The 44,013-nt window shown below is 58.0% G+C and carries 37 protein-coding genes (1 of these 37 cut by a window edge); 17 read left to right on the top strand and 20 right to left on the bottom strand.

Features of this window, described 5'->3' with window-relative positions; genetic code table 11:
- Positions 1-172: 172 nt before the first annotated feature.
- Positions 173-2,452 (bottom strand): NADP-dependent oxaloacetate-decarboxylating malate dehydrogenase, encoded by a 2,280-nt coding sequence (gene maeB / locus IAE50_RS13305; RefSeq protein ID WP_023481217.1) that lies wholly within the window; start codon positions 2,450-2,452, stop codon positions 173-175.
- Between the two features lie 286 nt (positions 2,453-2,738).
- Here maeB and tal point away from each other — a divergent pair, with 286 nt between their 5' ends.
- Together tal and tkt are read left to right on the top strand one after the other, a co-directional pair.
- Positions 2,739-3,689: a transaldolase gene (tal, locus tag IAE50_RS13300; protein WP_023481168.1), complete on the top strand. Its 951-nt coding sequence runs from the start codon at positions 2,739-2,741 to the stop codon at positions 3,687-3,689.
- 21 nt (positions 3,690-3,710) lie between these two features.
- The gene (tkt, locus tag IAE50_RS13295) at positions 3,711-5,705 is read left to right on the top strand and encodes a transketolase (protein ID WP_200134664.1); all 1,995 of its coding nucleotides are present in this window, start codon (positions 3,711-3,713) and stop codon (positions 5,703-5,705) included.
- 37 nt (positions 5,706-5,742) lie between these two features.
- On the opposite strand, the gene IAE50_RS13290 is transcribed toward tkt, so the two are convergent.
- The 4 genes from IAE50_RS13290 to aegA form a co-directional block, all read right to left on the bottom strand.
- On the bottom strand, positions 5,743-6,675 hold the full coding sequence (locus tag IAE50_RS13290) for a hypothetical protein (RefSeq protein WP_200580451.1): 933 nt from the start codon (positions 6,673-6,675) through the stop codon (positions 5,743-5,745).
- 65 nt (positions 6,676-6,740) lie between these two features.
- Positions 6,741-7,784, bottom strand: coding sequence for a DUF1176 domain-containing protein (locus IAE50_RS13285; protein WP_200580450.1), 1,044 nt, complete (start codon positions 7,782-7,784; stop codon positions 6,741-6,743).
- Between the two features lie 122 nt (positions 7,785-7,906).
- Positions 7,907-8,482, bottom strand: a complete 576-nt coding sequence (gene nudK / locus IAE50_RS13280) for a GDP-mannose pyrophosphatase NudK (RefSeq protein WP_200580449.1) — start codon at positions 8,480-8,482, stop codon at positions 7,907-7,909.
- A 68-nt stretch (positions 8,483-8,550) separates the two neighbouring features.
- Complete coding sequence (gene aegA / locus IAE50_RS13275; RefSeq protein WP_200580448.1) at positions 8,551-10,515, bottom strand: formate-dependent uric acid utilization protein AegA; 1,965 nt, start codon at positions 10,513-10,515, stop codon at positions 8,551-8,553.
- Positions 10,516-10,945: 430 nt separating this feature from the next.
- Between aegA and acrD the strand changes: the two genes are divergently transcribed.
- Positions 10,946-14,059 (top strand): multidrug efflux RND transporter permease AcrD, encoded by a 3,114-nt coding sequence (gene acrD, locus IAE50_RS13270; protein ID WP_200580447.1) that lies wholly within the window; start codon positions 10,946-10,948, stop codon positions 14,057-14,059.
- 93 nt (positions 14,060-14,152) lie between these two features.
- On the opposite strand, the gene ypfM is transcribed toward acrD, so the two are convergent.
- Entirely contained in the window at positions 14,153-14,212 is a 60-nt protein-coding gene (ypfM, locus tag IAE50_RS13265; RefSeq protein WP_124971302.1) for a protein YpfM, read from the bottom strand.
- Between the two features lie 384 nt (positions 14,213-14,596).
- On the opposite strand from ypfM, the gene IAE50_RS13260 reads away from it, so the two are divergent.
- Genes IAE50_RS13260 through IAE50_RS13250 form a run of 3 tightly spaced genes read left to right on the top strand, consistent with a single transcriptional unit; the run spans position 14,597 to position 16,301 of the window.
- Positions 14,597-14,953: an ArsC family reductase gene (locus IAE50_RS13260; protein ID WP_042717316.1), complete on the top strand. Its 357-nt coding sequence runs from the start codon at positions 14,597-14,599 to the stop codon at positions 14,951-14,953.
- A 3-nt stretch (positions 14,954-14,956) separates the two neighbouring features.
- Positions 14,957-16,084, top strand: a complete 1,128-nt coding sequence (gene dapE, locus IAE50_RS13255; protein WP_200580446.1) for a succinyl-diaminopimelate desuccinylase — start codon at positions 14,957-14,959, stop codon at positions 16,082-16,084.
- Positions 16,085-16,100: 16 nt separating this feature from the next.
- On the top strand, positions 16,101-16,301 hold the full coding sequence (locus IAE50_RS13250; protein WP_023481257.1) for a YpfN family protein: 201 nt from the start codon (positions 16,101-16,103) through the stop codon (positions 16,299-16,301).
- Between the two features lie 29 nt (positions 16,302-16,330).
- Here the strand turns inward: IAE50_RS13250 and ypfH are convergent, their stop codons facing one another.
- The 6 genes from ypfH to dapA all read right to left on the bottom strand — a co-directional run bounded on the left by ypfH (position 16,331) and on the right by dapA (position 22,872).
- A complete protein-coding gene (gene ypfH / locus IAE50_RS13245) occupies positions 16,331-17,029 on the bottom strand; it encodes an esterase (RefSeq protein ID WP_094421489.1) in 699 nt (232 codons plus the stop codon).
- 77 nt (positions 17,030-17,106) lie between these two features.
- Positions 17,107-19,110 (bottom strand): tRNA(Met) cytidine acetyltransferase TmcA, encoded by a 2,004-nt coding sequence (locus IAE50_RS13240; RefSeq protein ID WP_200580445.1) that lies wholly within the window; start codon positions 19,108-19,110, stop codon positions 17,107-17,109.
- Positions 19,111-19,119: 9 nt separating this feature from the next.
- The gene (locus IAE50_RS13235) at positions 19,120-19,986 is read right to left on the bottom strand and encodes a neutral zinc metallopeptidase (protein WP_042717307.1); all 867 of its coding nucleotides are present in this window, start codon (positions 19,984-19,986) and stop codon (positions 19,120-19,122) included.
- A gap of 135 nt (positions 19,987-20,121) precedes the next feature.
- A complete protein-coding gene (gene purC / locus IAE50_RS13230) occupies positions 20,122-20,835 on the bottom strand; it encodes a phosphoribosylaminoimidazolesuccinocarboxamide synthase (protein WP_054803517.1) in 714 nt (237 codons plus the stop codon).
- 107 nt (positions 20,836-20,942) lie between these two features.
- Positions 20,943-21,977 carry an outer membrane protein assembly factor BamC gene (bamC, locus tag IAE50_RS13225; protein WP_076768801.1) on the bottom strand — a complete coding sequence of 345 codons (1,035 nt, stop codon included), beginning with the start codon at positions 21,975-21,977 and terminating at the stop codon, positions 20,943-20,945.
- 16 nt (positions 21,978-21,993) lie between these two features.
- Positions 21,994-22,872 (bottom strand): 4-hydroxy-tetrahydrodipicolinate synthase, encoded by an 879-nt coding sequence (gene dapA / locus IAE50_RS13220; RefSeq protein ID WP_023481177.1) that lies wholly within the window; start codon positions 22,870-22,872, stop codon positions 21,994-21,996.
- A 145-nt stretch (positions 22,873-23,017) separates the two neighbouring features.
- Between dapA and IAE50_RS13215 the strand changes: the two genes are divergently transcribed.
- The gene (locus IAE50_RS13215) at positions 23,018-23,593 is read left to right on the top strand and encodes a glycine cleavage system transcriptional repressor (RefSeq protein ID WP_023481158.1); all 576 of its coding nucleotides are present in this window, start codon (positions 23,018-23,020) and stop codon (positions 23,591-23,593) included.
- Positions 23,590-24,060 (top strand): thioredoxin-dependent thiol peroxidase, encoded by a 471-nt coding sequence (gene bcp, locus IAE50_RS13210; protein ID WP_023481155.1) that lies wholly within the window; start codon positions 23,590-23,592, stop codon positions 24,058-24,060. Before IAE50_RS13215 ends, bcp begins: the two co-directional genes overlap by 4 nt.
- Positions 24,061-24,125: 65 nt before the next feature.
- On the opposite strand, the gene IAE50_RS13205 is transcribed toward bcp, so the two are convergent.
- The gene (locus IAE50_RS13205; protein WP_023481206.1) at positions 24,126-25,202 is read right to left on the bottom strand and encodes an AI-2E family transporter; all 1,077 of its coding nucleotides are present in this window, start codon (positions 25,200-25,202) and stop codon (positions 24,126-24,128) included.
- Between the two features lie 214 nt (positions 25,203-25,416).
- Between IAE50_RS13205 and bepA the strand changes: the two genes are divergently transcribed.
- Together bepA and arsC are read left to right on the top strand one after the other, a co-directional pair.
- Positions 25,417-26,880 carry a beta-barrel assembly-enhancing protease gene (gene bepA, locus IAE50_RS13200; protein ID WP_076768802.1) on the top strand — a complete coding sequence of 488 codons (1,464 nt, stop codon included), beginning with the start codon at positions 25,417-25,419 and terminating at the stop codon, positions 26,878-26,880.
- A 12-nt stretch (positions 26,881-26,892) separates the two neighbouring features.
- On the top strand, positions 26,893-27,258 hold the full coding sequence (arsC, locus tag IAE50_RS13195) for an arsenate reductase (glutaredoxin) (protein ID WP_200580444.1): 366 nt from the start codon (positions 26,893-26,895) through the stop codon (positions 27,256-27,258).
- A 282-nt stretch (positions 27,259-27,540) separates the two neighbouring features.
- Here arsC and IAE50_RS13190 read toward each other — a convergent pair whose 3' ends face one another.
- The 3 genes from IAE50_RS13190 to upp all read right to left on the bottom strand — a co-directional run bounded on the left by IAE50_RS13190 (position 27,541) and on the right by upp (position 30,368).
- Complete coding sequence (locus IAE50_RS13190; protein ID WP_034813832.1) at positions 27,541-28,242, bottom strand: DnaA inactivator Hda; 702 nt, start codon at positions 28,240-28,242, stop codon at positions 27,541-27,543.
- Between the two features lie 99 nt (positions 28,243-28,341).
- Complete coding sequence (uraA, locus tag IAE50_RS13185) at positions 28,342-29,631, bottom strand: uracil permease (RefSeq protein ID WP_076768803.1); 1,290 nt, start codon at positions 29,629-29,631, stop codon at positions 28,342-28,344.
- Between the two features lie 110 nt (positions 29,632-29,741).
- Positions 29,742-30,368 (bottom strand): uracil phosphoribosyltransferase, encoded by a 627-nt coding sequence (gene upp / locus IAE50_RS13180; RefSeq protein WP_023481179.1) that lies wholly within the window; start codon positions 30,366-30,368, stop codon positions 29,742-29,744.
- A 234-nt stretch (positions 30,369-30,602) separates the two neighbouring features.
- Here upp and purM point away from each other — a divergent pair, with 234 nt between their 5' ends.
- From purM to ppx, 4 genes are all read left to right on the top strand, one after another.
- Positions 30,603-31,640, top strand: coding sequence for a phosphoribosylformylglycinamidine cyclo-ligase (gene purM, locus IAE50_RS13175; RefSeq protein ID WP_042713694.1), 1,038 nt, complete (start codon positions 30,603-30,605; stop codon positions 31,638-31,640).
- Entirely contained in the window at positions 31,637-32,278 is a 642-nt protein-coding gene (gene purN, locus IAE50_RS13170; RefSeq protein ID WP_042713692.1) for a phosphoribosylglycinamide formyltransferase, read from the top strand. Before purM ends, purN begins: the two co-directional genes overlap by 4 nt.
- A gap of 297 nt (positions 32,279-32,575) precedes the next feature.
- Positions 32,576-34,636 carry a polyphosphate kinase 1 gene (ppk1, locus tag IAE50_RS13165; RefSeq protein WP_042713690.1) on the top strand — a complete coding sequence of 687 codons (2,061 nt, stop codon included), beginning with the start codon at positions 32,576-32,578 and terminating at the stop codon, positions 34,634-34,636.
- A 3-nt stretch (positions 34,637-34,639) separates the two neighbouring features.
- Entirely contained in the window at positions 34,640-36,181 is a 1,542-nt protein-coding gene (gene ppx, locus IAE50_RS13160) for an exopolyphosphatase (RefSeq protein WP_094421502.1), read from the top strand.
- Positions 36,182-36,194: 13 nt separating this feature from the next.
- Here ppx and IAE50_RS13155 read toward each other — a convergent pair whose 3' ends face one another.
- Positions 36,195-38,408: an EAL domain-containing protein gene (locus tag IAE50_RS13155; RefSeq protein WP_200580443.1), complete on the bottom strand. Its 2,214-nt coding sequence runs from the start codon at positions 38,406-38,408 to the stop codon at positions 36,195-36,197.
- 350 nt (positions 38,409-38,758) lie between these two features.
- Between IAE50_RS13155 and IAE50_RS13150 the strand changes: the two genes are divergently transcribed.
- Complete coding sequence (locus tag IAE50_RS13150) at positions 38,759-38,950, top strand: YfgG family protein (protein WP_071789562.1); 192 nt, start codon at positions 38,759-38,761, stop codon at positions 38,948-38,950.
- Between the two features lie 49 nt (positions 38,951-38,999).
- Here IAE50_RS13150 and IAE50_RS13145 read toward each other — a convergent pair whose 3' ends face one another.
- The gene (locus IAE50_RS13145) at positions 39,000-39,605 is read right to left on the bottom strand and encodes a TetR/AcrR family transcriptional regulator (RefSeq protein WP_200134724.1); all 606 of its coding nucleotides are present in this window, start codon (positions 39,603-39,605) and stop codon (positions 39,000-39,002) included.
- A gap of 141 nt (positions 39,606-39,746) precedes the next feature.
- Between IAE50_RS13145 and IAE50_RS13140 the strand changes: the two genes are divergently transcribed.
- Both IAE50_RS13140 and IAE50_RS13135 read left to right on the top strand, forming a co-directional pair.
- Positions 39,747-40,148, top strand: coding sequence for a RidA family protein (locus IAE50_RS13140; RefSeq protein WP_200580442.1), 402 nt, complete (start codon positions 39,747-39,749; stop codon positions 40,146-40,148).
- An 82-nt stretch (positions 40,149-40,230) separates the two neighbouring features.
- Complete coding sequence (locus IAE50_RS13135; RefSeq protein WP_200580453.1) at positions 40,231-41,022, top strand: MBL fold metallo-hydrolase; 792 nt, start codon at positions 40,231-40,233, stop codon at positions 41,020-41,022.
- A 5-nt stretch (positions 41,023-41,027) separates the two neighbouring features.
- Here IAE50_RS13135 and IAE50_RS13130 read toward each other — a convergent pair whose 3' ends face one another.
- Both IAE50_RS13130 and IAE50_RS13125 read right to left on the bottom strand, forming a co-directional pair.
- Positions 41,028-41,918 carry an oxidoreductase gene (locus IAE50_RS13130; RefSeq protein WP_200134675.1) on the bottom strand — a complete coding sequence of 297 codons (891 nt, stop codon included), beginning with the start codon at positions 41,916-41,918 and terminating at the stop codon, positions 41,028-41,030.
- Between the two features lie 123 nt (positions 41,919-42,041).
- Positions 42,042-44,013, bottom strand: partial view of a multidrug efflux RND transporter permease subunit gene (locus tag IAE50_RS13125; RefSeq protein WP_200580441.1) — the 3' portion only. It continues 1,127 nt past the right edge of the window; only the last 1,972 of its 3,099 coding nucleotides appear in the window; its start codon lies off the right edge, out of view — the gene reads right to left on this strand; it ends in the stop codon at positions 42,042-42,044.

The following is a 44,013-nucleotide window of genomic DNA, read 5'->3' as shown; positions in this document are numbered from 1 at the left end:
GGGATTGACAAGGGGAGCGCGGCCGCTCCCCTTGTCCCGTTCACCGCACCGGTGATAAACAAATCCCGCCGCACGCATGGTGAACGGAACCCTTCCCCCCATCCAACATGTAAGCCCCATTGCCGGATGGCGCTAACGCTTATGCGGCCTACGAACCTGATCCTGCTGAAGGTTATAACGGCGCGGTCTGCGCCTCGACCACCGCTAACGCCACCATATTGACGATCCGCCGCACGGAGGCGATCGGCGTCAACACATGCACCGGCTTCGCCACCCCCATCAACACCGGCCCGACGGTTACCCCTTCGGCGCTGGAAACCCGCAGCAGGTTGTAACTGATTCGCGCGGCTTCTACGTTCGGCATAATCAGGATATTCGCCGTACCCTTCAGCGGGCTGTCGGGCATTCTGTCCTGACGAATCGACTCATCCAGCGCCGCATCGCCATGCATCTCGCCGTCAATCATCAACTCCGGTGCCCGCTCGCGCACCAGCGCTAAGGTCTCACGCATCTTCACCGCCGCTGGCGCATTGGATGAGCCGTACTGGGAGTGCGAAAGCAGCGCCACGCGCGGTTCAATACCGAAACGGCGCACCGTCTCCGCCGCCAGCAGGGTGATCTCTGCCAGCTGATCGGCGCTCGGATCTTCGTTCACGTAGGTGTCGGCGATAAAGGTGTTGCCGCTTGGCAGCAGCAGCGCATTCATCGCGCCTGCGGCATGCACGCTGTCGCGATAACCAAAGATGTCGCGCACCACGCTGAAGTGCTCATGGTATTCACCAATGGTGCCGCAGATCATCGCATCCGCTTCACCGCGATGCACCATGATGGCACCAATCACCGTGGTGTTAGCAATCACCGCGCGCTGCGCCTGCTCCTGCGTTACGCCCCGGCGCTTCATAATGTTGAAGTACTCGGTCCAGTACTCTTTAAAGCGCGGGTCGGACTCGTTATTCACAATCTCGAAATCTGCCCCGGCGCGGATTTGCAGCCCCAGCTTCTGAATTCGCATCTCAATTACGCTCGGGCGACCAATCAGGATCGGCTTCGCCAGCCCCAGTGTCACCAGCTCCTGAGTAGCATGCAGCACGCGCGGCTCCTCCCCTTCCGTCAGCACCACGCGCTTCGGCGCGCTGCGGGCCTGGGAGAAGATCGGCTTCATAAACAGGTTCGTTTTGTAGACAAACTCGGCGAGCTTATCGACATAGGCGTCGAAATCGCTAATCGGGCGCGTCGCCACGCCGGACTCCATCGCCGCTTTTGCCACCGCTGGCGCGATTTTGACAATCAAACGCGGGTCGAAAGGTTTCGGGATCAGGTAATCAGGCCCAAAGCTGAGATCCTGATCGCCATAGGCCGAGGCCACCACTTCGCTCTGCTCGGCGTGCGCCAGCTCGGCAATGGCATGCACCGCCGCCAGCTTCATCTCTTCGTTGATCGCCGTTGCGCCAACATCCAGCGCGCCACGGAAAATAAAGGGGAAGCAGAGCACGTTGTTAACCTGGTTGGGGTAGTCCGAGCGGCCGGTGCAGATGATCGCATCCGGGCGCACCGATTTTGCCAGATCCGGCAGGATCTCCGGCTCCGGGTTAGCCAGCGCGAGAATTAGCGGCTGGCGCGCCATCTCTTTCACCATCTCCGGGGTCAGCACTTTTGGCCCCGAGCAGCCGAGGAAGATATCCGCGCCCGCCACCACTTCTGCCAGCGTGCGTTTGCCGTTGTCCTCCACCGCATAGGCGGCTTTGGTCTCTGCCATGTTTGGCTCGCGGTCTTTGTAGATCACCCCTTTCGAGTCACAGACCACAATATTGTGTTTCTGCATCCCCAGCGCCACCAGCAGGTTCATACAGGCGATGGCCGCCGCACCCGCGCCAGAAACCACCATGCGCACGTCAGAGAGATTCTTTTCCACTACCCGCAGGCCGTTGAGAATAGCGGCAGTGCTGATGATCGCCGTACCGTGCTGATCGTCATGGAACACCGGGATGTTCATGCGCTCACGCAGTTTCGCCTCAATATAGAAGCACTCCGGCGCTTTGATATCTTCCAGGTTAATACCGCCAAAGGTCGGCTCCAGCGCAGCGACCACATCGATCAGTTTGTCGGGATCCTGCTCGTCAACTTCGATATCGAACACATCAATACCGGCGAATTTCTTAAACAGAACGCCTTTGCCCTCCATCACCGGCTTACCGGCGAGCGCGCCGATATTGCCAAGGCCGAGCACGGCGGTGCCGTTGGAGATAACGGCCACCAGATTGCCGCGCGCGGTGTATTTGTAGGCTGCCAGCGGGTCTTTCTCAATTTCCAGACAGGGAGCGGCAACACCGGGCGAGTACGCCAGCGCCAGGTCGCGCTGGGTCGCCAGCGGTTTGGTAGGGGAAACCTGAATCTTACCCGGGCGGGGAAACTCGTGAAAATCGAGGGCACTCTGTTTTAATTGGTCGTCCATTAGATGTTCCTTTCACGTTGCTTTCAGCGTCAAGAGTGTTAACGCGTGATGACACTCCAATGCACCGACCAGTATGGCCTTTGTCGGCGGCGTAAACTTTGAAGGTCGCCATACTCTGACCATCGCATCAACAAAACCGTTACGTATATCTCCCATCTTTGTTACCTACCGCAAAACCCCGTAAAGGGCTGCGTCTGCTATGCTTTTTTGTTATGCAGCTCTCATCCTGACAACAGCGCGATGCGACGCGCGTAAATAACACACTGCTTTTTAAGGAGTTATCTTCATGAATTATTTAGACGGCCTGAAACAGTTCACCACCGTAGTGGCGGACAGCGGCGACATCGAATCCATTCGCCATTACCAGCCGGAAGATGCCACCACCAACCCCTCTCTGCTGCTGAAGGCCGCAGGGCTGGGCCACTTTTCCCATCTGGTCGACGACGCGCTGGAGTATGGCAAAGCGCGCGGCAAAACCCAGGAGCAGCAGGTCGCGGAAGCGAGCGACAAACTGGCGGTCAATATCGGTGCGGAAATTCTGAAAAGCATTCCGGGCCGCGTCTCCACCGAAGTCGATGCGCGGCTCTCCTACGACAAAGAGAAGAGCATTGCCAAAGCGCGCCGTATCGTTGAGCTCTACCAGGAGCAGGGGATCGATAAGTCACGCATTCTGATCAAACTCGCCTCCACCTGGGAAGGTATCCGCGCGGCAGAAGAGCTGCAAAAAGAGGGTATCGACTGCAACCTGACGCTGCTCTTCTCCTTTGCCCAGGCGCGCGCCTGTGCCGAAGCGGGTGTCTATCTGATTTCGCCGTTCGTCGGGCGCATCTACGACTGGTACAACGACCGCAAACCGATGGATCCCTACGTGGTAGATGAAGATCCGGGCGTGAAATCGGTACGCAATATCTATGACTACTACAAACAGCACCGCTACGAGACCATCGTGATGGGCGCCAGCTTCCGCCGCGTCGAGCAGATCCTCGCCCTCGCCGGCTGCGACCGTCTCACCATCTCGCCTGCCCTGCTGCAAGAGTTGCAGGAGCATGAAGGCACCGTCGAGCGCAAACTGGTGCCGTCGTCCCAGACCTTCTCGCGCCAGGCGAAGATGACCGAAGCGGAGTTCCGCTGGGAACATAACCTCGACCCGATGGCGGTTGAGAAACTCTCTGACGGCATCCGCCAGTTCGCCGTCGACCAGCGCAAACTCGAAGATCTGCTTGCTGCCAAACTTTAACCTTTTGCCACGGAGTGAACTATGTCCCGTAAAGAGCTTGCTAACGCCATTCGCGCCCTGAGTATGGACGCGGTGCAAAAAGCCAATTCCGGCCACCCCGGTGCGCCAATGGGGATGGCGGATATCGCGGAAGTGCTGTGGAATGACTTTCTGCAACACAACCCGGCCGACCCGACCTGGTATAACCGCGACCGCTTTATTCTCTCCAACGGTCACGCCTCGATGCTGCTCTACAGCCTGCTGCACCTCAGCGGCTATGACCTGCCGATTGAAGAGCTGAAAAACTTCCGTCAGCTACACTCCAAAACGCCGGGTCACCCGGAAATTGGCTATACGCCGGGCGTCGAAACCACCACCGGCCCGCTGGGCCAGGGGCTGGCGAACGCCGTCGGTCTGGCGATTGCCGAGCGCACGCTGGCGGCGCAGTTTAACCGTCCGGGCCATGACATTGTCGATCACTACACCTATGTCTTTATGGGCGACGGCTGTCTGATGGAGGGGATCTCCCACGAAGTCTGCTCGCTGGCAGGCACGCTGGGCTTAGGCAAACTGATTGGCTTCTACGATCACAACGGCATCTCCATTGATGGCGAAACCGAAGGCTGGTTTACCGATGACACCGCCAAACGCTTTGAAGCCTACAACTGGCATGTGATTAGCGAAGTGGATGGTCACTCTGCGGAAGCGGTGAAAAAGGCCATTGAAGAAGCGCAGCAGGTGAAAGATAAGCCGACGCTGATTATCTGCCGCACGGTGATTGGTTTTGGCTCGCCGAACAAAGCGGGCAAAGAGGAGTCCCACGGTGCGGCGCTCGGTGATGAAGAAGTGGCGCTGACCCGCAAACAGCTGGGCTGGAACTACGGCCCGTTCGAGATCCCGCAAGAGATCTATCAGGCGTGGGACGCACACGATCGTGGTGCGAAAGCCCAGCAGTCGTGGAATGAGAAACTGGCAGCGTGGGAGAAAGCGTACCCGGATCTGGCAGCCGAGTTCAAACGCCGCATGAGCGGTGGACTGCCGGAAAACTGGGAGCAGATCACCTCCGAGTACATCAACAACCTGCAGGCCAACCCGGCGAAAATCGCCAGCCGTAAGGCGTCGCAAAACACCCTGAACAGCTATGGCCCGGTGCTGCCGGAACTGCTTGGCGGCTCGGCGGATCTGGCACCAAGTAACCTCACCATCTGGTCAGGCTCCACCTCGATTAAAGAGGACGCGGCCGGGAACTACATTCACTACGGTGTGCGTGAGTTCGGCATGACGGCGATTGCTAACGGTATCGCCCATCACGGCGGTTTCGTGCCCTACACCGCCACCTTCCTGATGTTCGTTGAGTATGCCCGTAACGCGGCGCGTATGGCGGCGCTGATGAAAGCACGGCAGATCATGGTCTATACCCATGACTCTATCGGTCTTGGCGAAGATGGCCCGACCCACCAGGCAGTTGAGCAGATTGCCAGCCTGCGTCTGACACCAAACTTCAGTACCTGGCGCCCCTGTGACCAGGTGGAAGCGGCAGTCGGCTGGAAACTGGCGATTGAGCGCCACAATGGCCCAACGGCGCTGATCCTCTCGCGTCAGAATCTGGCGCAGATGGAGCGAACCCCGGAGCAGGTCAAGGCGATCAGCAAAGGCGGTTATATCCTCAAAGATAGCGACGGCAAGCCGGATCTGATCCTGATTGCCACCGGCTCTGAAATGGAGATCACCATGAAGGCCGCTGAGCAACTGAGCAGCGAAGGCGTGAAGGTGCGTGTGGTATCGCTGCCTTCCACGGATATCTTTGATGCCCAGGATGAAGCGTGGCGCGAATCAGTGCTGCCATCGGATGTCAGCGCGCGCGTGGCGGTGGAAGCCGGCATTGCCGATTACTGGTACAAGTATGTTGGCCTGAAGGGCGCGATTGTCGGCATGACCGGCTATGGCGAGTCCGCTCCGGCGGAGAAACTCTTCCCTTACTTCGGCTTTACCGTTGAGAACATCGTGGCGAAAGCCAAAGCGGTTCTTAAGAAGTAATCTTCAGGCGCGCCCGCTTCGGCAGGCGCGCTTTCTCTTATTTCACTACCTGCAACGCTTCGCTCTCTTGCGGCGTGACAATCTCTTCCTGCTTCTCATCCCACAGCGCTTTTTTCACCAGCACAAAGCCCGGATGCTGCGGATCGCGCTTCACCAGCGCGGCAGCGTCATCATCTTCCTGCACATTGCTGTTATAGGGGAAGGAGGGCACAGATTTAACCCACTCTCCCTGCTGGATATCGTAGACGTAGACCACGCTCCACGCGCTGGTCCACCATTGCGGGAAGATCACCACCCGATCGCGACCGCTGTCGTCAAGGCCGGAGAGCGTCTCCACGGTGGCGCCAATACACTGCGGCAGCGTGGCAGGTTTTACAGCCGGGTTGCTACTCCACAGCGAGCAGTCGCAGTCGCCCTCTTCTGTACAGCTGCCGCCGGAGTGCGGATCGCGGGCGCTCACCCACACCGTCTCTTTCGTGACGCCGTCAAATTTGCCCCTGGTCAGCGCGCCCTGCACCGCCGACTCTTTCTGATTCAGCCGCGTGAGCAGATCCGTCTCTGCGCTGATGCGCCAGCCCGCTGGCTGATGGAGGAAGGTTAACTGCGCGGGGTAATTTTTACGCTTGTCCGCTTCCAGCCCGGCCTGTTTGACAAAGTCGACCTCGACATCGCCCGCGCTGTTTTCGTTGATATCAAGCGTGGAGATAATGCTCTGGCTAAAGTGCGGCGCGCGGTCAGCAAACGCCTGCTGTTTGTGCAGCACCGCGTCGCGGGAGAGGTTTTCGCCAAACCAGCGCACCTGGTCGGCATAGAGATCGCCCGCGTCGGCCTTGCCGTTAAGGTGGCTGTTCCAGCGCTCAACCTGCGCGGCGATGGCCTTATTGTCGGCGGCGGTGAGTTCAGCTCTGGCGGGCAGAGCGGCGATAAGAGCCAGGCTTAAGGCAAGCCATGGCATAAACAGAGGTTTCATTATTCCCTTCCCGGTTGCATTGTGCCGGAGGATTATAATGAGCGCGGGGCGGTTTCGTCACTCGCTTATCGCGTGACCCACAGGGTTGGCCATGAATCGGGGCCGTGCCAGCTGTCGCAGGTTGGCTCCTGGGCGTAACGCACGAGGCGGAAATTCTGCCCGTCGAAACGCCAGCGGCTGGCAACGCCGCAGTCTGCGAGGCCCCGCCCTTTTGCCAGCGTTGTCAGCTCGCGGCTCTTCTCATCAAACGAGGCATTCATCAGCTCCATCTCGCTGTTGCCGTTATCGGGGGAGAACGGCAGGCGCAGGCGCACCAGGCGGGAGATAAACGGTTTTTGTCGTGAGACAAGCCAGGCGAGATCGACCACGTTGTAAGCGCCCGCTTCGCAATCAATCATCAGCAGCGCTTTGTCATTGGTCAGGGCGTAGACCCGCACCTGGCGGCGCGCTGGGTCGAGGGAGCACTGGGTGTTGCTCATTCGCCAGTTGCCGTAATCAAGCAGATCGTTGAGTTGCTGGTGGGTTAACGGCGCGGGTGCCGCAGTGGGATGGACGACCTCTTTTAAGGCGGGCGCCGGCGGCACGCTCAGCGGCGGGCTGCCCCCTTTTTTGATCCACGCCGTTTTACTGCCGACGCGCTTTTGCTGCGCGTCAATAAACAGCAGCGCGGCTTTCAGCCCGGCAAGTGAAATACGCCCCTGCCCGCTCTGCAGGGTGATGGTCTGCCCCTCCTGGATAGTCTCCAGCAGCGCGGCAACGGTTTGCGGGTTGCTGGTCATCAGATGCCACGGCGCGATCTTCCACTCCGTATTGATCATTTTCAGCGGTTGCCCATCAAGCAGCAGCCGCCCGGCAATCGGCGGCGCTTTGCCCGCCGGAATACCGATACCGCCGAGATCGATGCGCAGCGCAGCATCGGCACGCGCCCCGGCGCTGCGCTCAAGGCTCATCACCAGCCCGGCGTGTTCGCCGATATTACGCGCCACGCAAAAATTCTGGTTATTACAGGTTACTTGCCAGTCGGAGAAGGTTTTCTGTGCGGGCGCGGCCCATAGAGCGGGTGCGGTGCAAAGACCGAAAAGGAGAGTGAGTACGCTGCGATAACGCATGAATGGTGCAACCCCGGAAGAATAGACGCAAAACTGGCGTATCTTTACTCCCGCGGTTGACCGGCTCAATCGGATTTATCGGATAGCTTCATGCGAAAGTTGGTAGGGGTAGAAAAAGCGCGTCACGCCATCAGTCCGGAGGTTTGCAGATACTGCAGTAAAATGACCGACTTGCCGTCGCGGATCTCGCCGCTTGCCATCATCGCCAGCGCCTGTTCAAACGGCAGTTCCAGCACTTCGATATCTTCATCTTCCACGCCACCGCCGTCGTTGGCGCGCTGCGCGTCACTATATTCGGCAATAAAAAAGTGAACGACTTCCGTTACACCGCCCGGCGACATAAATAGCTCAAAGATTTTGCGCACTTCGCCGACCCGATAACCGGTCTCTTCAATCGCCTCTTTGCGGATACACACTTCCGGCTCGTCATCGTCCAGCAGACCGGCGCAGGTTTCAATCAGCATGCCGCTCTCGTTGCCATTGATCCAACTAGCGACACGGAACTGGCGAATAAGCACCACGCTCTGTTTTTCGCGGTTATAGAGCAGAATGGTCGCGCCGTTGCCGCGGTCATACACTTCGCGTTTATGGCGGATGACCTCACCGTTCTGACGCGTCAAATCGTAGGTGATATTACGCAGGACAAAGTAGTTTTCGGAGAGGATCTTATCTTTAATCACGTCGATTTTTGGCAACATAGCAGGCTCCAGAAGAGAAACAGAATGGCGTTATAGTACGCGTCCGGGCCTGCTTTGTCGCCGTACCGTTAATGTTTCTCCGGCGAGTTAATCTCAAGCCACGCCATCATTCCCTGCGCCGCATGACGCCCTTCCGCCATTGCCGTAACCACCAGATCGGCACCGCGCACCGCATCGCCACCGGCAAAAATCTGCGGGTGAGTGGTCTGATAGCGGTAAGGGCTGTTGACGCTTGCCGCAATGCGCCCCCACTCATCCACCTGCACCCCAAGGCGCGACAACCACGGCATCGAATGGGGGTTGAAGCCAAAGGCCATAATCACCGCATCGGCGGGCATAATAAACTCGCTGCCCGCGATCGCCACCGGGCGACGGCGGCCTTTCGCATCCGGCTCGCCGAGCTGCGTGCGCTGTAAACGTATGCCGCTCACTTTGCCCAAATCATCCACTTCAATGTTGAGCGGCTGGACGTTGAACTCAAAGTTCGCCCCCTCATCGCGGGCATTTTTCACCTCTTTTTTCGAGCCGGGCATATTGGCTTCATCCCGGCGGTAAGCACAGGTGACCTGTGCCGCGCCGTGACGCAGCGCGGTGCGCACGCAGTCCATCGCCGTATCGCCGCCGCCCAGCACCACCACGTTAAGCCCGGCGGTGTCGACAAACGGCTCATCCAACGTAGTCTTAAGCCCCATCAGCTGTTTGGTGTTGGCAATCAGGAACGGTAATGCATCGTAGACGCCTGGCGCCTCTTCATTGGGCAGGTTGGCTTTCATCGAGCGGTAAGTGCCGACGCCGATGAACACCGCGTCAAACTCTTCAAGCAACTGCTCCATTGAGCGATCTTTGCCGATTTCACAATTAAGCTCAAAACGGATGCCCATTGCGCTGAAGATTTCGCGCCGCCGCACCAGCAGGGATTTGTCGAGCTTGAAGGCCGGAATACCGAAGGTGAGCAGGCCGCCGATTTCCGGGTGGCGATCGAAGACGGTGGCACTGACGCCATGACGCGCCAGCACGTCGGCGCACGCCAGCCCCGCAGGCCCTGCGCCAATAATCGCCACGCGCTTATCGACGGGCTTCACCTGCCGCAAGTCGGGCCGCCAGCCTTGCGCCAGCGCCTGATCGGAGATGTAACGCTCAATATTGCCGATGGTGACCGCGCCGGAGGCATCGCGCAGAGTACACGACCCTTCGCAGAGGCGATCCTGCGGGCAGACGCGGCCGGTGATCTCCGGCAGGCAGTTGGTCTGGTGCGAAAGCTCCACCGCCGCGGCGATATCGCCCGCTTTTACGCGCTCAATCCACTGGGGAATATGGTTATGCAGCGGGCAGCGCCCTTCGCAGATGCTGTGCTCGCCGCAGGTTAAACAGCGCTGCGCCTCCTGCTGTGCCTGCGCGGGTCGAAACGGCAGGTAGATCTCATCAAAGCCCGTTTTCCGCGCCGCGATCGCCAGCTTATCCGGCTCGCCACGCGCGGCACTATTACGCAGCTGGCGCATTTTGCTGTCGTTCTGCGCCGGAACATCGTGCCACGGCAGCGCCTGCTGGCTGGCGCTGCGCAATCGCCGCGCTTTCGCCATCTTTGCCAGTGCTTCAGCGTTAACTACGGTGAGCGCATCCGCCGGGCAGTTCTCCACGCAGGCCGGGCCTGCTGCGCGCTGCGCGCAGAGATCGCATTTGTGGGCGGTGGCTTTTATCTGCCCTTTTACCGAGGTGACCAGCACCTGCATCGTGCCGAACGGGCAGGCGACAACGCAGGATTTGCAGCCGATGCATCTCTGCTGATTCACCTGCACGGTGTCATCGACGCGGGTGATGGCACCGTTTGGGCAGCTGCGCGCGCAGGGAGCCGCTTCACAGTGGTGGCAGGTCACCGCGCTGTTCTGCTGGGGGTGTTTGATAACGGTAATACGTGGGTAAAACACATCAGGGGTAAGGGGATGCTGCTCGTCGTTGTGCGCCATTACGCAGGCCACTTCGCAGGCATGACATCCAATACAGTGTTGGCTATTCGCCATAATAAAACGGTTCATGGCACCCTTCTTGATTGGCTGGATAAACCTTATCTTTTATATGACTACTCTATTTACCGGGGTGCCTGCGGGCAGGCAATGTCCATTTGCCCAGAAAGGTTATCTATTTGTCACGAACATGTAGCAGATCAATTTATCTCTGCTTTTCAGAAAAGTTGCAGGCCTGCGCAATCGCGCCAGATGGTCTACAGTCCCTGTAATCGTCTCTCCGCTGGACGAAAGCTAAGTAAAGGTAAAGAATCGACGTTGAGAGTGGGTTCGCGCAGCAGAAAATTTGGCTTAAATTGCGTTCTGCCTCGTGATGCCTCAATCGGGCATGATAATTTACACTTTCTCCTTTATTTCTCCACGATTGGTGTCGCTATTACCGCTACATTGAGGCGGTTATTCTCACCCTAATCATGCGCAGCAATATGAGGTCCTGTTTCTGATGGCGAACTTTTTTATCGATCGCCCCATTTTCGCGTGGGTGCTGGCGATCCTGATCTGTCTGACCGGGGCGCTCGCCATTAGCTCATTGCCCGTTGAGCAATACCCCGATTTAGCGCCGCCAAATGTGCGCATCACCGCCAACTACCCCGGTGCGTCGGCGCAGACGCTGGAAAACACCGTCACGCAGGTGATTGAGCAGAATATGACCGGGCTCGATAACCTGATGTATATGTCCTCGCAAAGCAGCGCCACGGGCCAGGCGTCGATCACCCTGAACTTCCGTGCCGGTACCGATCCCGATGAAGCGGTGCAGCAGGTGCAAAACCAGTTGCAGTCCGCGATGCGCAAGCTGCCGCAAACCGTGCAGAACCAGGGGGTGACGGTGCGCAAAACCGGCGATACCAACATCCTCACCATCGCGTTTGTCTCCACCGATGGGTCGATGGATAAGCAGGATATTGCCGACTATGTGGCGAGTAACATTCAGGACCCGTTAAGCCGCGTCAACGGCGTCGGCGATATCGACGCCTACGGCTCGCAGTACGCCATGCGCATCTGGCTCGACCCGTCGAAGCTCACCAGTTATCAACTCACCACCGGCGATGTGACCCGCGCTATCGCCTCACAGAATGCGCAGATTGCCGTTGGTCAACTGGGTGGTACGCCCTCCGTTGACCGCCAGGCGCTGAACGCCACCATCAATGCGCAGTCGCTGTTACAAACACCAGAGCAGTTCCGCGCTATCACCTTGCGCGTCAATCCTGACGGATCGGAAGTGCGTCTTGGCGATGTGGCAACCGTCGAACTGGGTGCGGAGAAGTATGACTATCTCAGCCGTTATAACGGTAAAGCCGCCTCCGGGTTGGGGGTGAAGCTGGCCTCCGGGGCGAATGAGATGGAGACGGCAGAACTGGCACTCCAGCGGCTCGATGAGCTGTCGCACTACTTCCCTCACGGCCTTGAGTACAAAGTGGCCTATGAAACCGCCTCGTTTGTTAAAGCCTCAATCATCGATGTAGTGAAGACGCTGCTCGAAGCGATTGTGCTGGTATTTGTAGTGATGTACCTCTTTTTGCAGAACTTCCGCGCGACGCTGATCCCGACTATCGCCGTGCCGGTGGTGCTGCTCGGCACCTTTGGCGTGCTCTACTCCTTTGGCTACAGCATCAACACCCTGACCATGTTTGCGATGGTGCTCGCCATTGGCCTGCTGGTGGATGATGCGATTGTGGTGGTGGAGAACGTCGAGCGCATCATGAGCGAAGAGGGCCTTTCGCCGCGCGAGGCGACGCGCAAGTCGATGGGGCAGATTCAGGGCGCGCTGGTCGGCATTGCGATGGTGCTCTCCGCCGTGTTTGTGCCGATGGCCTTCTTCGGCGGCACCACCGGCGCCATCTATCGCCAGTTCTCAATCACCATTGTTTCGGCGATGGTGCTCTCGGTGTTGGTGGCGATGATCCTGACACCAGCCCTCTGCGCCACGCTGCTTAAGCCGCTGCACAAAGGCGAGCAGCACGGGCAGAAAGGTTTCTTCGGCGCCTTCAACCGGGTCTTCAACCGTAATGCCGACCGCTATCAAAATGCGGTGGGTAAAATCCTGCACCACGCTCTGCGCTGGATCCTGCTCTATCTGCTGCTGATTGGCGTGATGGTGCTGCTGTTTATGCGCCTGCCGACCTCGTTTCTGCCGCTGGAGGATCGCGGCATGTTTACCACCTCCATTCAGTTGCCGAGCGGTTCAACGCAGCAGCAGACGCTGAAGGTGGTGCAGAAGGTCGAGCACTACTTCTTCACTCATGAAAAAGAGAATGTGCAGTCGGTGTTCGCCACCGTCGGTTCCGGCCCGGGCGGCAACGGGCAAAACGTTGCCCGCCTCTTCATTCGCCTGAAGGACTGGGAGTCGCGCGATCCCACGGACGGCAGCGCTTTTGCCATTATCGAGCGCGCCACCAAAGCCTTTAGCCGTATTAAAGAGGCGCGCGTCTTTGCCGGTAGCCCGCCGGCGATCAGCGGTATGGGCAGCTCTGCCGGGTTTGATATGGAGTTGCAGGATCACGCCGGTGCCGGTCACGATGCATTGATGGCAGCGCGCGACCAGCTGATTCAGCTCGCCTCACAAGATCCGGCTCTGACCCGCGTGCGCCACAACGGCCTCGATGACAGCGCGCAGTTGCAGATTGATATCGACCAGCGCAAAGCGCAGGCGCTGGGCGTCTCGATTGATGATATTAACGACACGCTGAAGACCGCCTGGGGCTCCAGCTACGTTAACGACTTTATGGATCGCGGCCGCGTGAAGAAGGTCTATGTGCAGTCGGCGGCGAAATTCCGCATGCTGCCGGATGACATTAATCTCTGGTATGTCCGCAATAGCAGCGGCGGAATGGTGCCCTTCTCTGCCTTTGCGACTTCACACTGGCAAACCGGCTCGCCGCGTCTTGAGCGCTACAACGGTTATGCGGCGGTAGAGATAGTCGGCGAAGCCGCACCGGGCGTCAGTACCGGTACGGCGATGGATGTGATGGAGAAATTAGTGCGCCAGCTGCCGACCGGCTTTGGCCTTGAGTGGACGGCGATGTCCTATCAGGAGCGGCTCTCCGGCGCGCAGGCACCAGCGCTTTATGCCGTTTCTCTGCTGGTGGTCTTCCTCTGCCTGGCCGCGCTGTATGAGAGCTGGTCGGTGCCCTTCTCGGTGATGCTGGTGGTGCCGCTGGGCGTGATTGGCGCGCTGGTAGCCACCTGGATGCGCGGGCTGGAGAACGATGTCTACTTCCAGGTGGGTCTGCTGACGGTGATTGGCCTCTCGGCGAAGAACGCGATTCTGATCGTTGAGTTCGCCAACGAGATGAATGCCCGCGGCGAAGATCTGCTCGCCTCGACGCTGCACGCCTGCCGCCAGCGTCTGCGGCCAATCCTGATGACCTCGCTGGCGTTTGTTTTTGGCGTGCTGCCGATGGCGACAAGCACCGGTGCAGGCTCAAGCAGCCAGCACGCGGTCGGCACCGGGGTGATGGGCGGGATGATTTCCGCCACGGTGCTGGCGATCTTCTTTGTCCCGCTCTTCTTTGTGCTGGTGCGCCGCCGCTTCCCGCTTAAGGCGAAACCGCGCTAATCGCAGGCAACAAAAAAGGCGACTGGATTCAGGTCGCCTTTTTTACGTGGATATTATTATTAAGCCGTCACTGCTCAATCATTCGTCTGAAAATTATTTACGAAGCATGCCTTCGATAAAATCTTTCCAGTTCCCCATTTCGTGTTCAATCATAACTACCTCTCTTATTATTACGGCCATTCTACTCAATGCCCGGATGCGCTGTGAAGCTATTTAAACCAATCGAATTAATCGCTCTTTACCGGGCATTTCTCTTTGGCTTGGGCTTACTATGCGCCGCTCTGCGGCCTCATACTGTGATTAACGGCAATATTTTCCAAAAACTTGAGGGCTAAATGAAATGGCGATCACATTGTCAGATAAATCTATAGTTTTGTTATTACGCGATGAGCTAGCGGTGAATAAAAGTTAATTAACTAAAATTACTCAACTCACCGTTAAGTGAATTATTATTACCACGCGAATGATATTCGAATTAGATTCCGTTATTCTAATTTTCTGTTCGAATAAGGCAAAAAAGAGACAAAAGGATTCAACATGATCACCATGTACGGCATCAAAAATTGCGACACCATCAAGAAAGCCCGCCGCTGGCTGGAGGCTGAGCAGGTGGAGTACCGCTTTCATGATTACCGCGTCGACGGGATTGATGCAGACCTGCTGCGCCCTGCTGTGGCTGAGCTTGGCTGGGAAGCGCTGCTGAATACGCGCGGAACCACCTGGCGCAAGCTGGATGAAGCGCAGCGCGCGGCAGTCGTTGACGCTGAAACGGCGATTGCCTTAATGGTTGAAATGCCAGCAATTATCAAACGCCCATTGCTCTGCGCGCCCGGTAAGCCTATGCTGCTGGGTTTCAATGAATCCAGTTATGGGAAGTTTATTCACGAGGTGTAGTTTATGTCATGCCCGGTTATTGAGCTGACGCAGCAGCTTATTCGTCGCCCTTCTCTGAGTCCCGATGATGCGGGATGCCAGGCGCTGATGATTGAACGCCTGCGCGCTATCGGTTTCACCGTTGAGCCGATGGATTTTGGCGACACGCAGAACTTCTGGGCATGGCGCGGCCAGGGAGAGACGCTGGCGTTTGCCGGTCATACGGACGTTGTCCCGGCGGGCGATGTCGACCGCTGGATCAACCCACCTTTCGAACCTACCATTCGTGACGGCCTGCTGTTTGGTCGCGGTGCGGCAGATATGAAAGGCTCGCTGGCAGCGATGGTGGTTGCCGCCGAGCGTTTCGTGGCGCAGCACCCGCAGCACAGAGGCCGCCTCGCCTTTCTTATTACCTCTGATGAAGAGGCCAGCGCCACCAACGGCACGGTGAAAGTGGTTGAAGCGCTGATGGCGCGCAACGAACGTCTCGATTACTGCCTGGTAGGCGAACCGTCGAGCACCGAAGTGGTGGGCGACGTGGTGAAAAATGGCCGTCGCGGCTCCATGACCTGCAACCTGACGATTCATGGCGTGCAGGGACACGTGGCCTATCCGCATCTGGCGGATAACCCGGTTCACCGCGCGGTACCGATGTTAACCGAGCTGGTGGGCATCGAGTGGGATCGCGGCAATGACTACTTCCCGCCGACCAGTATGCAGATCGCCAATGTCCAGGCCGGTACCGGCAGCAATAACGTCATTCCCGGCGAGCTGTTTGTGCAGTTCAACTTCCGTTTCAGTACCGAACTGACGGACGAGATGATCAAAGCGAAAGTGCAGGCGTTGCTGGATAAATATCAGCTGCGCTATACCGTGGAGTGGTGGGTTTCAGGCCAGCCGTTCCTTACCGGACGCGGCAAGCTGGTGGATGCGGTGGTTAACGCCATTGAGCACTATAATGAGATTAAACCGCAGTTGCTGACCACCGGCGGCACTTCCGATGGCCGTTTTATCGCGCGGATGGGCGCACAGGTTGTCGAGCTTGGGCCGGTGAACGCAACGATTCACAAAATTAACGAATGCGTAAACGCCGCAGACCTGCAACTGCTGGCGCGGATGTACCAGCGCATTATGGAACAACTCATCGCCTGACGGGCTGGAGGTTCGCATGGATTGGCTGTCAAAATATTGGTGGATTCTGGTACTGGTTTTTTTAGTCGGCGTGTTGATCAACGTGATCAAAGATCTTAGCCGCGTCGATCATAAAAAGTTTCTCGCCAACAAGCCGGATCTGCCGCCGCATCGTGATTTCAACGATAAGTGGGATGACGAGGATGACTGGCCGAATAAGGACCAGCCGAAGAAGTAACCTTTCACCCCCGTTTGGGGGTGAATCTTTTATAGCAGCTCAATGATGTCATCATCGTTCGGCTTGCCGCCGCTTAACGCCTCATCAAAGTAGTGCTTCGGCACGGTGTACTGCAGATGATGCAGCGCCAGCGCCATGCTGCGATCGTCAATCGCGTGCCCCAGGTCCTCAACGATATCGAGCGTGATATCGCCGCCTAATGCCGCAACCGCCTCTTCCGCTTTCACCGCCCAGGCCAGATCGATTACCGGATCGTCGCCGCCGTGGATCAGGTGAATGGTATTGGTGGTGGCAACCCGCTGCGGCAGACTGGCGTAACGACCGTTAAAGGCAATGACGCGCGAGGCGAGATCCGGCTGCGCTTTGATCCCCTCCAGCGCCATAATCGCCCCCTGCGAAAAGCCAATCAGCGCCGTGGCAAGCGGGCTGATACCGCTCTGCTGCTGCCAGTAGCGCACCACCTCAATAAACTGCGGCATCACCGCATCGACGCGCTGCTGGCGGTTCTCTTCACTGATATTGCCGACGGAGAACCACTGGCGACCGGGTGCAGCACCGCTCGCTTCAACGCCGCCGATGCTGACAATCAGCGCGTCGGGAAAGGCTGGCGCAAACCAGCGGCCAATCTCGCCCATTGAAACCGGGTTATCGCCGACGCCGTGGAACAGCAACAGCAGTTGCTTCGCAGGGCTTGTCGGGCGTTGCACAACAAAATGGGCATCTTTCATCAGGATCTCCTTAACGTGTCAGGTGCAGTCTACGCCGGACAAAAAGAGTGACAATGCCATTTAACTGATGGAGATCGTTAAAAAAACTGTCTGGCCTGCACCTGCTTTTTCAGGGTGTCTGTACGCACTTCATCACCTGCCCGCAGCGCCAGACCGGCTTCGGTGCGCTGCTGCGCCAGTAGCGCTTTGCGCCCTGGCAAGCCTAAACGCGCGCAGAGCTGCGCCTCGTGCTCAGAGTGGACAAGCTGTCCACGCAGCGCCGGGAGCGGTAACTCGCTTGCGGCAAGCAGGCGTGAAAGTGCGCCAGTGGCGGCCGAGAGCGGGCGATGGGCAAAAGCAAACCCGGCCAGCTCCAGCCAGTCCTCATCATTAAGGGTAGACCCCAGGGCCACTGGCAGGTCTAACTTTTCCCCCTGCCAGTGAGAAAGCCACGGGAGATCGCGCGCCAGACGCTGCTGCTCATGCTCCGCCAGCGCCTGCCCGGCATCGCTTAACGGCAACAGCGCCATGGCGGTAAAGCAGCCGCTGCTCGCCTCTCGCTGGCTGCCAAGGCGCACCAGCATAAAGCCGCAGCGCTGCCAGAAGTGCCACAACGCCTGGGTAAAGCCAAAGCTGACCGACAGATAGTCGCAGTTGCTGTCACGCGCCTGCGCCACCAGCGCGCGGCCAATGCCTTCGCGCTGGCAGTGAGGATGCACGGCAATGCGGCTGATGCGCCGCCCGCGCAGCGTCGCGGCCAGCGGGCTGCCGCCGTGCGCAGCGAGTGATTGCGCGACCAGGTTGCCGCGCGGGCGGCGAAAACCGGCCCATACTGCCTGGCTTAATTCAGGCAATAAACCGCCCTCTTCTACCAGCCAGAGCGCGCCGACAATCTGTTCTGCTTTTTTCGCCAGCCAGAAGTGCTGGCCTGGCGCATCCATCATGCGCCGCAGATCGAGCGGCGAGGTGCGATAGTGGGCGCTCGCCAGCAGGCGATAGAGTGCCGCAGGCTGTGCGGGATGACGCTGCCAGGCGCTGGCGGGCAGCGGCGCCACCGTGAGCGGGCCGGTGGGTTTATCCGTCGTAACATCGTCATCAAGCAGCAGCAGGTCGGCCACCGCGCGCTCAAGGGGGCAACCCGCCGCCCAGCGCAGAGGCGTGGTCAGTGCGCGGTGGCGCAAGTGCGGGAAACCGGCGCAAAACTTCAGTAAAAAGCCCTGCCCGGTGCCTTCGTAACCCTGCACGGTGGTGGTTAACAGCACATGGCTAAAGGCGGCGGTCAGGGTATGCAGCAGCGGGCCAGGGATTGCCGCAGCTTCATCGACAATCAGCCAGCCGGGCTGGCTCCCCTGCTGGTTTATCCGCCCGGCCAGTGCATCAGGGGCGATAAAATCAAACTTTTCGCCCGCGTAGTGCGCAAGCACATCGGTGGCGGCGCGCGTCGGCGCAGTTACCACCGCGGGTGAGGTTAGGGTTGCGATATGCATTCCGGCGAGCGCGGATTTACCGCGTCCGCGCGGCGCGGTTACCACCATCACGCCAGGCGGCATCTCAGCCAGTTCAGCCAAAATCGCCGCCTGCTCGCGCTGCGGCGCACCGCTGGCGGGATGCCAGCCAGCGCGGGGTGGAAAATCAGGAATGGGTTGCTCGCCCCCTTCACGCCAGAGCAGCGTCTGCCCGTCGTGAAAAAGGGTGCGGCTAAAGTGGTCAACAAAAACCGGCGTGGGGATGGGATTGGCGGTGTCGCTCCAGCGGCGGCTGTCAGCGTCCGACTGCTGCGCCCAGCGATCGAGCGGCGGAACCAGCAGCAGCAGCCAGCTTCCCGCTTTGAGCGTGCCGCTGAGGGCGGCAAAAGCGGCAACATCAAAGCCGTCGCGCGCATCAAACACCGCATGGCTAAACTCGCGCCCGAGCAAAGTGGTGAGCGCGCGCGGCGAGCAGTGCGGCGGCGGCTCGTCGCTCACCAACAGCCAGTCGCCGGGGAGCGCATCGCGCAGTTTTTCTGCCCGATCGGCACACCACGCCGCGCTGCCGGAGAGCACCAGCAGGCGGCGGATCCCTTCCCGCGCCATCTGCGCGCTCAGTGTAACCAGCGATTGCATAGTGAGGGCTTACAGACGCCCGCTAAAGGTGTCGCACTGCGCCGGATCGCCACTATCCATGCCGCGTTTAAACCAGCTGTAGCGCTGCGCCGAGGTGCCGTGCGTAAAGCTGTCCGGGATCACGCGACCCTGGCTGCGCTGCTGTAAACGGTCATCGCCAATTGCCTGCGCCGCGTTCAGCGCCTCTGCGAGATCGCCCTCTTCCAGCACGCCCTGCTGCTGCATGCTGTGGCCCCAGACACCGGCATAACAGTCGGCCTGCAACTCCATGCGAACTGAGAGTGCATTGACCTCTTTCTCGCTGGCGTTCTGCTGCAGCTGGCGCACTTTCGCCTCGGTGCCGAGCAGTTTTTGCACGTGGTGCCCCACTTCATGGGCAATCACATAGCCCTGAGCGAAATCGCCGCCCGCGCCGAGTTTGTTTTTCATCTCATCGTAGAAGGAGAGATCGATATAGACCTTGCTGTCTGCCGGGCAGTAGAACGGCCCCATGATTGACTGACCCATGCCGCAGCCGGTATTGAACTGATTACGGTAGAGCACCAGCTTTGGCTGCTGGTATTGACGCCCCATTTTCTGGAACAGCTGCCCCCAGGTATCTTCGGTTGAGGCGAAAATCACGCTGGAGAAGCGCGCGGCCTCATCCTCTTTCGGATTAACCGCCGCCTGCTGTGACGACGGCGCGCTGACGGGTTGCCCGGTCAACATGCCGGTTAAATCCACGCCGTAATAACTTGCTACTACCACGATCACCAGCAGGACTAACCCGCCTTTGCCCCGCGGCAGGCGGAAACCCCCGCCGCCCATTGAGGGGCCGCCCGACTGGCTCCGTCGGTCTTCTACGTTGTCACTCTCTCGTCGCCCTTGCCAGCGCATACTGCCTCCCTATGCCAATAATGGACTCTGTGTATATATGATCGTAGGCGGTTAGGGAAGGATTACCACTGGGAAAAAGACGTAAAAAAACCAGAGGATGCGGACACCCTCTGGCTGAGACGTTAATTTAGGGGATCAGTCCAGTTTCACGCCCAGGCGGTGCGCGACGGCTTCATAGGCTTCGATCAGCCCGCCGAGGCTCTGGCGGAAGCGGTCTTTGTCCATTTTATCCAGCGTCTCTTTGTCCCACAGGCGACTGCCGTCCGGGGAGAACTCATCGCCCAGCACCACTTCTCCGTTGAACAGGCCAAACTCCAGTTTGAAGTCGACGAGGATCAGGCCTGCGTCATCGAACAGCTTTTTCAGCACGTCGTTGGCTTTGTAGGAGAGCTCCTTCATGCGCGCCAGGTTCTCTTTATTCACCCAGTTGAAGGTTTCGCAGTAGGATTCGTTGACCATCGGATCGTGCATGGCGTCGTTTTTCAAAAACAGGTCAAACAGCGGCGGATTAAGCTCAATGCCTTCTTCAATGCCCAGACGTTTCACCAGCGAGCCCGCGGCGCGGTTGCGGATCACGCACTCGACCGGCACCATATCCAGCTTTTTCACCAGACATTCAGTATCCGAGAGCAGCGCTTCCATCTGGGTCGGGATGCCGGCTTCGGCAAGCTTGGTCATAATGAAGTGGTTGAACTTGTTGTTCACCATCCCTTTACGATCAAACTGTTCAATGCGCGCGCCATCCCCTGCTGACGTATCGTTACGGAATTCGAGCACCAACAGGTCCGGGTTTTCGGTACTGTAGACGGTTTTCGCTTTGCCGCGATACAACTCAGCTTGCTTTTGCATTTTATTACTCCAGGTGTGATTACAAGGCTAATTGCACTATCTTACGCCGACGCACACGTTTGCGTCACGCTGATAAAAAAAGGCCGGAGGTATTCCGGCCCTGGATCTTACTGGTTAAACGCGGCCTGGAAGGCAGCGACTAACGCGTCGTTCTGAGATTGCGTCAGGGTGTGGCCCTTCGGATCGATAAACTGGAGGCTGCTGCGGTTATCAAGGTCGCCGACCTGCAGTTTATAGTCGCCGGAGCTGAGACCCGGATCGCGCGCGCCGAGTGCCTGCCAGCCGCTGTCGGAGAGCGGTTTGTAGGTCACGGCCATGCTGCCGGTAGAACGGGTGCTGTCGGTCACTTTCATGCCCACTTTTTCCAGCACGTTCGGCAGGCGCTGCCAGACGATATTGAACGGACCGCGCACCACCAGCATCGGCAGACCGGTATCATCCGCGCCGCTCTGCACGTCGAGCGTGGTCACGCTGCGCTTCTCAGCGGCGTTCTGCGCATCGGTGGCAGTTTTATCGAGGCCTGCGGAGATAACGTTCAGCATTTCGGTGCTGTAGCGCTGCAGCGATGCGGTATCAGCAACCGGTTTACCCGCCTGCTCCAGGTTCACCAGCTTGACGACAACCGCCTGCTGATAGCCCTGCGGTTTCACCGCGATTTGATAGCGACCGCGATACTGCTGATCTTCATCCTGACGGTTCCACTCAACCCAATCGGTAGTCAGGGTCTGTGCGGCATCGTCGCGTTTGGCGATGGTGAAGTTTTTCGCCTGAATCAGGCTAACAACCTGCGGCCATAAGGTATTGCCGCGACCATTTTCTACCATCAGCGTGGCGGTATCGCCGTTGAACTGGGTACGCGCACCGGTCACCAGCGCCAGCGGCTGTGCCGGCGGGCGAATGTCCAGCGCTTTACCAACGGCACCGCTGCCGCTGGCGGAAGGGACATTGTAGTCCCCAGTCTGCACCGGCAGGATCAGCCCGGCGGGCGCATGAAGCTCAGCAAGCGGCGTAGCATCCAGATAGGATTCATCTCCGCTGACCTGACGCTTGTAACGTGAATCGGAATTGCAGGCGGCGAGCAACATCACAAGTGAAACACTCGCTACCTTCGCCAGGCGCGACTTCTGTACTGAGTAAGCCATCAAATCTCCCTAAACTTTACAGCAGACCGGCATGCTTAAGCGCCGCACGAACCACCTCACGACCGTGGTCGGTAATCGGTGTCATCGGCAAACGCAGCGTATCGGTTGCCACAAGTCCCAACTCCTTACATGCCCATTTGACCGGGATCGGATTGGGTTCGACAAATAGTTTGTTGTGTAACGGCATCAGACGCTGGTTAATCGCGCGGGCGTCGGCAAACTGCCCTTCAGCGGCCAGTTTGCACATCTCGGCCATTTCGCGCGCCGCCACGTTAGTGGTGACGGAAATTACACCGTGACCGCCGAGCTGCATGAAGTCCATCGCAGTGGCATCATCGCCGCTCAGCAGGATAAAGTCGTCTGAAACCAGCTCTTTGATCTGGTGAACGCGACTTAAGTTCCCGGTCGCTTCTTTAATACCGATAATATTTTTGACTTCCGCCAGACGGCCCACGGTTTCCGGCAGCATATCGCAGCCGGTACGCGACGGCACATTATACAGAATCTGCGGCAGGTCAGTATGTTCGGCGATGGCTTTGAAGTGCTGGAACAGACCTTCCTGCGTCGGGCGGTTGTAATAGGGGGTAACGGTGAGGCAGCCAACGATGCCGCTGTTATTGAAACGCTGCGTCAGGCTGATGGCTTCGGCGGTGGCGTTTGCACCCGTGCCGGCAATAACAGGAATGCGCCCGTCAGCCAGCTCAACCGTCAGTTCGACCACATCGGCATGCTCGTCGTGGCTCAGGGTTGCGGATTCGCCGGTAGTCCCTACCGAAACGATCGCCGAGGTTCCACTGGCGACATGATAATCAATCAGTTTCTTCAGGCTTGACCGGCAGACTTTACCTTGCGAATCCATCGGCGTAATAAGCGCAACAATACTTCCCGTGAACATGGGCCATCCTCTGTGCAAACAAGAGCCTCAATGGTACGTGCGGTGCCGTAAGAAAAGCAAGAGACCTGACGGTCTGTGGCGGTTGTATGCCGGTTTTTTTTATGCTTTCCTTATGATTACCTCATGTTTGACAGGAAGCTCAGGTTTGACAACCTCATCACAACACTTTTTGGTTATCACTGCGCTGGGGGCCGACCGGCCTGGCATTGTGAATACGATCACACGCCACGTCAGCAGCTGCGGCTGTAATATCGAAGACAGCCGGCTGGCGATGCTGGGAGAAGAGTTCACGTTTATCATGCTGCTTTCAGGGTCGTGGAACGCCATCACCCTTATCGAATCGACCCTGCCGCTGAAAGGCGCCGAACTGGATCTGTTGATTGTGATGAAGCGCACCGAGGCTCGCCCGCGTCCTGATATGCCCGCCACCGTTTGGGTGCAGGTTGACGTACCGGATTCGCCCCATTTAATTGAACGCTTTACGGCGTTATTCGACGCTCACGAGATGAATATTGCCGAGCTGGTTTCCCGTACCCAGCCCGCCAGCGTCGATGGTGTTCCGCAACTCTTTATTCAGATTACCGCCCACAGCCCCGCCTCGCGGGATGCATCAAATATTGAGCAGGCGTTTCGGGCGCTCTGTACAGAATTGAATGCGCAAGGCAGTATAAACGTCGTCAACTATTCTCAGCATGATGAACAGGATGGAGTGAAGCAATGAATCCACTGAAAGCCGGTGATATCGCACCGAAATTTAGCTTGCCCGATCAGGACGGTGAACAAGTAAATTTAGCCGACTTCCAGGGACAGCGTGTTCTGGTCTATTTCTACCCGAAAGCCATGACACCGGGTTGTACCGTCCAGGCCTGCGGCCTGCGCGATAATATGGATGAGCTAAAAAAAGCAGGCGTAGAAGTTCTCGGTATCAGCACTGATAAACCGGAAAAACTCTCCCGCTTCGCCGAGAAAGAGCTGCTCAACTTTACCCTGCTGTCCGATGAAAGCCATGAAGTGTGCCAGCAGTTTGGCGTCTGGGGTGAGAAGACCTTTATGGGTAAAACCTACGACGGCATTCACCGCATCAGTTTTCTGATTGATGCCGCTGGCACCATTGAACATGTGTTTGATGATTTCAAAACCAGCAATCACCACGATATCGTCGTGAACTGGTTAAAAGAGAACGCCTAAACGTCCTCTCTTCTGCTGCGGGCAACCCGTCAGGGTCGCCCTCCTCTCCAGCTCTTACTCTCGCCTTATCCGCTTATCACTTCATCTTCGCTGGCCAGCGAATCTGGCCACGCGTGGATCACCGCTTTAATCAACGTTGCCAGCGGAATGGCGAAGAAGACGCCCCAGAAGCCCCACAGGCCGCCGAAAATCACCACCGACAGGATAATCACCAGCGGATGCAGGTTGACCGCTTCCGAGAAAAGCACCGGCACCAGCAGGTTGCCATCCAGCCCCTGGATAATCAGGTAAACCGCAAAGCAGCTCCAGAACTCGGTGCCCAGCCCGAACTGAAACAGCGCTACGCCAACCACCGGAATGGTCACCACAAACGCGCCGATATAGGGAATCAACACCGAGAAGCCCACCAGCACCGCCAGCAGCAGCGAGTAGTTGAGGCCAAAGAGAATAAAGCCAATCCAGGTGGCAACGCCGACCACCACCATCTCCAGCACTTTGCCGCGAATATAGTTGGTGATCTGCTGATTCATCTCTTTCCACACCTGGCCTGCCAGCCCGCGATTACGCGGCAGCACGCGGCGCACGGCACTCAGCATCTGCTCTTTATCCTTCACCAGGAAGAAGACCATCAGCGGCACCAGCACCAGATAGACTGCAAGGGTAAGCAGCCCGACCAGCGAGGCGAGGGAGTATTTCACCACCGAGTCACCCATCGACAGCATGCGCGAGCGCATATTCTCAGCCATCGCATCAATGATGCCCGCATCCATCAGCGCGGGATAACGGCGCGGCAGGGTGGCAGCAAAACCAGAGAGCTTGTTTAACATGCCGGGCATATCGCGAATCAGGTTGATCCCCTGCTGCCACGCAATCGGCATCACCACAAAAGCCATCACCAGCAGAATGCCGACGAACAGCACCAGCACGATGCTTGCCGCCCAACTGCGCGAGCAGCCAATGCGCTGCAGGCGGGCCGTTGGCCACTCCAGCAGATAGGCAATCACCAATGCAACAAGCAGCGGCGCGAGCAGGCCGCTAAAGAAGAAAAGAATGGTAAAACCGGCAAGCAGAATAACCAGCAGGGCAATCGCTTCGGGATCGCTGAAGCGACGGCGATACCACTGCGTCAACATTTCGAGCATAACGTTCCTTATTTCGCCTCACTGGCGGACGTTCAGAACGGGAAGTTTATCGAAATGTCACAAAAAAGACTTCGCTTTTCGTTCCCTTTGCGGGAAACATATCATTGCCGTGAATAAGATTTTCAATGACCATTAACGCGGCTACACTCGCAGGGCGGGTAAGCCGAATGGAACCCGGTTATCGTTGTGTCACCTCCAACACAGGAAAGAGGTTATGTTCAGGCAGTTGAAACGAACGCTGGTCGCAACCCTTATCGCCGCCCTTACCGCAGGCCAGGCTGCGCCGGTTTTTGCGGATTCGGCAGATAGCCTGCCGGATATGGGCACCTCGGCTGGCAGCACGCTCTCCATCGGCCAGGAGATGCAGATGGGCGACTTCTATGTGCGCCAGCTGCGCGGCAGCGCGCCGTTGATTAACGATCCGCTGCTGGTGCAGTACATCAATTCCCTCGGTATGCGGCTGGTCGCGCATGCCTACTCAGTGAAAACCCCTTTCCACTTCTACCTGGTGAATAACGACGAAATTAACGCCTTCGCCTTCTTTGGCGGCAACGTGGTGTTGCACTCAGCCCTCTTCCGTTACACGGATAATGAGAGCCAGCTCGCCTCGGTGATGGCGCACGAAATTTCGCACGTTACCCAGCGCCACCTTGCGCGCGCGATGGAAGATCAGAAAAGCAGCGCGCCGCTCACCTGGGCAGGCGCGCTGGGGTCGATTCTGCTGGCGATGGCCAGCCCGCAGGCGGGGATGGCGGCGCTGACCGGTACACTGGCCGGCACGCGGCAGGGGATGATCAGCTTTACGCAGCAGAATGAGCAGGAGGCGGACCGCATCGGCATTCAGGTGCTGCAACGCGCCGGTTTTGATCCGCAGGCGATGCCGACCTTCCTCGAAAAATTGCTCGATCAGTCCCGCTACTCCAGCCGTCCGCCGGAAATTTTGCTGACGCACCCCCTGCCAGAGAGCCGCCTGTCGGACGCCCGCAACCGCGCCAACCAGATGCGCCCGGTGGTGGTGCAATCTTCTGAGTCGTTCTATATGGCAAAGGCCCGCACCCTGGGCATGTATAACTCCGGGCGTAACCAGCTGACCGACGATCTGCTCGACAGCTGGGCGAAAGGCAACGTGCGCGAACAGCGCGCCGCGCAGTATGGCCGGGCGCTGAAAGCGATGGAGGCGAAAGATTTTGCCGGGGCGCAGAAACTGTTGCAGCCGCTGCTGAGCGCGGATGCTAACAATGCCTGGTATCTCGATCTGGCGACGGATATCGATCTTGGCCTGAATAAAAGCGGCGAGGCGATTAAACGCCTGAATAGTGCCAGCGGGCTTAAGAACAGCCCGGTGCTACAGCTCAACCTGGCGAACGCTTACTTACAGGGCGGCCAGCCTGCGCAGGCGGCGCAGATCCTCAATCGCTACACCTTCACCAATAAAGACGATATCAACGGTTGGGATCTGCTGGCGCAAACGGAAGCGGCGCTAGGCAACCGCGATCAGGAGCTGGCGGCACGCGCCGAAGGCCAGGCGCTGATCGGCAGGCTCGACCAGGCGATCACGCTGCTGAGCAGTGCCAGCGCGCAGGTGAAGCTTGGCAGCCTGCAACAGGCACGCTATGACGCGCGAATCGATCAGCTGCGCCAGATGCAGCAGCGCTTCCGCCCGTACGAAAAGATGTAATCAGGAGAGAAGATGTCAGACGCAGTAAAAATCTACCATAACCCCCGCTGCTCCAAGAGCCGCGAAACCCTGAACCTGCTGCAAGCCAACGATGTTGAGCCTGAGGTGGTGCTCTATCTGGAGACGCCGCCGGATGCGGCAACAATTAAACAGCTGTTGCAGTGGCTTGGTATGTCGAGCGCACGGGAGTTGATGCGCACGAAAGAGGATCTCTATAAATCGCTCAATCTCGGCGATAGCGCATTGTCCGAAGCAGCGCTGGTGCAGGCGATGGTGGAGAACCCGAAATTGATCGAGCGGCCCATCGTGGTCGCCAACGGTCAGGCGCGCATTGGCCGCCCGCCGGAAAGCGTAATGGAGATCGTCGGGAAAGTGTAATTGCCGGGCCGTAGGCCATGAGCCCTTGTAGGCCGGATAAGGCGGTACGCCGCCATCCGGCAGAAGAAGCCACAGTGCAGTGCCGGATGGCGCTCACGCTTATCCGGCCTACGCAACAGACCACAAGCCCTTGTAGGCCGGATAAGGCGGGACGCCGCCATCCGGCAGAAGAAGCCACAGTTCAGTGCCGGATGGTGCTCACGCTTATCCGGCCTACGCAACAGACCGCAAGCCCTTGTAGGCCGGATAAGGCGGTACGCCGCCATCCGGCAGAAAAAGCCCCTACAGTTGCAGAATATCTTTCACAAACGGGATGGTGAGCTTGCGCTGGGCGGTGATCGAGGCGCGATCCAGCTGATCGAGGGTGTCGAACAGCGTGCGCATCTCGCGATCCAACCTCTTCAGCAGAAAACGGCCGACATCTTCCGGCAGCTCAAAACCGCGAATGCGCGCGCGCAGCTGAAGCGCCTGCAGTTTGTCCTCGTCGGAGAGCGGCTGCAGCTTGTAGATCTGCCCCCAGTCGAGACGCGAAGCCAGATCCGGCAAGCCGAGATTGAGCTGGCGCGGCGGCCGATCACCGGTGATCAGCAGGCGGGTTTTACCCTGCTCCAGAATGCGGTTGTAGAGGTTAAAGATCGCCATCTCCCAGGGCTCATCGCCCGCGATGCACTCGATATTATCGATGCAGACCAGCGAGAGATGCTCCATCCCTTCCAGCACTTCCGGGACAAACCAGGTGCGTTTATCGAGCGGCACATAGCCCACGGCATCGCCGCGCTGAGAGAGTTCGGCGCAGGCGGCATGCAGCAGATGGCTGCGGCCCGCGCCTTCGCGTGACCAGAAATAGATATAACCGCTGTGCGCCTCGCGCAAAACGTTTTGTAACGCCGCCAGTAAGGAGGGGTTATCACCCGGCCAGAAACTCGCAAAGGTTTCATCATCGGGTAAAAATAATGGCAGGGAGAGCTGTGCCGGCGTGTTCAGAGGTACCTCAACAGGGCTTACAAAAAACGCAGTGAGTCTATCATAAAAATCGACGCCGTTTGAACCGGGCGCGAGGCCCGGTTCAATTCTGTGCGCTACTTACGGTTTCGCCTGCTCATTTTCTGGCGCATCCAGTATCACCTCTTCCGGACGCAGCACGCTAATCAGCTTGAAGATCAGGCTCAGGCCAACGCCGACAATGGTCGCCAGCGCCATCCCTTTCAGCTCTGCCGCGCCGATATGCACCTTCGCGCCGCTGACGCCGATAATCAGGATCACCGAGGTGAGGATCAGGTTTTGCGCTTTGCTGTAGTCCACTTTCGACTCAATCAGCACGCGGATCCCCGAAGCCCCGATCACCCCGTAGAGCAGCAGCGACACGCCGCCCATTACCGGCACCGGAATGATCTGGATCGCCGCCGCCAGCTTGCCGACGCAGGAGAGCAGAATAGCGATAATCGCCGCGCCGCCAATTACCCAGGTGCTGTAGACGCGGGTAATCGCCATCACGCCGATATTCTCACCGTAAGTGGTATTGGGCGTCGAACCGAAGAAGCCAGAGATCATCGTCGACAGACCGTTGGCAAACATCGAACGGTGCAGGCCTGGGTCGCGGATCAGATCGCGTTTGACGATATTGGCCGTCACCACCAGATGCCCGACGTGCTCGGCAATTACCACCAGCGCCGCCGGCAGAATGGTGAAGATAGCGAACCACTCAAAGCGCGGAGTGTAGAAGGTTGGCAGCGCGAACCAGTGCGCCTGGGCGATAGGTGTGGTATCGACCACGCCCATGGCGAAAGAGAGCGCATAGCCCGCCAGCACGCCGATCAGAATCGGGATGATCGCCAGAAAACCGCGGAACAGCACCGAGCCAAAGACCGTCACCGCCAGCGTCACCAGCGAAATGGTGATGGTTTTGCTGTCGGCGCTCTGCCCGTCTGCGGGCAGCAAACCGGCCATATTCGCCGCCACGCCCGCTAACTCGAGGCCGATCACCGCCACAATGGCGCCCATTGCCGCAGGCGGGAACATCACATCCAGCCAGCCGGTGCCCGCTTTTTTGACAATCAGCGCCACCAGGCAGAAGAGCACGCCGCACATAATGAAGCCGCCCAGCGCCACTTCATAACCCAGCGGCAACAGCAGCAGCACCGGCGAGATAAAAGCAAAGCTGGAGCCGAGGTAAGCGGGGATTTTCCCTTTACAGATAAAGATATAGAGCAGCGTGCCGACACCGTTAAACAGCAGCACGGTGGCCGGGTTGATATGAAACAGGATTGGCACCAGCACGGTTGCGCCAAACATGGCGAACAAGTGCTGCAAACTAAGCGGGATCGTCTGCAAAAGCGGCGGTCTTTCACTCACCCCGATAGCACGGCGCGTCATAGTGTTTTCCTCTGAGTGTTGTTGTTAATCTCCCCGTCCGGTGCGGCGGGCAGTGTTCTGTTTCCCAAAAAAAAGCCGACTATCAAAGTCGGCTTTCATTGTGTTGTCAGTTACTTCGTCCCAAAAATCTTATCGCCGGCATCGCCGAGCCCCGGAATGATGTACCCCTGCTCGTTAAGACCCTGGTCGATAGATGCGGTATAAAGTTCGACATCCGGGTGCGCTTTCTCAAGCGCCGCGACGCCTTCCGGCGCGGCTACCAGCACCAGCACCTTAATAGTGGTGCAGCCGGCGTTTTTCAGCAGATCGATGGTGGCGATCATTGAACCACCGGTCGCCAGCATCGGGTCAACCACCAGCGCCATACGCTCGTCGATGTTCGATACCAGTTTCTGGAAGTAAGGCACCGGCTCCAGCGTCTCTTCGTTGCGGTAGATACCGACAACGCTGATGCGCGCGCTTGGCACGTGCTCCAGCACGCCTTCCATCATCCCCAGACCGGCGCGCAGGATCGGCACCACGGTAATTTTCTTACCCTTGATCTGGTCGATCTCTACCGGGCCGTTCCAGCCTTCGATAGTGACCTTCTCGGTTTCCAGATCCGCAGTAGCTTCATAAGTCAGCAGGCTGCCTACTTCTGAGGCGAGTTCACGAAAGCGTTTGGTGCTGATGTCGTTCTCTCGCATCAGGCCCAGCTTGTGTTTGACGAGTGGGTGTTTTACTTCCACGACCTTCATACTCTTCTCCTTCCGCTGACAGGTGGCAACCACAAAAAAAATCGCCGGATTATACCGCTTTTTTCCCGTTTCGCTACAGGCAGCCGCTTGATCGCGATCAATTCAGTTGGAGAAGAGTATAAAACAATAATCGACCGCGCCCTGCAACAATGGACTCGCAAACGTTTGCCTTGGCTGTTAGAATTGCGCCGAATTTTTATTGCTACCGCTAGAAAACGCGTGGGGACAGAAGCAGTGACCGATAAAACCTCTCTCAGCTATAAAGATGCCGGTGTTGATATTGACGCGGGCAATGCTCTGGTAGACCGAATCAAAGGCGTGGTGAAGAAGACCCGTCGCCCGGAAGTGATGGGCGGGCTGGGCGGCTTCGGCGCGCTGTGCGCGTTGCCGCAAAAATATCGTGAGCCAGTTCTGGTTTCCGGCACTGATGGCGTAGGCACCAAGCTGCGTCTGGCAATGGATCTGAAACGTCACGACACCATCGGCATCGACCTTGTTGCGATGTGCGTTAACGATCTGGTGGTACAGGGCGCAGAGCCCCTCTTCTTCCTCGACTACTACGCCACCGGCAAACTGGATGTCGATACTGCTGCCAGCGTGATTAACGGTATCGCCGAAGGGTGTTTGCAGTCCGGCTGCGCGCTGGTCGGCGGCGAAACGGCAGAGATGCCGGGCATGTATCACGGCGACGACTATGATGTGGCCGGTTTCTGCGTCGGCGTAGTAGAAAAATCAGAGATTATCGACGGTAGCAAAGTCGCCGATGGCGATGTGCTGGTTGCCCTTGGCTCCAGCGGCCCGCACTCCAACGGCTACTCGCTGGTGCGCAAAGTCCTCGAAGTGAGCGGCACCGATCCGCTGACCACGCAGCTGGAAGGCAAATCACTGGCCGATCATCTGCTGGAGCCGACCCGCATTTACGTTAAATCCGTGCTGGAGCTGATCGAAAAGGTTGAGGTTCATGCGGTTGCGCACCTCACCGGCGGCGGTTTCTGGGAGAACATTCCGCGCGTTCTGCCGGATAACACCCAGGCCGTGATCGACGAATCCTCCTGGCAGTGGCCGGCAGTGTTTGACTGGCTGCAGAGCGCCGGTAACGTCAGCCGTCACGAAATGTACCGCACCTTTAACTGCGGCGTTGGCATGGTGATCGCCCTGCCCGCGCAGGAAGTGGATAAAGCGATTGAGCTGATGAATGCCAAAGGTGAAAAGGCATGGAAAATCGGTATGATCAAAGCTTCTGATTCCAGCGAGCGTGTGGTCATTGAATGAAAAACATTGTGGTGCTGATTTCCGGCAACGGCAGTAATTTGCAGGCGATTATCGACGCCTGCAAACAGAAAAGAATCAACGGCACCCTGCGGGCAGTTTTCAGTAATAAGGCCGACGCGTTCGGCCTTCAGCGTGCGCGGGAAGCGAATATTCCCGCTCATGCGCTGAGCGCAGATCAGTTTGCCAACCGCGACGCGTTCGATCGTGAGCTGATGCAGGAGATTGACGCCTACGCACCGGATGTTGTGGTGCTGGCGGGTTATATGCGCATCCTCAGCCCGGCGTTTGTTGCCCACTACGCCGGTCGCCTGCTCAATATCCACCCTTCCCTGTTACCGAAATACCCCGGTTTGCATACCCACCGCCAGGTGCTGGAAAACGGCGATGAGGAGCACGGCACCAGTGTGCACTTTGTCACTGATGAACTGGATGGCGGCCCGGTAATTTTGCAGGCGAAAGTGCCGGTGTTTGCGGGTGACAGCGAAGAGGATATTACTGCCCGTGTGCAGGCGCAGGAGCATGCGATCTATCCGCTAGTGGTGAGCTGGTTTGTCGAGGGTCGCCTGACCATGCAGGAGGGCGGTGCCTGGCTTGATGGCCTGCGTTTGCCGCCTGAAGGGTATGCAGCGGACGAATAATTGCGCGTTTCCCCGGCTGCGGCTTTCGCAGCCTGGCTCTATTCTGTGCCGGAGAGGCGAAACCATCTCCGGCACCTCCCCCTTCCCTCACCACTCCGCACTATTTTTCATCACGTTAAGCAATAAAACTGATTACTGTCATACTTTTTTGCCACAGTTGGACATCTGCTAACAAAGCTCGCCATAATAAGTTGTCTTATACGAAGGAACGCCAGCAACGTTCACCTGCAAGTCGAAGCACCGCATGTGCGAGAGGGAGTGGCCGTGCTTCGAGAAAGAACCGGAGTGTAAACAGGAATGGGTCAGGAAAAGTTATATCTCGAAAAAGAACTAAGCTGGTTGTGCTTTAACGAACGCGTGCTTCAGGAAGCCGCGGACAAAAGTAACCCCCTTATCGAACGCATGCGTTTTCTGGGGATCTATTCCAATAACCTTGATGAGTTCTATAAGGTCCGTTTCGCCGAGCTTAAGCGGCGGCTGATCATCAGCGAAGAACAGGGCGTGGCGACCAATTCACGTCATCTACTGGGCAAAATTCAGTCTCGCGTATTGAAAGCCGACCAGGAGTTCGACGGGCTCTATAACGACCTGCTGCTGGAGATGGCGCGTAATCAGATCTTCCTGATTAACGAACGCCAGCTCTCGCAAAACCAGCAAAGCTGGCTGCGCAGCTACTTTAAACAGTACCTGCGCCAGCACATCACGCCGACGCTTATCACCCGCGAAACCAATCTGGTGCGCTTCCTGAAGGATGATTACACCTATCTGGCGGTAGAGATCATTCGCGGCGACGATATCCGCTACGCGCTGCTGGAAATTCCCTCAGACAAAGTGCCGCGCTTCGTCAACCTGCCACCGGAGACGCCGCGCCGCCGCAAACCAATGATCCTGCTGGATAACATTCTGCGCTACTGCCTGGATGATATCTTCAAAGGCTTCTTCGATTACGACTCGCTCAACGCCTACTCGATGAAAATGACCCGTGACGCCGAATATGACCTGGTGCACGAGATGGAGTCGAGCCTGATGGAGCTGATGTCCTCAAGCCTGAAACAGCGCCTGACCGCCGAGCCGGTGCGGTTTGTTTACCAGCGCGATATGCCGGATGCGATGGTTGAGATGCTGCGCGAGAAGCTGACCATCTCCCGCTACGACTCGATTATTCCCGGCGGGCGTTACCACAACTTTAAAGACTTTATTGGTTTCCCGAATGTCGGCAAAGCCAATCTGGTCAACAAACCGCTGCCGCGCCTGCGTCACGTCTGGTTTGATAAATTCCGCAACGGTTTCGACGCCATCCGCGAGCGCGATGTGCTGCTCTACTATCCCTACCACACCTTTGAGCACGTGCTGGAGATGCTGCGCCAGGCGTCGTTCGACCCGAACGTGCTGGCGATCAAAATCAACATCTACCGCGTGGCAAAAGATTCGCGCATCATCGACTCGATGATCCACGCCGCGCACAACGGCAAAAAAGTGACCGTGGTGGTGGAGCTGCAGGCGCGTTTTGATGAAGAGGCCAATATTCACTGGGCCAAACGGCTGACGGAAGCGGGCGTGCAGGTGATCTTCTCCGCGCCAGGCTTAAAAATTCACGCCAAGCTGTTCCTCATCTCGCGTATGGAAGGCGAAGAGATCGTGCGCTATGCCCATATCGGCACCGGTAACTTCAACGAGAAAACCGCACGCATCTACTCCGACTACTCGCTGCTGACTGCCGATGCGCGTATTACTAACGAAGTGCGCCGGGTGTTTAACTTTATTGAGAACCCCTATCGACCGGTGCAGTTCGACTATCTGCTGGTTTCGCCGCAAAACTCGCGCCGCCTGCTTTATGACATGATCGACGCGGAAATCGCCAACGCGCAGAACGGTAACCCGTCCGGCATTACGCTGAAGCTGAATAACCTCGTCGATAAAGGGCTGGTAGACAGGCTCTATGCGGCGTCCTGCTCCGGTGTACCGGTGAACTTGCTGGTGCGCGGCATGTGCTCGCTGATCCCCAATCTTGAAGGCATCAGCGACAATATTCGGGTGATCAGTATCGTTGACCGCTATCTTGAGCACGATCGCATCTATATTTTCGAACATGGCGGCGAAAAGCGCGTCTGGCTCTCCTCTGCCGACTGGATGACACGTAATATTGATTACCGTATTGAAGTGGCCGCGCCCATTCTCGATCCGCGCCTGAAACAGCGGGTACTGGATATTATGGAGCTGCAATTCAGTGATACGGTGAAAGCCCGTTATATCGACAAAGAACTGAGTAATCGCTATGTGCCGCGCGGGAATCGTCGTAAAGTACGCTCCCAACTAGCGATTTACGACTATATCAAATCCCTCGAACAGTCCGAATAATCTATGCCGATACAAGAGAAGATGCCACGACCGGAGGAGTTCGCCGCGGTCGATTTGGGTTCCAACAGTTTCCACATGGTGATTGCCCGTGTGGTGGATGGCGCGATGCAGATCATCGGGCGCCTTAAGCAGCGCGTGCATCTGGCTGACGGGCTGGACAGCAATAACATGCTAAGCGAAGAGGCGATGGAGCGCGGGATTGCCTGCCTGTCGCTGTTTGCCGAACGCTTGCAGGGCTTCGATCCGGCCAGCGTCTGCATCGTCGGTACGCATACGCTGCGCCAGGCGTCGAACGCGACAGAGTTTCTCAAACGCGCCGAAAAAGTGATCCCCTACCCGATTGAGATCATCCCCGGCAACGAAGAGGCGCGCCTGATTTTTATGGGCGTTGAGCACACGCAGCCGGAGAAAGGCCGCAAGCTGGTGGTCGATATCGGCGGCGGCTCGACGGAGCTGGTAATCGGCGAAGATTTTCAGCCACAGCTGGTTGAGAGCCGTCGGATGGGCTGCGTCAGCTTTGCCCAGCTCTACTTTGCGGGCAGCACCATTAACGGTGAAAACTTCCGCCGCGCGCGCATGGCAGCAACGCAGAAGCTGGAGTCGCTGGCCTGGCAGTACCGCATTCAGGGCTGGAACGTGGCGCTTGGCGCCTCCGGCACGATAAAAGCGGTGCATGAAGTGCTGATCGCACTGGGCGAGAAGGATGGCATTATCACCCCGGAGCGGCTGGAGAGAGTGGTCGCCGAAGTGCTGAAATTTAAGAGCTTCAGCGATCTTACCCTGCCGGGCCTCTCCGATGAGCGCAAAGTGGTGTTCGTGCCGGGTCTGGCCATTCTGTGCGGCGTCTTCGACGCGCTGGCGATCCGCGAACTGCGGCTCTCCGACGGCGCGCTGCGTGAAGGCGTGCTGTATGAGATGGAGGGGCGTTTCCGCCATCAGGACATCCGCAGCCGCACCGCGCAGAGCCTGGCAAGCCAGTACAATATCGACCGCGATCAGGCGCGCCGCGTGCTGGATACCACCACGCTGATTTACGATCAGTGGCAGGCGCAGAACCCGAAACTCGGCAACCCGCAGCTGGCGGCGCTGCTGAAATGGGCGGCGATGCTGCATGAAGTGGGGCTGAATATTAACCACAGCGGCATGCACCGCCACTCGGCCTATATTCTGCAAAACAGCGATCTGCCCGGTTTTAATCAGGAGCAGCAGCTGATGATGGCGACGATGGTGCGCTACCACCGCAAGGCGATCAAGCTCGATGAGATCCCGCGCTTTACGCTGTTTAAAAAGAAACAGTTTTTACCGCTGGTGCAGATCTTGCGTCTCGGTGTGCTGTTGAATAACCAGCGCCAGGCGACCACCACGCCGCCGACGCTGCGGCTGAAAACCGATGACAACCACTGGACGCTGAGCTTCCCCCATGACTGGTTTAGCCAGAATGCGCTGGTGCTGCTGGATCTGGAAAAAGAGCAGGAGTACTGGGAAGCGGTAACCGGCTGGCGGCTGAAGATCGAAGAGGAGCAGTCCCCGACCGTGGCGGCGTAAACCGCCACATTCGCTACTCCTCCACCAGCGCCGCCAGCGGCGCGGGTTTGCCAATCAGATACCCCTGAAGATAATCGATACCCAGCGCGACCGCCGCGCTGCGTATCTCTTCACTCTCCACATACTCCGCCACCACCTGCATCTTCTTCATCCGCGCCAGATGGCAGATCGAGGCCACAATCTGGTAATCGAGACTGCTGGCGACAATGTTGCGGATAAAACTACCATCAATCTTCAGAATATCCGCCGACACGGTTTTCAGCCGCGCATAGCTGGCATAGCCGGTGCCAAAATCATCAATCGCCACCCGGCAGCCCATCTGTTGCAGCTGCGATAAGGTATTGATCGCCTGCGCCAGGCTCGGCAAAGCATTGCTTTCGGTGATCTCAAAAATAAGCTGCCACGGCTCAACGCCGTACCTCTCAAGCAGGTTGAGCACCTCTTCGGCGAAGTGCGTGCGGCAGAGGGAGGAGGGAGAGAGGTTAATGGCGAAACGCTGGCCGGGAAGCGCCTCGTGGTGCTGCGCCATAAAGCGCAGGACATGCTCCGTCACCCACAGGTCAATGCGCGATGAGAGGCCAAACTCATGGGCCACCGGCAAAAAGAGATCGGGTTTGATGATCTCGCCGCTCTCCTCGCGCATCCGCAGCAGGATTTCGTGATAATCATCGCCGCGCACGCCCTGGATCCGCTGTGCCATCAGCACAAAATGGTCCTGCTCCAGCGCCAGTTGCAGGCGATTCATCATCTCCACTTTGCTTTTCACCCCGCGCTGCACGTTCGCCGCTCCGCGGTTTTGCAGGCTTTCCGGGTGGTGGGTCGCCAGCGACAGATCGGCAATCGTGCTCAGCTCCCCCAGCAACATATAGAGGTGTTTGACCGGCGAGCGCACATAACAGTAGCTAAAGCCGACCTGCGGCTGGAGCGGCATCTCATCCCAGACGAAACGAAACTGTTTGACCCGTGCATCCAGCGCTTCGATGCGCGTCTGGTGTGATTGGGTGTTCAGGCGAATCACCAGATCGTGGCCGGAGAGCTGGTGGACACTCTCTTCTGCCGAGAGCAGCGGCTTAAGCCAGTCCGCCATGTGCTGTTTGTACTGAATACGCAGCCAGACGCCATAGTTGCGCCCGAGCAGCTCCAGCTCCGGCACGCGTAAAAAACAGAGCACCGACCAGGGAGTATCGGCAAGCGATCGGCTCAGGGCGCGCAGGTTCGGCATATGGGTGACCGGGTCGATATAGGCCAGCCGCCGGGCGCGATCGTGCACCTGCCGCTGGCGGGTCGCCATAATCGCCATCGCGAGGATCATAAAAGAGAAGACCAGATAGCTGGAGGAGGCAATCGCCAGTTGCACATCCCAGGTCGGCGAATTGGGCAGATAGTGATAGTAAAAGTGAACCGAGAGCACCAGCAGCGGTGTCCAGATAAAGAGCATAAAGCGAAAGCCGTAACGCATTGAGCCCCACAGCATCACTGGCAGCAGCAGCGACAGCGTGTAGTTAGTGCTGAATATCGAGCTGTTATTATTCAGCGGGCGCAGCAACAGCAGCAAAATGGCGGTAATAATGCCTAACCAGATCAGCAGCTCTATACGCGTAACTTTTCGGTCGAACTCGGCGCGCAGCTGTGAGAACCAGGCAATCGCATAGCGCGGATGGCGCAAAATACGGATCACTAAATAGCTAAAGGGCACGCCGGTGATGGCCCCCACCAGCAGCGCCTGGTAGTTAATCAACGTGGGCACATTGAGCGCCAGCGCCCCGCCCTCATTAACCGCAACATCAAGATTCAGCCAGACCCCCAGCTCAAGCAGGATCAGGTAGAGCGTGGCGGGGCTGAGCACCTGCCAGAAGACCCGCTGCGTCATCTGCCGCGTCGAACCATAGGCAATTTGATGGCGACGGGCGACAAAAAGCCGGTAGCCGAACCAGCTTAGCAGCAGCGGAATCAGCATATGCACGCATCGCTCCACCACGACGAACGGGCCAGCAGAGGCATAATGCCAGGTTAAGGCGATGATCACACCCGGCAATGCGGCCCAGCCAAAGAATGTCATCATGGTGGTGAACAGGGCCATCGGCAGGTAATAGAGCATCACCTCCTGACCTGAAATAATGGTGAACGTATTTGCCAGATTAACGAGCGGGTAGAAAACGGGGGTGATGATAAGCGGCAGCGCCCACCATCTGTCTTTGTATCTGTTGTAACTTCTTATCAATGACATAATCACTCAGCAAACCCGCATAACGCGAGAGAGGTGGTTAAGACAGGTTTCCAGCCTGACTACACGAAGCCCAAACAGCGTGGCAGTGCGCAAATGATAAGAAATTTAAGAGGTCAATGCGGAGTGACAATTGTTTTAGATCAAGTAATCCGCCGCGACGCGGTTATATTCGGCTGATTATTACCGATCTCGCGCTTTTTTATTTAAGGTGTAAATAATTAATTTATCTTATATAAAGTGTGGTGATATTTTATTCACACTGTTTTTGCGGCAAGCATGATTGATCTTAATAAGAGAGTGTGACTTAATGTCCCCGTCGCCCGTTGTTCGGGTATTCCTAAGGAACCATTGTGAGTCAGGCAACCAGTATGCGAAAACGACATCGATTTGACAGTCGCATGACCCGTATCGTACTTCTTATCAGCTTCCTCTTCTTCTTCGGCCGTTTTGTCTATTCCTCTGTTGGCGCCTGGTATCATCATCAGGAAAAAAGCCAGTTACAACCTGTTAGCCAGACTATCGACCCCACCGCACAACGTTAACGATTTCCGTTTTTTTTGCCTGCACGCTTTCGCGTGGGGTCACGCACGCTTATTTCCCCTCGTCAGGCGTAATGCGTAAACCGCTCGCCAGCGCGGTAAAGGCGTCGATCATCCTGGGCAACGCCTGCTCTGGCTCGTCGCTGGCCGCGACCCACAGGGCGGCATTCAACGCCGCACCGTTTAACAGGCGTGCGGCGGCGTCGGCATCAACCGGCTTGAGTTCTCCACGTTCAATCATGGCGATCACCGTCTGGCGCGTGGCTTCGAGGCAGCTATTCTGGCTTGGCCACTGAGCCGGATCGCCGAGAAACGCCGGGCCATCAAGCAGGACAATGCGCCGCACCTCTTCATCCAGCGCCATTTTAATGTAGGTAATGCCTTCGGCTAACAGTTGCTGCCATGCGTTGGCGGCCTTCGCGGCCTCGGCCTTCGCCCGCTGCGCCATCTCACCATCGATCTCGGCAACCACGGCAGCCAGCAGCCCTTTTTTATCGCCAAAATTGTGGTACAGCGCGCCGCGCGTCAGGCCGACGCTGGCGGTTAGCTCATCCATCGAAGCGGCGGCAAACCCTTTTTCAGCAAAGGCACGTCGCGCTGCCGCCAGCAATTTCGCGCGGTTCTCTTCCATCGTTTCACTGCGGCGTTTACCGGCCATCATCCTCTCCTTTTCACATACGGTGTGTATCTCATTTGACATACATCGCGTATGTGATATTAATTTCATATACGCGGCGTATATTAAACCTTTTTCCTGCGCCGCGCACTCCTCTCACTTACATTGCCAAAAGGAACCACTATGATCCGTCGCGAAGCTGTTTTCCCTGCCAATCGTCATGCGCTTTATGAGGCGCACGGCTACTCCGCCGCCATCCGCTCCGGCGATCTGCTCTTTGTCTCCGGCCAGGTCGGCAGCCGGGAAGATGGCACACCAGAGCCCGATTTTGCCCGCCAGGTTGAGCTTGCCTTTGCGAACCTCAGCGCAACCCTTGCCGCTGCTGGCTGTAACTTTGATGATCTTATTGATGTCACCACTTTCCATACCGACCCGGAAGCGCAATTCCCGACCATCATGCAGGTGAAAGAAGCGATTTTTCCGCAGCCGCCCTACCCCAACTGGACGGCAGTGGGCGTCAACTGGCTGGCAGGTTTCGACTTCGAAATCAAAGTGATTGCCCGCATTCCCGACGCGCAGCCGTAACGCGCGACGCACGAACCATCACACCGCTGTGGCGCGATGTGCCAGGCTGATCCTGTCCTTACTGCACAACGGAGAAGTGATGATGATGACCTTATGCCGCGCCTGCGGCACCTCGTATGAGACCGCAGGCGAACACCCGCAGCAGTGCAAAATCTGTGTTGATGAGCGGCAATTTGTGCCGCCCGGCGGGCAACAGTGGGTCGATCCTGCCGAGCTGCTGGCTTCCCATGCCAATAAGTGGGCGCAGCACGAGGCGGATCTCTTCAGCCTGCAAACGGTGCCGGATTTTGCCATCGGCCAGCGTGCCTTTCTGGTGAGAACGCCGGAGGGGAATATTTTATGGGACTGCATCGCCACGCTCGACGCGGCGACAAAAACGCTGATTGCCGCGCTGGGCGGGCTGAAAGCGATTGCCATCTCTCACCCGCACTACTACACCACCATGCAGGAGTGGGCCGCCGAGTTTGACGCGCCGATCTATCTTCACGCCAGCGATCGCGAGTGGATCATGCGCGACAGCCCCTGGCTGAATTTATGGGAGGGCGATACGCTTCAGTTGACCCGCGACGTGAGCGTGATGCGCCTCGGCGGCCACTTCGCCGGCGGTGCGGTGCTCTACTGGGCGCGGGATGATGGCATTATGCTGTCGGGAGGTATTGTGCAGGTCGCGCCGGGCAATGACGCGGTCTCGTTTATGTGGAGCTACCCGAATATGCTGCCACTCTCAGCCGACACGGTGAGCGACATGCTGCGCCGCCTGAGCGCGATAAACTTCACCCGGCTCTACGGCGCGTTTGAAGGCCGGGAGATTACACACAATGCCGCAGCGATCGTGCGGCGTTCCGCCGAGAAGTATCTGGCCTGTCTGCGCTAACGCGCTCAGCCTGGTCCTTCGCTGGCGGCCGCCAGCAGCGGCACCAGCACATCGCTGATCGGCACCGCAATGCCGTGCGCGTGGCCGAGCCGCTGGATCACGCCGTTGCGGATATTCCACTCCAGCGGGCGGTTCGCCTGGCGGTCAGCCAGAATAGAGGTGCCCAGATCGGCAGGCGCGCGCTGGAAGTTGCCAACAATCTCCTGCGGCACGTCATCTTTCAGCACCGCCCCTTCGGCGCGCGCAACGGCCAGGCACTCACGCAAATAGGCCAGCGCTAAATCGGTAATATCGTCGCGGGAAAACATACCGGCACGGCGATTGGCCAGCACCATCAGCCCGGCCGCCGCATTCTGCAACAGCTTGCGCCAGGCGATAGAGAGAAAATCCGCAGAGAGATCGACCGCGCAGCGCGTGCCGCTTAATGCTTCGACCACCCGCTGTGCCTGCGGCACATCCGGCAGAGTCAGACGCGGTTTCGCCCGCAGCCAGACGGAGGCATCCGGCTCGCGCTGCGCCGGAAACCAGACCACGGAAGGGAGCACCGTCGCGCCATTGACCAGCGGCGCGAGCTGCGCTTTCTGCTCCACGCCGTTTTGCAGCGCGCACACCACCGTCTTTTCATCGCACAGTGCGGCGAGCCAGCCCGCACTTTCGGCAACCTGGGTGGTTTTCACCGCCACAAACAGTAAATCGACCGGCTGCTGGATCGCCGTTGGCTCGGTGAGAACCGGGCCGGGGACGACGATCTCGCCCTCATCGTGGCGCAGCGTTAACTGCGAATGTGCAGTGCGCCCGCATAGCAGCGGCGCGCGGTCAACTTCATGCAGCGCGGCGGCAATGGTGGTGCCAATCGCGCCCGGGCCAATCAGCGCAATCGTAAGATTTTCAGACATCAAACGTTCTCCTGCTGTGATTATCGGTTATCAGTGCCCATCAGGCGAGATTGACGCATAAGCCTGTTTTCGCCTGCATAACACCATAAGCCCGTTGCGGAATGAAAGACAGCCGATTTCATCTCACGCCTCTTTTGCCCGTCGCGTAGCCCACTCGCAAAGCCGCATGATGACAACAAAAAAGACCGGCACAAAAAATAGCGACAGCACGGTGGCGCTGATCATGCCGCCAAACACCCCGGTGCCAATCGCATGCTGCGTACTGGCGCTGGCGCCGCTGGCAATCATCAACGGCACCACGCCGAGCGTAAAGGCGAGCGAAGTCATCAAAATGGGGCGTAGCCGCTGCCGCGATGCCATCAGCGTCGCCTCGAGGGTGCTTTTGCCCTGCAAACGCAGCTGGCGGGCAAACTCAATAATCAGAATGGCGTTTTTCGCCGACAGGCCAATCAGCGTGATAAGCCCGACTTTGAAAAAGACATCATTGCTCATACCGGCGACGATCACCGCGATAAGCGCACCGATAAGCCCCAGCGGCACCACCAGCATCACCGCAAAGGGGATCGACCAGCTCTCATACAGCGCGGCAAGCACCAGAAACACCACCAGCACCGATAGCGCAATCAATCCCGGCAACTGCGCGGCGGAGGCTTTCTCCTGTAGCGAACTGCCCGCCCACTCGCCGCCAAACCCCTCTGGCAGTTCGCGCGCCAGCTGCTCCATCGTCGCCATCCCGGTGCCGCTCGAGTGCCCCGGCGCGGCGCTGCCGGTAATGCGTATTGCCGGGTAGCCCTGATAGCGGTTGAGCTGCTGCGGCGACTGGGTCCACGTCGCGCTAACCACGCTTGAGAGTAAAACCATCTCCCCGCTTCTGTTTTTCAGCGGGATGTTGAGCAGCGTCTCCGGCTGCATCCGGTATGCGGCATCGGCCTGCACAATCACCTGCTGTAAGCGACCATTCTGCGTGTAGTCATTAACGTAATTCGAGCCGGAGGCGACGGAGATCGCCTGGTTAATCTCCTCAAACGAGACGCCCATCGCCTCGGCTTTCTCACGGTCGATAGTCAGCGAGATAGAGGTGCCCTGCGGCAAACCGTCGATATAGACATCAGAGAGCGCACCGCTTTCATTCGCTTTCTCCACCAGCGTATCCGCCGCCTGTTTCAGCGCGTTATATCCCTTTCCTGCCCGATCCTGAATATAAAAGGTAAACCCGGATGAGGTGCCCATATCGGAGATGGCAGGCGGCAGCAGGCTCATGGTCGTCGCGCCCGGCACGGACTCCATCTTTTGCTGAATAAGATCGGCTTCACTCTGCGCCGTCGCACCGTGGCGCTCCTGCCACCCTTTCAGGGTGGTAAAGGCCATCGCCGAGTTCTGCCCGGAGCCTGAAAAGCCAAAGCCGAGGATCATCAGGTTGCTGTCGATGGCCGGGCGATCGACCAGCGCCTGCTCAAACTGCTCCACTACTTCCGTGGTGCGCTGCATGGTGGCGTCCGAGGGAAGCTGAATGGAGGACATAAAGTAGCCCTGATCCTCCTCGGGTAAAAAGGAGGATGGCAGCGCCACCAGACCGGCAAACAGCGCGATGCAGAGCGCGGCGTAGATCAGCAGCATGCGGCCGCTGCGCCTCAATACCCATAAAAGCCCCGATTCATAACGCGCTGACAGCCCGTTAAAGGCGCGATTAAAGCGGGCGGAGAATCCGCGTGCAGCGCCCGTGTGCGGCTTCAGCACCGTTGCGCAGAGCGCGGGCGTCAGGGTAAGCGCCAGGAAGGCGGAAAAGAGGATCGACACCGCCATCGCAATGGCGAATTGCCGGTAGATCAGGCCAACAGAGCCGCTGGCGAAGCCCATCGGGATAAACACTGCGGTCAGTACCAGCGTGATACCGATAATCGCCGGGGTGATTTCGTGCATCGCCTGCCGGGTGGCGTCGGCGGGCGTCATCCCCTGCTCCTCCATCAGGCGCTCGACGTTCTCAACCACCACAATCGCGTCATCGACGATAATGCCAATCGCCAGCACCATGCCAAACATAGTGAGGATATTGATGGAGTAACCGCTTAGCAGCATCACGGTAAAGGTACCAAGC

It is taken from the genome of Kosakonia sp. S42, assembly GCF_016624785.1.
GTDB lineage: Bacteria > Pseudomonadota > Gammaproteobacteria > Enterobacterales > Enterobacteriaceae > Kosakonia > Kosakonia cowanii.
This window is presented reverse-complemented; position numbering and strand designations above follow the sequence as displayed.

Excerpts from the sequence above, each read along its gene's own strand:
- IAE50_RS13140 (WP_200580442.1), top strand. The coding sequence starts at position 39,747 with ATGATCCGTCGCGAAGCTGTTTTCCCTGCCAATCGTCATGCGCTTTAT.
- ppk1 (WP_042713690.1), top strand. The coding sequence starts at position 32,576 with ATGGGTCAGGAAAAGTTATATCTCGAAAAAGAACTAAGCTGGTTGTGC.
- tkt (WP_200134664.1), top strand. The coding sequence starts at position 3,711 with ATGTCCCGTAAAGAGCTTGCTAACGCCATTCGCGCCCTGAGTATGGAC.
- maeB (WP_023481217.1), bottom strand. The coding sequence starts at position 2,452 with ATGGACGACCAATTAAAACAGAGTGCCCTCGATTTTCACGAGTTTCCC.
- tal (WP_023481168.1), top strand. The coding sequence starts at position 2,739 with ATGAATTATTTAGACGGCCTGAAACAGTTCACCACCGTAGTGGCGGAC.
- acrD (WP_200580447.1), top strand. The coding sequence starts at position 10,946 with ATGGCGAACTTTTTTATCGATCGCCCCATTTTCGCGTGGGTGCTGGCG.
- purC (WP_054803517.1), bottom strand. The coding sequence starts at position 20,835 with ATGCAAAAGCAAGCTGAGTTGTATCGCGGCAAAGCGAAAACCGTCTAC.
- uraA (WP_076768803.1), bottom strand. The coding sequence starts at position 29,631 with ATGACGCGCCGTGCTATCGGGGTGAGTGAAAGACCGCCGCTTTTGCAG.
- IAE50_RS13135 (WP_200580453.1), top strand. The coding sequence starts at position 40,231 with ATGATGACCTTATGCCGCGCCTGCGGCACCTCGTATGAGACCGCAGGC.
- IAE50_RS13155 (WP_200580443.1), bottom strand. The coding sequence starts at position 38,408 with ATGTCATTGATAAGAAGTTACAACAGATACAAAGACAGATGGTGGGCG.
- IAE50_RS13250 (WP_023481257.1), top strand. The coding sequence starts at position 16,101 with ATGGATTGGCTGTCAAAATATTGGTGGATTCTGGTACTGGTTTTTTTA.
- IAE50_RS13130 (WP_200134675.1), bottom strand. The coding sequence starts at position 41,918 with ATGTCTGAAAATCTTACGATTGCGCTGATTGGCCCGGGCGCGATTGGC.
- IAE50_RS13205 (WP_023481206.1), bottom strand. The coding sequence starts at position 25,202 with ATGCTCGAAATGTTGACGCAGTGGTATCGCCGTCGCTTCAGCGATCCC.
- ypfH (WP_094421489.1), bottom strand. The coding sequence starts at position 17,029 with ATGAAAGATGCCCATTTTGTTGTGCAACGCCCGACAAGCCCTGCGAAG.
- bcp (WP_023481155.1), top strand. The coding sequence starts at position 23,590 with ATGAATCCACTGAAAGCCGGTGATATCGCACCGAAATTTAGCTTGCCC.
- ppx (WP_094421502.1), top strand. The coding sequence starts at position 34,640 with ATGCCGATACAAGAGAAGATGCCACGACCGGAGGAGTTCGCCGCGGTC.
- bamC (WP_076768801.1), bottom strand. The coding sequence starts at position 21,977 with ATGGCTTACTCAGTACAGAAGTCGCGCCTGGCGAAGGTAGCGAGTGTT.
- IAE50_RS13145 (WP_200134724.1), bottom strand. The coding sequence starts at position 39,605 with ATGGCCGGTAAACGCCGCAGTGAAACGATGGAAGAGAACCGCGCGAAA.
- purN (WP_042713692.1), top strand. The coding sequence starts at position 31,637 with ATGAAAAACATTGTGGTGCTGATTTCCGGCAACGGCAGTAATTTGCAG.
- IAE50_RS13240 (WP_200580445.1), bottom strand. The coding sequence starts at position 19,110 with ATGCAATCGCTGGTTACACTGAGCGCGCAGATGGCGCGGGAAGGGATC.
- IAE50_RS13235 (WP_042717307.1), bottom strand. The coding sequence starts at position 19,986 with ATGCGCTGGCAAGGGCGACGAGAGAGTGACAACGTAGAAGACCGACGG.
- dapA (WP_023481177.1), bottom strand. The coding sequence starts at position 22,872 with ATGTTCACGGGAAGTATTGTTGCGCTTATTACGCCGATGGATTCGCAA.
- bepA (WP_076768802.1), top strand. The coding sequence starts at position 25,417 with ATGTTCAGGCAGTTGAAACGAACGCTGGTCGCAACCCTTATCGCCGCC.
- aegA (WP_200580448.1), bottom strand. The coding sequence starts at position 10,515 with ATGAACCGTTTTATTATGGCGAATAGCCAACACTGTATTGGATGTCAT.
- IAE50_RS13285 (WP_200580450.1), bottom strand. The coding sequence starts at position 7,784 with ATGCGTTATCGCAGCGTACTCACTCTCCTTTTCGGTCTTTGCACCGCA.
- IAE50_RS13290 (WP_200580451.1), bottom strand. The coding sequence starts at position 6,675 with ATGAAACCTCTGTTTATGCCATGGCTTGCCTTAAGCCTGGCTCTTATC.
- upp (WP_023481179.1), bottom strand. The coding sequence starts at position 30,368 with ATGAAGGTCGTGGAAGTAAAACACCCACTCGTCAAACACAAGCTGGGC.
- nudK (WP_200580449.1), bottom strand. The coding sequence starts at position 8,482 with ATGTTGCCAAAAATCGACGTGATTAAAGATAAGATCCTCTCCGAAAAC.
- arsC (WP_200580444.1), top strand. The coding sequence starts at position 26,893 with ATGTCAGACGCAGTAAAAATCTACCATAACCCCCGCTGCTCCAAGAGC.
- IAE50_RS13260 (WP_042717316.1), top strand. The coding sequence starts at position 14,597 with ATGATCACCATGTACGGCATCAAAAATTGCGACACCATCAAGAAAGCC.
- dapE (WP_200580446.1), top strand. The coding sequence starts at position 14,957 with ATGTCATGCCCGGTTATTGAGCTGACGCAGCAGCTTATTCGTCGCCCT.